At 40.5% G+C, this 43,970-nt stretch carries 42 protein-coding genes; 20 read left to right on the forward strand and 22 right to left on the reverse strand.

Going from position 1 to position 43,970, the window contains the following annotated elements; translation table 11 throughout:
- Nucleotides 1–871 precede the first annotated feature (871 nt).
- Together queD and H9X96_RS21260 are read left to right on the forward strand one after the other, a co-directional pair.
- A complete protein-coding gene (gene queD, locus H9X96_RS21255) occupies nucleotides 872–1,225 on the forward strand; it encodes a 6-carboxytetrahydropterin synthase QueD (protein WP_187668224.1) in 354 nt (117 codons plus the stop codon).
- Complete coding sequence (locus H9X96_RS21260; RefSeq protein ID WP_187668225.1) at nucleotides 1,215–2,249, forward strand: COX15/CtaA family protein; 1,035 nt, start codon at nucleotides 1,215–1,217, stop codon at nucleotides 2,247–2,249. Before queD ends, H9X96_RS21260 begins: the two co-directional genes overlap by 11 nt.
- 233 nt (nucleotides 2,250–2,482) lie before the next feature.
- On the opposite strand, the gene tsf is transcribed toward H9X96_RS21260, so the two are convergent.
- The 5 genes from tsf to H9X96_RS21285 all read right to left on the reverse strand — a co-directional run bounded on the left by tsf (nucleotide 2,483) and on the right by H9X96_RS21285 (nucleotide 5,871).
- On the reverse strand, nucleotides 2,483–3,322 hold the full coding sequence (gene tsf / locus H9X96_RS21265; RefSeq protein ID WP_062550775.1) for a translation elongation factor Ts: 840 nt from the start codon (nucleotides 3,320–3,322) through the stop codon (nucleotides 2,483–2,485).
- Nucleotides 3,323–3,423: 101 nt separating this feature from the next.
- On the reverse strand, nucleotides 3,424–4,251 hold the full coding sequence (gene rpsB / locus H9X96_RS21270; protein WP_062550776.1) for a 30S ribosomal protein S2: 828 nt from the start codon (nucleotides 4,249–4,251) through the stop codon (nucleotides 3,424–3,426).
- A gap of 19 nt (nucleotides 4,252–4,270) precedes the next feature.
- Nucleotides 4,271–4,657: a 30S ribosomal protein S9 gene (rpsI, locus tag H9X96_RS21275; RefSeq protein ID WP_062550777.1), complete on the reverse strand. Its 387-nt coding sequence runs from the start codon at nucleotides 4,655–4,657 to the stop codon at nucleotides 4,271–4,273.
- A gap of 16 nt (nucleotides 4,658–4,673) precedes the next feature.
- Nucleotides 4,674–5,117 carry a 50S ribosomal protein L13 gene (gene rplM, locus H9X96_RS21280; RefSeq protein ID WP_062550778.1) on the reverse strand — a complete coding sequence of 148 codons (444 nt, stop codon included), beginning with the start codon at nucleotides 5,115–5,117 and terminating at the stop codon, nucleotides 4,674–4,676.
- Between the two features lie 382 nt (nucleotides 5,118–5,499).
- The gene (locus H9X96_RS21285) at nucleotides 5,500–5,871 is read right to left on the reverse strand and encodes a hypothetical protein (RefSeq protein ID WP_187668226.1); all 372 of its coding nucleotides are present in this window, start codon (nucleotides 5,869–5,871) and stop codon (nucleotides 5,500–5,502) included.
- A gap of 189 nt (nucleotides 5,872–6,060) precedes the next feature.
- On the opposite strand from H9X96_RS21285, the gene H9X96_RS21290 reads away from it, so the two are divergent.
- From H9X96_RS21290 to H9X96_RS21300, 3 genes are read left to right on the forward strand one after another with little or no spacing between them, the layout of a single operon-like run.
- Nucleotides 6,061–6,267, forward strand: coding sequence for a YtxH domain-containing protein (locus H9X96_RS21290; protein WP_062550780.1), 207 nt, complete (start codon nucleotides 6,061–6,063; stop codon nucleotides 6,265–6,267).
- Nucleotides 6,268–6,275: 8 nt separating this feature from the next.
- Nucleotides 6,276–7,673, forward strand: a complete 1,398-nt coding sequence (locus H9X96_RS21295; protein ID WP_187668227.1) for an MBL fold metallo-hydrolase RNA specificity domain-containing protein — start codon at nucleotides 6,276–6,278, stop codon at nucleotides 7,671–7,673.
- 28 nt (nucleotides 7,674–7,701) lie between these two features.
- Entirely contained in the window at nucleotides 7,702–8,391 is a 690-nt protein-coding gene (locus H9X96_RS21300) for a bifunctional 2-polyprenyl-6-hydroxyphenol methylase/3-demethylubiquinol 3-O-methyltransferase UbiG (RefSeq protein WP_187668228.1), read from the forward strand.
- A 78-nt stretch (nucleotides 8,392–8,469) separates the two neighbouring features.
- Here H9X96_RS21300 and pepT read toward each other — a convergent pair whose 3' ends face one another.
- Complete coding sequence (gene pepT, locus H9X96_RS21305; RefSeq protein ID WP_187668229.1) at nucleotides 8,470–9,723, reverse strand: peptidase T; 1,254 nt, start codon at nucleotides 9,721–9,723, stop codon at nucleotides 8,470–8,472.
- Between the two features lie 28 nt (nucleotides 9,724–9,751).
- On the opposite strand from pepT, the gene H9X96_RS21310 reads away from it, so the two are divergent.
- Both H9X96_RS21310 and H9X96_RS21315 read left to right on the forward strand, forming a co-directional pair.
- Nucleotides 9,752–10,453: a hypothetical protein gene (locus H9X96_RS21310; protein ID WP_255431196.1), complete on the forward strand. Its 702-nt coding sequence runs from the start codon at nucleotides 9,752–9,754 to the stop codon at nucleotides 10,451–10,453.
- Between the two features lie 42 nt (nucleotides 10,454–10,495).
- Complete coding sequence (locus H9X96_RS21315) at nucleotides 10,496–11,104, forward strand: rhomboid family intramembrane serine protease (protein WP_187668230.1); 609 nt, start codon at nucleotides 10,496–10,498, stop codon at nucleotides 11,102–11,104.
- Here H9X96_RS21315 and H9X96_RS21320 read toward each other — a convergent pair.
- Nucleotides 11,094–12,062 carry a hypothetical protein gene (locus tag H9X96_RS21320; RefSeq protein WP_187668231.1) on the reverse strand — a complete coding sequence of 323 codons (969 nt, stop codon included), beginning with the start codon at nucleotides 12,060–12,062 and terminating at the stop codon, nucleotides 11,094–11,096. The two genes, H9X96_RS21315 and H9X96_RS21320, sit on opposite strands and share 11 nt — an antisense overlap.
- Before the next feature lie 83 nt (nucleotides 12,063–12,145).
- Between H9X96_RS21320 and H9X96_RS21325 the strand changes: the two genes are divergently transcribed.
- Nucleotides 12,146–13,192, forward strand: a complete 1,047-nt coding sequence (locus H9X96_RS21325) for a dipeptide epimerase (RefSeq protein WP_370576769.1) — start codon at nucleotides 12,146–12,148, stop codon at nucleotides 13,190–13,192.
- Here the strand turns inward: H9X96_RS21325 and H9X96_RS21330 are convergent.
- Complete coding sequence (locus H9X96_RS21330; protein ID WP_062550787.1) at nucleotides 13,161–13,367, reverse strand: DUF6358 family protein; 207 nt, start codon at nucleotides 13,365–13,367, stop codon at nucleotides 13,161–13,163. The two genes, H9X96_RS21325 and H9X96_RS21330, sit on opposite strands and share 32 nt — an antisense overlap.
- Nucleotides 13,368–13,369: 2 nt before the next feature.
- On the reverse strand, nucleotides 13,370–13,687 hold the full coding sequence (locus H9X96_RS21335) for a rhodanese-like domain-containing protein (protein ID WP_062551225.1): 318 nt from the start codon (nucleotides 13,685–13,687) through the stop codon (nucleotides 13,370–13,372).
- Nucleotides 13,688–13,857: 170 nt separating this feature from the next.
- Between H9X96_RS21335 and H9X96_RS21340 the strand changes: the two genes are divergently transcribed.
- From H9X96_RS21340 to H9X96_RS21350, 3 genes are all read left to right on the forward strand, one after another.
- Nucleotides 13,858–14,955, forward strand: coding sequence for a DUF4407 domain-containing protein (locus tag H9X96_RS21340; RefSeq protein ID WP_187668232.1), 1,098 nt, complete (start codon nucleotides 13,858–13,860; stop codon nucleotides 14,953–14,955).
- A 100-nt stretch (nucleotides 14,956–15,055) separates the two neighbouring features.
- A complete protein-coding gene (locus tag H9X96_RS21345; RefSeq protein WP_187668233.1) occupies nucleotides 15,056–16,357 on the forward strand; it encodes a M20/M25/M40 family metallo-hydrolase in 1,302 nt (433 codons plus the stop codon).
- Between the two features lie 16 nt (nucleotides 16,358–16,373).
- Nucleotides 16,374–19,700 carry a S41 family peptidase gene (locus tag H9X96_RS21350; RefSeq protein WP_187668234.1) on the forward strand — a complete coding sequence of 1,109 codons (3,327 nt, stop codon included), beginning with the start codon at nucleotides 16,374–16,376 and terminating at the stop codon, nucleotides 19,698–19,700.
- Nucleotides 19,701–19,721: 21 nt separating this feature from the next.
- Here H9X96_RS21350 and H9X96_RS21355 read toward each other — a convergent pair whose 3' ends face one another.
- From H9X96_RS21355 to H9X96_RS21395, 11 genes are all read right to left on the reverse strand, one after another.
- The gene (locus H9X96_RS21355) at nucleotides 19,722–20,216 is read right to left on the reverse strand and encodes a GNAT family N-acetyltransferase (protein ID WP_187668235.1); all 495 of its coding nucleotides are present in this window, start codon (nucleotides 20,214–20,216) and stop codon (nucleotides 19,722–19,724) included.
- Nucleotides 20,213–20,776 (reverse strand): thiamine pyrophosphokinase, encoded by a 564-nt coding sequence (locus tag H9X96_RS21360; RefSeq protein WP_187668236.1) that lies wholly within the window; start codon nucleotides 20,774–20,776, stop codon nucleotides 20,213–20,215. The genes H9X96_RS21355 and H9X96_RS21360 overlap by 4 nt, the downstream gene beginning before the upstream one ends.
- A gap of 84 nt (nucleotides 20,777–20,860) precedes the next feature.
- The gene (locus H9X96_RS21365) at nucleotides 20,861–22,366 is read right to left on the reverse strand and encodes a RagB/SusD family nutrient uptake outer membrane protein (RefSeq protein WP_222943956.1); all 1,506 of its coding nucleotides are present in this window, start codon (nucleotides 22,364–22,366) and stop codon (nucleotides 20,861–20,863) included.
- 20 nt (nucleotides 22,367–22,386) lie between these two features.
- Entirely contained in the window at nucleotides 22,387–25,476 is a 3,090-nt protein-coding gene (locus H9X96_RS21370) for a TonB-dependent receptor (protein WP_187668237.1), read from the reverse strand.
- A gap of 334 nt (nucleotides 25,477–25,810) precedes the next feature.
- Nucleotides 25,811–27,115, reverse strand: a complete 1,305-nt coding sequence (locus H9X96_RS21375; RefSeq protein ID WP_255431197.1) for a PAS domain-containing sensor histidine kinase — start codon at nucleotides 27,113–27,115, stop codon at nucleotides 25,811–25,813.
- Entirely contained in the window at nucleotides 27,081–27,353 is a 273-nt protein-coding gene (locus tag H9X96_RS23170; RefSeq protein ID WP_370576770.1) for a helix-turn-helix domain-containing protein, read from the reverse strand. The genes H9X96_RS21375 and H9X96_RS23170 overlap by 35 nt, the downstream gene beginning before the upstream one ends.
- Nucleotides 27,316–27,498, reverse strand: a complete 183-nt coding sequence (locus H9X96_RS21385) for a hypothetical protein (RefSeq protein WP_187668238.1) — start codon at nucleotides 27,496–27,498, stop codon at nucleotides 27,316–27,318. The genes H9X96_RS23170 and H9X96_RS21385 overlap by 38 nt, the downstream gene beginning before the upstream one ends.
- Nucleotides 27,499–27,503: 5 nt before the next feature.
- Nucleotides 27,504–27,896, reverse strand: a complete 393-nt coding sequence (locus H9X96_RS22725; RefSeq protein ID WP_222943958.1) for a hypothetical protein — start codon at nucleotides 27,894–27,896, stop codon at nucleotides 27,504–27,506.
- On the reverse strand, nucleotides 27,893–28,420 hold the full coding sequence (locus tag H9X96_RS22730) for an efflux RND transporter periplasmic adaptor subunit (RefSeq protein WP_222943959.1): 528 nt from the start codon (nucleotides 28,418–28,420) through the stop codon (nucleotides 27,893–27,895). Before H9X96_RS22730 ends, H9X96_RS22725 begins: the two co-directional genes overlap by 4 nt.
- Nucleotides 28,421–28,437: 17 nt before the next feature.
- Complete coding sequence (locus H9X96_RS22735) at nucleotides 28,438–28,749, reverse strand: hypothetical protein (protein WP_222943960.1); 312 nt, start codon at nucleotides 28,747–28,749, stop codon at nucleotides 28,438–28,440.
- 161 nt (nucleotides 28,750–28,910) lie between these two features.
- Nucleotides 28,911–30,383, reverse strand: a complete 1,473-nt coding sequence (locus H9X96_RS21395; protein WP_187668239.1) for a gluconokinase — start codon at nucleotides 30,381–30,383, stop codon at nucleotides 28,911–28,913.
- Nucleotides 30,384–30,500: 117 nt separating this feature from the next.
- Here H9X96_RS21395 and H9X96_RS21400 point away from each other — a divergent pair, with 117 nt between their 5' ends.
- The 8 genes from H9X96_RS21400 to H9X96_RS21435 all read left to right on the forward strand — a co-directional run bounded on the left by H9X96_RS21400 (nucleotide 30,501) and on the right by H9X96_RS21435 (nucleotide 40,726).
- Nucleotides 30,501–31,052: an RNA polymerase sigma-70 factor gene (locus H9X96_RS21400; RefSeq protein ID WP_255431198.1), complete on the forward strand. Its 552-nt coding sequence runs from the start codon at nucleotides 30,501–30,503 to the stop codon at nucleotides 31,050–31,052.
- Between the two features lie 50 nt (nucleotides 31,053–31,102).
- Nucleotides 31,103–31,750, forward strand: a complete 648-nt coding sequence (locus H9X96_RS21405) for a hypothetical protein (RefSeq protein WP_187668241.1) — start codon at nucleotides 31,103–31,105, stop codon at nucleotides 31,748–31,750.
- A 31-nt stretch (nucleotides 31,751–31,781) separates the two neighbouring features.
- Nucleotides 31,782–33,032 carry a hypothetical protein gene (locus tag H9X96_RS21410; protein WP_187668242.1) on the forward strand — a complete coding sequence of 417 codons (1,251 nt, stop codon included), beginning with the start codon at nucleotides 31,782–31,784 and terminating at the stop codon, nucleotides 33,030–33,032.
- A gap of 172 nt (nucleotides 33,033–33,204) precedes the next feature.
- Nucleotides 33,205–35,589: a TonB-dependent receptor gene (locus tag H9X96_RS21415; protein ID WP_187668243.1), complete on the forward strand. Its 2,385-nt coding sequence runs from the start codon at nucleotides 33,205–33,207 to the stop codon at nucleotides 35,587–35,589.
- 20 nt (nucleotides 35,590–35,609) lie between these two features.
- On the forward strand, nucleotides 35,610–36,833 hold the full coding sequence (locus tag H9X96_RS21420; protein WP_187668244.1) for a DUF4374 domain-containing protein: 1,224 nt from the start codon (nucleotides 35,610–35,612) through the stop codon (nucleotides 36,831–36,833).
- An 86-nt stretch (nucleotides 36,834–36,919) separates the two neighbouring features.
- The gene (locus H9X96_RS21425; RefSeq protein ID WP_187668245.1) at nucleotides 36,920–38,062 is read left to right on the forward strand and encodes a PepSY domain-containing protein; all 1,143 of its coding nucleotides are present in this window, start codon (nucleotides 36,920–36,922) and stop codon (nucleotides 38,060–38,062) included.
- A 1-nt stretch (nucleotide 38,063) separates the two neighbouring features.
- Nucleotides 38,064–40,493 (forward strand): outer membrane beta-barrel family protein, encoded by a 2,430-nt coding sequence (locus tag H9X96_RS21430; protein WP_187668246.1) that lies wholly within the window; start codon nucleotides 38,064–38,066, stop codon nucleotides 40,491–40,493.
- 5 nt (nucleotides 40,494–40,498) lie between these two features.
- Nucleotides 40,499–40,726: a transcriptional repressor gene (locus tag H9X96_RS21435; RefSeq protein ID WP_187668247.1), complete on the forward strand. Its 228-nt coding sequence runs from the start codon at nucleotides 40,499–40,501 to the stop codon at nucleotides 40,724–40,726.
- A 143-nt stretch (nucleotides 40,727–40,869) separates the two neighbouring features.
- Here H9X96_RS21435 and H9X96_RS21440 read toward each other — a convergent pair whose 3' ends face one another.
- Nucleotides 40,870–41,775, reverse strand: a complete 906-nt coding sequence (locus H9X96_RS21440) for a hypothetical protein (protein WP_187668248.1) — start codon at nucleotides 41,773–41,775, stop codon at nucleotides 40,870–40,872.
- 142 nt (nucleotides 41,776–41,917) lie between these two features.
- A complete protein-coding gene (locus H9X96_RS21445) occupies nucleotides 41,918–42,748 on the reverse strand; it encodes an AraC family transcriptional regulator (RefSeq protein ID WP_187668249.1) in 831 nt (276 codons plus the stop codon).
- A gap of 85 nt (nucleotides 42,749–42,833) precedes the next feature.
- On the opposite strand from H9X96_RS21445, the gene H9X96_RS21450 reads away from it, so the two are divergent.
- A complete protein-coding gene (locus H9X96_RS21450; protein ID WP_187668250.1) occupies nucleotides 42,834–43,781 on the forward strand; it encodes an NADP-dependent oxidoreductase in 948 nt (315 codons plus the stop codon).
- The last annotated feature ends 189 nt before the right edge of the window (nucleotides 43,782–43,970 follow it).

A 43,970-nucleotide genomic window follows, 5' to 3' on the forward strand; every position in this document is an offset into this window, starting at 1 on the left:
ATGTTGCAATCGATTTTCGATTGTTTCAGTCTTTTTGTTTTTGTTACTAAACTCCGTTTAGTAACCCCCGTTTTTGTTGGGACTGCAAAGGTAGAAATCTTTTTGTTATTGTCAAGCTTTATTTGAAAATAAATCTTCTTGTTTCTCTGGTCATAAAACCGGTAAAACCAACTTTAACAAACTCCTACTGCAATCTTTCAAATTCTTCTCACTATATCTTTCACTCAAACCCTTCCTCCGAAGCGGGATGCAAAAGTAGGAAAAATTAACGCCCCCACAAACAATATCACCCTTATAATTGTAGTCTATCTCTAACTAATTGAACCATAGCCCTAAAATCGACAAAAAAAACAGAAAGAAAGATATCCAGACAAGGTTTATTAATCTATTGTATGATGAATAACCCTGCAAATACTCCAATTTCAGAGCTGCAACTGATCAATTAGTCAGACTAGTGATTGCGCTATCTATTCCCAATTATTGTGTTCTCATCGAGAACTCAGATAAACTAGTAAAGATTTTTCATTAAATAGACCATTCATGATTACAGATACCTCCTATTATTTGGCTATTTTTCTGGAAAAGCATTTAGAAAAAGAAAATGAGCCCAACCAAGATTACAATTACTAACCAAAAAATCTGCGTTCAAAACCATCATTGTGAAGCAGTGCTTTTCAAACTCTCTTCTTTTGCCTACCGAAGCCGATTTCTCCCCTTAAATTCGAATGCCCTAATACCTTAACTTATTATCTGACCAATAGCCTAACTTAATCCGTAATGAACCAAGCAATCCCTAAATTTCTGTCAAATATGATCTCTATCATTTCTTAACCGAGTATCAAAGTAGAAATTTGAACATTATTCATTTGACATGATCATATACAAGACCTTCAGTTTTGATTCGGCGCATTACTTGCCAAATGTGCCGGCAGGCCATAAATGTGGTGGCATGCATGGCCACACCTATACACTTAAAGTATTTCTTGCAGGAGAGCCCGGTCCAGAAACTGGCTGGATTCTGGATTATACCGACTTAAAAAACCGTATTCGTCCGGTTATTAGGCTACTAGATCACAAACTCTTAAATGAAATCCCTGGATTAGAAAATCCCACCGCCGAAAAGCTCAGCACCTGGATTTGGAATAAAATCAAACCTATATTTCCAGAGTTGCGTAGAATAGAGCTGAATGAAACACCTGGAACGGGGGTGATCTATGAAGGCTAAGGACAACCAGGCCATTGCCATCTGGCTATATTTTGGCGCCTGCTGCATTATGGTTCAGATATTACTGGGCGGAATCACCAGACTAAGCGGCTCGGGTCTATCTATTACGGAATGGAAACCGCTAATGGGCTTTCTCCCTCCATTAAATGAGCTGGAGTGGCAGCACAGCTTTGAACAATACAAGAAGATTGCACAGTTTCAACTGGTCAATGCACACTTCTCACTAGAAGATTATAAATCTATATTTTTCTGGGAGTGGTTTCACCGAAATTGGGCTCGCTTTATTGGTATCGCCTTCCTTTTACCCTTCATCTATTTCATCGTTAAAGGGAAAATAGCGCGCAAACTGCTTTTACCTATTTTTATGCTCTTTCTATTGGGCCTACTGCAGGCGGTGATAGGCTGGCTCATGGTAAAAAGCGGATTGAATGATACAGACATTAGCGTCAGCCACATTAGATTGGCCATCCACTTTATTGCTGCGATCATTTTATTGGGTTATACTTTATGGCTGGCATTTAAATTAAGTCTGGATCATTTGAAAATGCGGCATCGCTTACAATTTTCAAAACTAAACAGCCTGATTCTAATCTTACTTTTCATTCAGCTAATTTATGGAGCACTAATGGCGGGAAGTCATGCAGCACTTGCCGCCCCTACCTGGCCTGACATGAATGGCTCCATTATTCCATCAAATATATTGGGACAAGTCTTCTCTATCCATCAGCTGACAGAAAACTTATTGACCATTCAGTTTTTGCATCGCTTTCTGGCTTATACGATCTGCTTGTTAATTGTTCTCCTTTATATACGCACATCATCCTGGAAAATCAACACGCATTTATCCTATATCAGAATCATTCCGGTGCTACTGGTCCTGATACAAATCATCTCAGGGGTTACCGCATTGCTTCAAAGTGTTAATGGTGATTATAAAACTTATGCACTATTTCATCAGTTTATGGGAATGCTTTTAACGATTTCGCTACTGCTGCTATTCTTCCTCAATCAGAAGAAAACATGAGCTACCAGAGACCAGGAGCCATAGAAAACAGATTGATCTTCAAAAGCATTTCTGCAAAAGAATAGTCAAGAAAGGGACGAAATATCAGGACAAAAGGTAGCACAAGCGCCGCGGCTTTGCGAGCAAAAAACCTGAATAGAAAGTTGTGTTTAAAAACGGGAAACATCTATAAAAACCGCATAAAAAAATAGGGTGCCTTTTGGACACCCTATTTTTTTATGATTAAAGAAGGATTAAGCTCCTAATTGTACACGTTTGAATGCGATAACGGTTAGACCGGCAGCAGTATCATTTAAGAATTTACGAACGTCTTTAGAAGAATCTTTAACGAATTCTTGGTTTAATAAAGTACTGTCTTTGTAGAATTTATTCAATTTACCAGCAGCAATTTTTTCTACCATTTCTTCAGGTTTACCTTCAGCACGGATTTGTTCTTTAGCGATTTCAGTTTCACGCTCAATAGTAGTCGCGTCAACATCAGCCTTATCTAAAGCAACTGGGTTCATTGCAGCGATTTGCATAGCTACATCTTTACCAGCTTCATCAGCTCCGTCAAATGCTTGGTTTAAAGCAACCAATACACCTAAACGGTAGTTACCGTGGATGTAAGGAATAACTTTTTCACCTGAAACCGTTTCGAATTTAGAGATACCGATTTTCTCACCGATTTTACCAGTGTTCTCGATAATGATCTCAGAAACTTTTTGACCATCAATTTCTAAAGATAAAAGTTCTTCTAAAGAAGCAGGGTTTTTCTCGATAGCAAGGTCAGTGAATTTGTTAGCTAAAGCTACGAAATCAGCATTTTTAGCAACGAAGTCAGTTTCGCAGTTTAATTCAACAACAACACCACGTTTACCGTCTGCTGTAGCTTTTGCGATAACAACACCTTCATTAGAATCACGGTCCTGACGAGAAGCTGCTACTTTAGCACCTTTTTTACGTAAGTAATCAACCGCTGCTTCGAAATCACCGTTAGTTTCGATCAATGCTTTTTTGCAATCCATCATACCAGAACCGGTTTGTTGGCGTAATTTATTTACGTCTGCTGCAGAAATTTGTACTGTAGACATCTTATTTCTTTTTAAGTTTTTATTTAAAAAATTATGGGTTGTACGATGTATGTTGTAAGGAAAAACCTGCAACGTACAACATACAACCCATATTATATTATTTAAGCTTCTTCGCTAGTACCTTCTTCTTCAGTATCAGCATTTACTTTTTTTCTTCTTGCGCCAGGAGCAGCAGCTTCTGGAGCATCAGCAGCTGCTTTAGCAGCTACAGCTTCTTTTTCAGTTTCTTCGTCTTTTTCGCGTTTACGCTCGTCTAAACCTTCTTCAATTGCTTTAATGATTACATCAGTAATTAAAGAGATAGATTTAGTAGCATCATCATTCGCTGGGATTGGGAAATCGATGTTAGAAGGATCAGAGTTAGTATCTACCATTGCGAAAGTTGGAATGTTTAATTTCAACGCTTCGCTAACTGCGATATGCTCTTTTTTAACGTCAATTAAGAAGATAGCAGCTGGTAAACGGTTTAGATCCGCGATACCACCTAATAAGCTTTCCAATTTAATACGCTCACGTTGGATCATTAAACGCTCTTTCTTAGAAAGGATCGAGTAAGTTCCGTCTTTAGTCATCTTGTCGATGTTAGACATCTTTTTGATCGACTTGCGAACAGTAGCAAAGTTAGTTAACATCCCACCTAACCAACGTTCAGTTACGAAAGGCATGTTTACTTTTTTTGCTTGATCAGCAACGATTTCTTTAGCCTGTTTCTTAGTAGCTACGAAAAGAATCTTACGACCGGATTTAACGATCTGTTTGATTGCTGAAGCAGCTTCTTCAGTTTTGGTTAAAGTTTTATTTAAATCTATAATGTGGATTCCATTGCGCTCCATGAAAATGTAAGGCGCCATTTTTGGGTTCCATTTACGGGTAAGGTGACCGAAGTGTACACCTGCATCCAATAAGTCTTGATATGTAGTTCTTGCCATTGTGTTTGTCTCCTTAAGATTAACGTTTACTGAATTGGAATTTCTTACGTGCTTTCTTACGTCCTGGTTTCTTACGTTCAACCATACGCATATCACGGGTCATTAACCCTTTAGCGCGTAATGCTGGTTTTTTCTCAGCATCCAATTCCACAATAGCTTTAGCGATAGCTAAACGAACTGCTTCTGCCTGACCTTTGATACCACCACCTGCTACATTCACTTTAACATCATATTGACCAGTCAATTCAGAAACTTCGAATGATTGGTTAACGATGTATTGTAAAGGTAATGTTGGGAAATATTCTTTATGGTCTTTACCGTTTACGGTAATTGTGCCGTTGCCTTCTTTTAAATAGATGCGCGCAACAGCAGTTTTTCTTCTTCCTGAAGTGTTAGTAACTGACATTTCTTTCTTCCTTTAATTAAAGTGTAATGGTTTTTGGTGATTGTGCTGCATGAGGATGTTCTGTACCTGCATAAACAAAAAGGTTGGTGTATAATTTAGCACCAAGTTTTGTTTTAGGTAACATACCACGTACCGCTTTCTCGATAACACGCTTAGGGTGTTTCGCCATTAACTCTTTTGGAGAAATGAAACGCTGACCGCCTGGGTAACCAGTGTAAGAAATATAGCGTTTGTCGCTGAATTTATTTCCTGTCAATTTAACCTTATCTGCATTAATAACGATAACGTTATCTCCGCAGTCTACGTGTGGGGTATACTCAGGCTTGTTTTTACCACGGATGATCATAGCGATCTTCGATGACAAGCGCCCCAAAATCTCGCCTTGTGCGTCAACAACAACCCACTGTTTGTTAACAGTTTTTGCATTGGCAGAGACAGTTTTGTAACTTAACGTATTCACTTGCTTGTATTTAATTTGTTAAACAATTATTTATTCACCCTAAGATTTAGGGACTGCAAAGATAGACAGAATTATTTAAATACCAAACAGTTGAAGAAAGATAGTTTGTTAATATTATTAAAGCAGGAAAAAAGCGGCCGCAGCAGCAGGAAAAAATAAGGCAAGATAACCTGAAAAAAAACGAAGAAGTAGTCGGGAAGCGTTCGGGAAGAGAAGCCCCTTATCATAGGGTTCGGCTAGGGTTGCTGTTAAAATGCAAATCTCTTCCTGACCAGTATGCAAAGCACTTGTTCCTTCTTTTTCTATTTAAAAATTCAGCCCTTTTTATTCCTCAGACAGCGCAATTGCTAAAAATTATATGACCAGGTAGATATCCGTTTTCTCAATTTTCAGAAGCCCGATAATTTTTAAAATACTTCAGACTGCACAATAGCTGCAGCAAAATGCTGAGCAGAAAAAAAGCAGTAGGCAGTAAGTAGCTCCAGATGTTGTCAAAATACTGATGTTCAATCGCAGATTGTACAATATATATACAGGCCATCGCCAAATATGCCCAAAAACAAAGACAGGAAATGGCTAAGATCCCATGAATTAAACCCAGGTTTCTTTCTTCTTGTATCTTTTTAATCACAAATGCATTAAAAGCTACCACGATACCAACCCCCGCAATGATCAGCAGATTATCGCCTGTTACGAACAGCAGCAGGTAAGCCATCGCCAGAAAGACATTGAGATAAGACAAACGTTTCAACATTCCTACTAATTTACAACAAACATCTTATAATTTATGGCTTTCTGCCTTGATTTAGAACCCTCAGCAAATTATTCGGCACCGTCTTTGTTAACTATTTGACGAAAATTAACAATTATTAACCCAGCTTCAGTTTTGCTTTGTTTAACTGCAGCAATACTGATAATGGATCACAAATTAAAAACTACATTTATGAAAAAGGAAACTAAAATAATTGCAGGAATACTAGCTGGAGCGGCGCTTGGTGCGGCTATTGCATTAATTATTTCATCAGACAAAGATGGAGAGATGAAAGACAAAGTATCAGATTGGTTTTGTGATCTATTAGATTCCTCAAAAGAAAAACTGGTAGATGCTGCAAGTCAGGTAAAAGATACTATTGCTAAAGTTAGAGCCTAGGTAGATTAATGAAAATTGCATTTCATGGAGCGGCACGTACCGTTACCGGTAGTAAACATCTGATTACTTTAAAAAATAACACTCAAATTTTATTAGACTGCGGACTATTTCAGGGCTTGGGTAATCTAACGGAGGGACTCAATGAGTCTTTCGGTTTTAACCCGGCCCAGGTCAGCTATCTAGTTTTGTCTCATGCACACATAGACCATTGTGGTTTATTGCCAAGATTGGTTGCGGAAGGATTTAGAGGAAATATTTACTGTACTCCTGCTACCAAAGACCTTTGTCGGATTTTGCTGTTGGATTCTGCAAAGATTCAGACACAGGATGCAGAATACGCAAATAAGAAATTGCGACAAGGGGAACCTGAGGAAATGCCATTATATACAGAAAAAGACGTAATGCAAACCCTAGAACAGTTTCAAGTAGTTCCCTACAACCAGGATTTTCAAATTGATGCTGACCTGACCTTAAACTTTACAGATGCTGGTCATATCGTGGGCAGTGCAGCGGTACATTTGAAAATTAAGGACGATGGACAAACGACCAACCTGACTTTCAGTGGTGATGTGGGCAGGTATGGAGATTTGCTTTTAAAAAGTCCCCAATCCTTCCCCCAAGCGGATTATGTAATTATAGAATCTACTTACGGCGACTCGCTTCATCAGGATCTTGATCCTATAGAAGATACCTTAAGAGAAATTATTGAGCAAACCTGTAGCGTTAAAAAAGGGAAAGTCATTATTCCGGCATTTAGCGTCGGCCGTACTCAGGAATTACTTTACGCTTTGAATGCGATGGAGCTGAAAGGTCAATTGCCGGATGTGCAGTATTACGTAGACAGCCCATTATCTTTGCAGGCTACAGAAGTGCTTAGAAAGCATCCGGAAGTATATAACAACGGTGTAAAAGAGGTGATGAAAGTTGACCATGACATCTTCGGATTTAAGGGTTTAAAATTTATTGAGAGTGTAGAAGAATCTAAAGCTTTGAATGGTGATCCACGCCCGTGTGTGATTATTTCTTCTTCAGGCATGGCCGAGGGAGGCAGAGTAAAACACCATATTCGCAACAATATTAGTGATCAGAAAAACACCATCCTCATGGTGGGTTATGCAGAACCAAGATCTTTGGCTGGCAAATTATTAGCGGGTCAGAAACAGGTTTGGCTTTTCGGTCAGGATTATGATGTAGTTGCCGACATACGTTCGATTAAATCGATGAGTGCGCATGGCGATTACGAAGATCTGCTGCAATTCTTATCCGGACAAAACCCTGCACTTGTAAAACAGGTCTTTTTGGTTCATGGAGAATATAAAGTTCAACAGGTATTTGCACAGCATTTACAGGATAAAGGCTTCCAACATGTACTCATTCCAGAACAACATGAGGAGTTTGAGGTGTAACCATTAAAGGTTTTTTTATCTTTGCCGGATGGACGTTTTTGGTGAAGCCTTAAAAGATCAATTTAGAAAACCACCTGCAGAAACCTTGTGGGTACACAATTCTTACGATGAACCGGAAGAGATGCCGGTCGACATTTATTTTAGGGATGAAGCAGAAATGCCTGAGCTTGAACTCAAAGCCATGAAACTTTGCAAAGGAAAAGTGCTGGATGTGGGTGCAGGTGTTGGCAGTCATGCTCTGGTACTTCAAAATCGTGGCTTTAATGTAACCGGTATGGACATCTCGGTTCCTGCAGTAGAGATCATGAAGGAACGTGGATTAAAACAAGCCATCGCAGGAAATATCCTCACTTATAAAGATCAAAAATACGACACCCTACTTTTTATGATGAACGGAATTGGCCTTACAGGATCTATCTCCGGATTAAAATCATTTTTGAAACAAGTTAAAAACTTATTGAATCCAGGCGGTCAGTTGATATTCGACAGCTCAGACCTCTCCTACCTTTACCAGGAAATTCCTTTCCCTAGTCATGGATACTTTGGAGAAGTTAGTTTCAGGTACGAATACAAAGGGCTTAAAGGAGATTGGTTCAAATGGGTATATGTAGACCAAAGCACATTGATTGAGATTGCAAAGGCTAACGGCTGGGAGCCAGAAATCATTTTTGAAGATGGACAGGATCAGTATCTGGCCAGACTAAGTATCAAAGCTTAGCTACCACCGATATTAAAAGCGCCGCATCATGATTAACATGATGCGGCGCTTTTATTTTTAGAGGCATGAAAATATCATCTAGGCTTTTTCTTCCCAGATTGCTGCGATGTTAATGATGGTTTCCACTGCTTTTTCCATATCCTGAACCGAAGCCCATTCTTGTTTACCATGGAAAGCGTGTTCGCCAGCAAAGATATTAGGGCAAGGTAAACCCATAAAAGAAAGACGTGAACCATCAGTTCCTCCTCTGATGCTTTGTCTTTTTGGCGTAACACCCGCTCTTTCTATCGCTTCGATGCCATAAGCAATCACCTGTGGGTACTCATCCAACACCTTTTTCATATTGCGGTATTGTTCTTTGATTTTCAGTTCATAGGTAGAGTTTGGAAAATCTTCAATGATGTTTCTTACTGTTGCGTCCAGCATTTCGCCATTAGCTTCCAGTTGTTCATCATCAAAAGCACGTAAGATAAAACGTGCTTCTGCTTGTTCTACGCTTCCGCTAATGGTAACCGGATGGATAAATCCTTCTTTTCCTTCGGTAGATTCCGGAGAAAGACAGTCTGAAGGTAAGGAGCTGATCACATCTGATAAGATTTTGATCGCACTTTCCATTTTATCTTTAGCAAATCCTGGGTGGGTACTTACACCTTTAATGGTGAGTACTGCGCCATCGGCAGAGAAAGTTTCATCTTCGATAGAGCCTAAAGTCTCTCCATCTACGGTGTAAGCAAAATCAGCACCTAATTTTTTCAGGTCCGCTTTATCCACTCCTCTACCGATTTCTTCATCCGGAGTAAATAAAATTTTTATTGTCCCGTGTTTGTAGGTTGGATTTTGCATTAAGAAAGTTGCTGCTTCCATAATTTCTGCCAAGCCAGCTTTATTATCTGCACCCAGCAACGTTGTTCCGCTGGCGGTAAAGATGTCATTACCGATCTGGTGTTTTAAATCCGGGTGTTCCGACATTTTCAACACGATGCTATTGTCGTCAGGAAGTACCAAGTCTTCTCCCTGGTAGTTGGCATGAATAATTGGTTTCACATTTGTGCCGCTGCAGTCTGGAGAAGTGTCCATGTGTGAGCAGAAACAAATTACAGGCACCTTTTTTTCTGTATTTGAGGGAATGGTTGCATATACATACCCGAAATCATCAAGATGAGCATCAGTGATTCCCAACTCTAATAATTCCTCCACAAGAACCTTCCCTAAGTTCTTTTGCTTCTCTGTAGAAGGCACGGTGGTTGACATTGGGTTTGACTGCGTATCAATCTGCACGTATTTAGCAAATCGGTTTTGAAGGGAATTGTTTTTATTTTGATAATTTAGCATAGTCTTAAAAAAAACAAAGCTAAATAATTTGAAAGCAATTATCACTGGATGCCTGATACTTCTATTTTTTATTCCTGCTAAAGCTCAGACTAATTTCTATAAAATCAGTGCCGGTGGCGGTTTTGGCGTTACTCAATCTTTTACGGACTTAAAAAAACATGCCTTTGGTCTGGCAGGGTATGGAGTAATAGATTATTATTTCAGTCCATTTATCAGTGCTGGCCTGGAAGGGCAAGTTGGGCAGATCAATGGTGGAGATGTTAAAACAGATGCCGCCGGCCGCCAGTTTATCAATTCCTACAAAGCTTTTAACCTCAATACCAAATTCGGATTGGGCACATTGATTGACTTCCGTCAGGGTGGTTTTACGAATACAATTAAGGGACTTTACCTGGGCGCCGGAATTGGGGCAGTGATGAACTCTGTTAACAATGTACGTAACAGCAGTGCCGAACAAGAAAACCCATACCCCGGAACAGACAAATCTACAGACCTGGTGGTTCCCATCAATCTGGGCATTAACTTTTATTTCCCTGACCGATCTGGCTACTGCCGTTATATTTTAAATTTCAATTACCAGAGCAGCCTGACGCTGGGAGAGGGTTTAGACGGATACGACAATTCTTCTGTTAATTTTAAAACAGGGAATGCCGATATTTATACCTACTTCTCTCTAGGGATGAGGTATCAGTTTGGCAGTATCGGCCTTGCCAATAAAACATTATTTTAATAATCTATAAAAATTCCGTTTCTTACGGAAAAACACCTAATCATGGACTACCTTACCCAGACCCCCGTTGCCTCGATTATCTTTCTTTTTACAATCGTTACCAGTATTTATGCCTTTAATGATCATGGGTTATTTGGTAAATTTATGTTACACCCTTATAGTGTATCCAGAAAACATAAGTTATTTACGTTAATTACCAGTGGCCTTATCCATGCGGATTGGATGCACCTGATCTTTAACATGATGACCTTTTACTTCTTTGCCTTCAGATTGGAAGCCATGATTGGTTCCTGGCAGTTTGGGTTATTATACGTTTTAGCCTTGATTTTGAGTGATATCCCATCGGTGATCAAACACAAAGACGACATGTGGTACAACAGCCTTGGAGCTTCGGGTGCGATTAGCGCGGTATTATTCAGCTTTATCTTATTTGATCCAATGTCTAAGATGATCATCTTTCCACTGCCGATCCCAATCTGGGCCTGGTTATTTGGATTGCTATATTTAGCGTATTGCTGGCAGATGGCAAAAAGGGCGCAGGATAATATCAATCATGACGCCCATTTCTTCGGTGCATTAACAGGATTGATCTTCACCGTAATTTTCGTTCCGGGGATCATTCCTCATTTTATTAGCCGCCTTATTGGGTAGCAGGCAAACAAGCCGGTTCAAAGTAACTGATCGGATTTGTTGGGTCTTTAATAATCTCAAACAACGTATGTCCCCAAGGTTTCCAGAAATCCTGTAATACCTGGGCATACGTTTTATGTTGCCAATGGTCGAAAAGAGCTTTATTCATCGTCCCTCTCAATGGCATGGCATCAATATAAACCATTCCTTCTACCGTCATTACGGTATATTCAGGCAACCTGTTAAATAGGTAGGCAGAGTAATAAAAACGCGCACAAAGTTCTTCAAACTGCTGTGCAGAAAGTGGCTTGGTGCCGATTTGCTCCAGAAGTTCTCTATGAAAAATCTTATTTGTTCCGTTATCCTGCAAACAGGCGATAATTCCAAAATCTTTCAGTTTCAAGGAAAAAGTCAGAGTATTGATCTCATCTCTAAAGCTGAAACTCGTGTCTTGCTCTTCTAGAGGCACAACAACAATAGACCATGGGGTAAAATCTTCATAAACCACATCTCTGTAAATGCTTTGAATCATGGTATTCAGGTTTCCGAATTTATGCATCAACCCTTGCGACATATTTACACCATCGGCAGAAATCTGCTGTAAGCGTACTGCAGCATTCATTTCAATATAAATCAGGCTGTACATAAATTTACCAATCCATTTGAACAGGCCTTCTTCCGATAATGCAGAAACCGCAGCGTAACCTTCAGAGAAAGCCGCAGCAATCTTATTTTCCAATGGCTGGATAAAATTCGCTGATACTTCCGTACTGCAAGGCACTTTTAAAGTATTGTAAGCACGAACACTCTCATCCAACAACTTAATTTGTTCTTCCCCGGAAAAGTTGGCGACTTTCAACAGCCAATCTGGTAATACGTTGATTTCCTCCACTGGAGCATCGAAAGTTTCTCCACTCAGGAAGCAGTTTTTATATTTAAAATCGAAGTTTTTAAACGGCTGATATATTGTGCTATTCATACTGGGTACAATATTAAGTATATTATTTTTACATTCGCTGCAGCGCTGATTTTTTAACTTTGATATTACTAAATACCCCATTTATGTCCATGCAAGTCGCCTATACATCATACAATCTGGAACTAAAACACCCTTTTACCATTGCTAAGTTTTCTAGGACCAGCACTCCGCTGATGCTACTGAAATTGGGCTATGAAAATGAAACAGGATATGGGGAGGCTTCTATGGTTCCTTACCTGGGGGAAAATCTGGAAACAGCTGCCATATTCTTAAAAAAGGTAGATTGGAATCAATTTACATTTCCTTTCAATTTTGAAGAGATCATCGCTTATCTGGATTTCCTAGATACCGGAAATACGGCTATAAAAGCAGCCATAGACATTGCCTTGAATGATTTAAATGGAAAGCTTCTGCAGAAAGCCTGTTATGAAATTTATGGGGCAGATCCTTCCAAAATGCCGCTTGCGTCTTATACCGTTGGTATCGACCAACCAGAGGTGATTAGAGAAAAAGTATTAGATGCTAAAAGTTTTAGTATCCTAAAAGTAAAGTTGGGCAGAGACAACGATAAAGAGCTGATTCAAACCATCCGCAGCATGACCGATGTGCCTTTGTATATCGATGCGAACCAAGGCTGGAACAATAAGACACAAGCTATTGACATGATTTACTGGCTGCATGATCAAGGTGCAGTACTGATTGAACAGCCGATGGACAAATCAGACCTGGATGGCAATGCCTGGTTAACTGGACGGAGTCCGATTCCAATTCTGGCGGATGAAGCCGTACAGCGACTGAGCGATATCGATGGATTAAAAGGGGCTTACCATGGCATCAATATCAAACTCATGAAAAGTGCAGGCATGTATGAAGCCTCGCTAATGATTAAAAAAGCACGTTCTTTTGGGATGAAGGTATTAATTGGCTGTATGAGCGAAACCTCTTGTGCTACTCAGGCCGGGATAGCGCTTGCCCCACTCTGTAACTGGGCTGATTTGGATGGTCCCTGGCTAACCAGGAACAATCCTTTTGATGCCCCGCAAATCATTGCGGGGAGATATCAGTTGAAAAACTTGCCTGGATTAGGCTTAGAAGGGATTAACCCTTCAATTCTGCTTCCTTTTTCTTAAGTGTGGCACGCATCTCTTTTACCAGCTGCAACTTTACATATAAGAAGAAGATACCAGTAGCCGCAAAAAGGGCCATAGCCAGGTATTGCTTATTGTTGAAACCCCATGTTCCACCAAAGATGGAAATGATCAGTCCTATGTTATAAAAAACGTTTAATGCGATTTTCTTTCCCATGATTAGTAAACAGGCATATTAGGATCGAAAGCCTCTTTCCAGGCAACGATACCACCTTTAAGGTTATATAAATTGGTTAATCCAAGCATTTGCTCTAACTGCATTACTGCCGCTGCGCTTCTTTTACCACTTCTGCATTGAATAATTACTGGTTTATCCTGAGCAATCTGATCTGCTTCAATTAGTATACCACCTAAAGGGATGTTCAAACCATCAAGATTCGAAGTTTCATATTCGAAAGTTTCCCTTACATCAATCAGCTGGAAGTCTTCTTTATTGTCGATCTTTTCTTTTAGTTCCTGAACGGTTATTTCCTTTATCATATTTTTAGCTTTTTTCAAAGATAAGCAATGCCGAAAATATTAAGGTTAAAAAAACCACAAAATCACATTCAGATGAAGATAATGGGATCATTTCGAGCAAATTACTGTAACAACTAGGTGAACTGCGCGTTTAATACTCAGTCTTTAGTAACTTTGAATTTTACATCATGAATTCTATATCTCGTTTCTTCTGGTTTTGTTCCGGAGCGCACATTTCCACACTTGAGAAACATCCTACCGAACATAATAAATACCTGGGAATAGGCGCTACCATTTTCTTCACAGGTCTATTTGCCGCACTATCTGGGGGCTATGCCATGTATTTCGTTTTTAAAGGAGATACCGCAGCCGTACTTTTTGCCCTGTTTTTTGGCTTAATCTGGGGATTGGCCATTTTTAATATGGACCGCTATATTGTGGCCAGTATCAACAAAAGTGCCAGCACAAATCAACAGATTTTACAGGCCACACCAAGGATCTTACTCGCCATTATGATTGGACTGGTGATCTCCCGTCCATTGGAATTGAAAATATTTGATAAAGAGATCAAGGAAAGACTAAAAGTCAGCTACCTGAACAACCAGCGCTCCAAGATTGACACCTTAAATGCCTCATTCGGGAATAAGTATAAAATTGAACTCGGAAAGTTGAATGAGGTGAAAGCAGAGCGTGATTCATTAGCGAGTGCAATCAAGGCGGAGAGGCAGAAATTAAACTTTGAAATCTTTGGTAACAAGACTTTGGAAACTTCCGGTGTGATGGGCTATGGCCCTTATGCGAAAAGGAAAGAAGCAGAGTTAAAACAGCGAGAGCAGAATTTGGATACATTAACAGCGGATGTCAGGGCACTGGAAAAATTTGTGGACGGAAGAAAACAATTTGATGGGTTAATGACGGAGAAACTTTATACCAGTAAACAATTAGACAGCTTGAGTAATATTGCGGGCTTTGCCGATAGAAACTGGGCATTAGGCCAGCTGAGTTTTAATACCGATGGTACAAGAGATGTGAATACCTCTCTTGCGGTTACTTTTATTGGCCTGCTGTTTATTTTCTTTGAGTGTTTACCGGTATTTGTGAAGTTGATGAGTGGACGTGGGCCTTATGACCATTCTGTACAGAACCTGGAAGAGACACAGATTTATGCTTCCGACAAAGGCAAGGAGTATGAGATTGCCGTGATTGATGGAGTTCAGGAGACGCGCATTGAAACCGAAATCGAACGGAGAAAAAGGCAATTGACACATCCTCCTACGGAAGAATAATTTTTCGTAACATTTTTCTTTATAAATCAACTAATCATAAGGTGCTGCCTTAAAGTATTAATGTTGAAGAATTGAACCATAAAAAAACAATTATATTCTGATGAAAAAAACCATTTACACCTTATTTATAGTGTTCCTGGCACAGCAATCCTTTGCGCAGGACATTGATAAGATCATTACCAGACCTTATGTAGAGCGATTGATCAAGACACTCAGCAGTGATGAAATGGAAGGCCGTGCAACCTTCTCTCCAGGAATTGAGAAAGCCGCAGATTTTATCTCTGCTGAATTTAAAAGTATTGGCTTGAAACCTTTGGAAGGAAATAGCTTCCGACAATCATTTACGAAGAAAAAATTAAAACCGGTCAGCACCAAAGTGAGTATCGATGGTAAAGAGATTCCCGCTACGGATGTTCTGGTTTACGGAAACACCTCTGAAAACCAATCTTTTGACCAATCGAATAGTGATGGCTGGGTTAAAATGGATCCTGAAAAACCATTCATGGCCCAATTGAGATCATTGACCAAGGAGAAGAAAAAACAAGTAGTATTGGTAGATGCCAAGTTTACAGAGGCTTTTAAAAGAATCCATGATTACTTAGCTCAGGGAGCAGATGTGGACGAGAAGCATGTCAATGACGCCGCTTATGTATTTGTATTGGGTGTAGATAACGTGGTTAAGGACTTTAAAGTTGATTTAAAGAATAAACTGGAAGTACTTCCTTTGTTCAATGTGGCAGGAATGATCCCAGGAAAATCAAAAGCAAAAGAACTGGTGGTTTTCTCTGGTCATTATGACCATTTAGGCATCATAAAATCGGAAGGTACAGACAGCATTGCCAATGGTGCAGATGATGATGCTTCTGGTACTACTGCTATGATCGCCCTTGCGAAATACTACAAAAAACTGAACAACAACGCGCGTACATTGATTTTTGTAGCCTTTACTGCTGAAGAAATCGGTGGATATGGTGCGAGACATTTCTCAGAAAAACTAAATCCTGACGAGGTGGTGGCGATGTTCAACATTGAAATGATTGGTAAAGACAGCAAGTTTGGTAAGAATACTGCGTTTATCACGGGGTTCGACAAATCAGACTTTGGAAAGATCTTACAGAAAAACCTGGAAGGGACAGAATTTACGTTCCATCCGGATCCATATCCACAGCAAAACCTGTTTTACAGAAGTGACAATGCTACTTTAGCCGCATTAGGCGTTCCTGCTCATACGATTAGTACAGACCAGATCGACAGCGATAAATTTTACCATACCGTAAAAGATGAGTTTGAAACACTAGACGTAGATAACATTCTATCGACGATAAAAGGTATTGCAAAAAGTGCCATCACGATCGTACAAGGTACAGACACCCCAACCAGAATCCCGAAATTAAGTAATTAACTATAGTACTGTTTTTATGACCTTTCTTAAACCTAACCAATTATCATTTTTAGCTGCTGCCGCCTTATCAGTCACTATGAGCCTAGGCTTTAATATGCCGGCGAATGCGCAAAAGCAAGAAACCCTTTTAATCCGCAGCCCTGCAGTGAGTGCCAATCATTTAGCATTTGTGTACGGTGGCGATATCTGGATCTCCGATAAAGACGGCAGCAATCCAAGACGACTGACGGTAAATCCGGCAGTAGAGCAGAACCCATTGTTTTCTCCTGATGGAAAACAAATTGCCTTTACTGGAAACTATGATGGTAATACCGATATATATGTGATTCCAATTGAAGGCGGTGCTCCTAAAAGAGTGACTTACCACCCTGCTGCAGATGTGATGCGGGGATGGTTAGACAATAATCAGTTGTATTTTACTTCTACAAGAGACTATCAATTTGCATTGAGTCCGAGGTTACACCAAATCAATATCGATGGGACTGCTGAAAAGGCTTTACCCATGCCGGAAGCTGTTCAGGGTACGCCTTCTGCGGACAAAAGATACTGGGCCTACATCAAAAATACCGATCCTACGGAACGTGCCAACGTTGCTTTTAAGCGATATCGCGGTGGTGGTATGCCACAGATATGGATCTTTGACACACAAACCAAAGACATAGAAATCATTCCTGGTGCAGGTTCCAACAATGTGAAGCCACAATGGGTAGGCAATAAAGTTTATTTCTTATCCGACAGGGATCTGACCATGAACTTATTCAGTTATGATGTGAAAAGCAAAAAAACAGAGAAGTTAACGGACTTCAAAGACTACGATATTAAAACCTTGACTGCTGGTGCTGGAGTAATTGCTTTTGAGCAAGCTGGTAAAGCACATTTACTAGAGACTGCTACTAATAAGGTCCGCGATATTTCAATCAACATTCAGGCAGACGCGCCTTATAAAAGGCCTCATTACATTGATATGGCCAGCAATATCCGAAACTCAGAAATCTCTCCTACTGGAGTAAGAGCCCTTTTTGAAAGTCGCGGGGAAATCTATTCTGTGCCTAAAGAAAAAGGAGACGCCAGAAACTTGTCGAACTCTCCTGGCAGTTATGATAAATTCCCAGCCTGGTCGCCGGATGGTAAGTACATTTCTTACTTGTCTGATAAAGACGGTAACTATCAATTGGTATTATTGAATCAAGCCACTAAAGACGCGCCAATCTATATCCCACTAGGGAAAACGGCTTTTTATTACCAGCCTGTATGGTCGCCGGATAGCAAGAAACTGTTCTATGGCGATGCCCATTTGAATTTGTTCTATCTTGATATTAATACCCGCAAGCCGATTTTGGTGAAAGCGGATAAGGATGGTTCTTCTCCTGGCAGATCATTTAGTGCGCTACAACCGGCCTGGTCGCCGGATTCTAAATGGATCTCTTATGTCGCTACCTTACCGAACTCGGTAAGTGCGGTCTATTTGTATAACCTCGACAAGGAAAATCATACTCAGGTTACTGATGGAATGAGCGAAGTATCTTCTCCGAATTTCAGTAGAGATGGTAAATATTTATTCTTCCTGGCGAGTACAGATGTGGGCTTAACCAATAGCGGATTACATATGTCTGCTTACCAGCGTCCTGTAAATTACAATGCTTATGCGTTGATACTTTCCAAGAAAACACCTTCACTATATAAAACTGAAAGTGATGAAGAGGTCATAAAATCCGAGGATAGCCCTGCAAACAAAAAAGAAGAACCTAAAAAGGAAGCTTCGAAAAAAGATAAGAAAGGAAAAGAAGCAGAAAAACCTGCTGCTCCTCCAGTTAAGATACCAATTGAAATAGACCTTGCTGATTTGAGCGGAAGAATTATCTCACTTCCTATTCCTGCCGGCGGAATTTATGCCTTGGATGGTAGTGTAGATGGTATGGTGCTTTACCATAGAAATGGAGAGCTAGGTGCATTAGATTTAAAGAAAATGGAAGCCAGCACGCTGATTCCTGGAATATCCAGTCTAAGTGTAAGTGCCGATGGGAAATCTATGCTTTATGGTTCCAGAGGAAACTATTACATCGTTGATGCGGGTAAAAAACCAGGCAGTTCAGAAGCTGGAAAGCTAAAACTAGAAGGTATCAAAGTATTGGTAGATCCTACTGCAGAGTGGAAACAAATGTTTGATGAGGTTTGGAGCATGGAAAAAGACTTTTTCTATGTAGAAAACATGCACGGTACCGATTGGCCAGCCATGAAGGTAAAGTATGAGAAATTCCTTCCTTATGTAAACCACCGCTCTGATCTTTCTTATGTTTTCAATGAGATGATGGGTGAGATGGTAGTTGGTCACAATTACATTTCTCCTGGTGATGAACCTGGTGCCCCTTCTGTTTCTGTAGGATTATTGGGCGCAGACTACGAAATAGACAATGGGTTTTATAAGATCAAAAAGATCTTTACCCGTCTGGATTGGAATCCAACTTTTAAAGCGCCATTGGCAGAACCAGGATTAAACATCAAAGAAGGTGATTATATCGTAGCGGTTGAAGGCGTACCATTGACGTCAAAAACTTCTATTTATAGCCTTTTTGATTTCAAAGCAGGCAAGCAGGTCGCGATCAAAGTGAACAGCAAGCCGAGTTTGGATGGTGCAAGAGAAGTGGTCGTTGTACCGGTAGCAGCAGCTCAAGAGTTCGAATTGAGAAAGATGGACTGGGTAGAGAACAACCGTAAAAGAGTAGATAAGATCAGTGATGGCAAAATCGCTTATGTCTATATGCCAAATACAGGCCCTGATGGTTACACTTATTTCAACAGGTATTATTTCTCCCAAATGGACAAAAAAGCTTTGCTGATGGATGAGCGTAACAACGGTGGTGGATGGGTTGCAGATTATGTGATTGATTTGCTGAGCCGTGAATTGATGAGCTACTGGGGAATCAGAGATGGAAAGAGTTTCACTACTCCAGGGAACGGTATCTTTGGTCCGAAAGCCATGCTGATCAATGAAAATGCAGGTTCCGGAGGCGATATGATGCCTTATATGTTTAAGAAGAAAGGTTTAGGTAAATTGGTTGGTCGTACTACGATGGGAATCCTCGTAGGAATCAGCGGTTACCCACTTTTACTAGATGGTGGTAGCATTACCTCTCCAAACTTCGGTGTATATGATACTGATGGGAAATGGATCATCGAGAATGAAGGTGTAGCACCGGATATTTTCGTAGAACAAACTCCTAAAGATTTACTGGAAGGTAGAGACCCGCAATTGGAACGCACCATTAAGGTGTTACAAGAGGAGATCAAAACTTACAAATATCCGAATGTAACTAAGCCTAAAGACCCGATCCGCGGTCATTAAGCAAAAAAAGACCATCCTTTATCAGATGGTCTTTGCTAATACATAATCATTCATGAAGAAACCGTTGCCAACATCAAGGTCAACGGTTTCTTTTATTATAAAGCCGGCCTTTTTATAAAACTCAGCAGATTTATTGGCACGGTGTACATTTAATTCCACGCTTTTCCCTCCTGCTGCTTTTACCTGCTGAAAAACTTCGTTGATCAGGAATTTACCGACGCCCATTCCATGAACTTCCGGCAGCACATACAGTTTATGCAGCTTATAGGCTTCCTGGCTATCGCCCAGTTTAGAATAGGAAGCAAATCCCACATCTTTCGACTCAATTTCTGCAATCAGAAAAGTGTAGCCTTCCAGCAGCTGATCGAGTAATACCCCTTTATTATACATCATTTCTAACATATAATCGATTTGCTCCTGACTGAGGATGCCCTTATAAGTAGGTGCCCAGGTGATTTTCGCCATCTCCTGAATGGAGGGCAGGTCTTTCTCTTTTCCTTTTCTGAGCAGGATCATAACTTCTCGCTGATGAATAAATAACTGTTATTGAAATCGAAAGTCACGAAGCCATCATTGATCACCACGAAATCTCCATTTTCATCTTGTTTCAGGTTGCTGGTTTCAAAATAGGAAAGGACTTCAATATGGAACACACTGCCTTTTGGTTTCCAAACGGAAAATCCAGACTTAATCGCATAAGCTTTTGCCGTCGCGGTGAATATTACAATATTGATTTCATCGATGTAACTTCCCAGTTCTCTCAGCTTAGCCTTGGTATCAATCACATTGACTGCCGAATACTTTTCTTTGATCAGGTAATCCAATACCGCATCCAGCGCTTCTCCTTTTGCAGGAATGACTTTCGTGTTTTCCTGAAAGAACTCCTGATCAGCAGCATTCACTACAATATCTACTTTTAAGCCGAGGCTAACTATTTTTTCATACAATGAAGCATTGACAATTAAGGTGGGGCTCCACTCCAATAGCTGGCCTAGATATTCCTCATTGAACTCACCCAGATCATGAATATATAATGCTGGCTCTTGTTTTTCTCTAACGATGTGATGTGATGACATAAAGCAAATATATTTTAAAAAACCTTTAAAACGAGGAAAGGCCGGTAAAAACCGGCCTTTCTATACACTTTATTATATTTTATATTATGGGTTTTGAATCAGCTTAGGGTTCACGGTCAACTCACTCCTAGGAATATAATAAATCACACGCGGCGAAGTATAAGGAATCTCCTGAGTAATCTGTCCCGAAGGTAAATGTGTTCCTGGATAATCTCTAACCATGGTACGTTTGTTTCTGAACACATCGAATTTACGCTGTGCTTCAAAAGAAAGTTCCAGTCTTCTTTCATCCAATACCACATCTAACATATCTGTATAACCCATCATATTTGATGCAGAAAATAACTCCTGACCTTTTAGGCCGGCACGTTCTCTGATTAGGTTTACATCTGCAAAAGCCTCGTCGGGTCTGCCTAATTTAATTGCTGCCTCAGCTCTGGTCAGGTACATTTCTGCTAGACGCAGAATCACCGGAGAACTTAAGGTTTCGATGTTATCCTGATAAGAATACTTCATCACATAATAAATGGGGTAACCATTACGCTTTGCAACAATTGGATTTCCATTGCCATCCAGCTTGATATTTCCGTCTTTATCTTTTTCATAATTTGGACGCACAAAAGCGTGACGCAAATCATTAGGGAACTTATCCAATAGTTTTCTATAGCTCTGAGAAGCATACATCTCGCCATAGCTATTGTCGCCACCAGCGGTAAAATACATGGAACCGATAGAATTGTCTCCACGATCGTCTTTTGCATCATGTTTAATTCCAAATATAGTTTCCTGCATTTTCTGATCTCCTCCAGGAGCTACGGTATAATAGCTGGCAAGGTTGGCTGAACCAACCAAAGCATATCTATTTGATTTGATCACTTTATCCGCATATTCATGAGCACCTTCATAATTGCCCATATACAGATAAACTCTGCTTAAAAGTGCCATTGCTACTTCTTTAGAGGCAAAGATATTAGACTTAGTGCTGCCCATCAGCTCAATAGATTTTAGTAAATCGGACACCACCAAAGCATAGATGTCTTTTACCTTGGCACGTGGATTCAATTCATTCACATCTGTATTTGTCTTCAGGACGATCCCTAAAGATTCGCCATTATCATCTGTGTATGGACGACCAAAAAAACGAACCAGGTCAAAATGAAGCATTGCCCTTAGGAAATAGTTCTCTCCAATTAACTGGTTCATTTCCAAGTTCTCTCCTGGAACCCCTTTTTCGATCACCACATTGGCACCATAAATTGCTTGGTAACCTTTACGCCAGATCTGCTCTGTATTGCCCATATTGTCTAAATGACGGTAATTGTAGGCATAGAATAAAGGACCTGTCGTGGTCCCGCTAAGGGATACGTTATCACTGGCATACTCAGAAAGCATGTGGTAATTACGCATATAGTAGGAGTCTTTGATATAAGTATAAGTTCCAATTGTTGCGGCCGTAAGCCCTTCAACTGTATTTACAACCTGATCACTGGTCAGCGCATTATAAGGCTTTAAATCCAGCGAATCTTTGCAGGAGGTAGCGGATAATATTAATAACAACGCTACAGCCAATTTATATTTCTTTATCATCATTGTTCTTTTTAAAATTCTCCTTAGAAACTAACATTCACACCAAATAATACCTTCTTACTAATTGGGTATTTTGTGCCAACCACACCAACAGAGTTATTACCCTCCGTGGTTAGTGGAACTTCCGGATCCATTCCAGAGAATCTGGTCAGGGTAATTAAGTTGTCACCACTCACAAAGAAGCGAACGTTAGACAGCTTTAATTTTTCTGTTACTTTATCAGACAGTGTATATCCTAAGGTTACGTTACGTAATCTGATATAAGAACCATCTTCCAGGTATCTTGAACTTGGTTTATTCGAATTGTTATTGCCATTCGCAACTGCTTGCGGATGTGTAGCCACATCACCTGGTTTCTCCCAACGGCTCCATCCTTTTTTCAATAGCATACTGTTATATTGAGGATAGGCACCATCTGCATCAAAAAGTTCACGATCAGAGTTGTAGACCATACTTCCAGAAACAAAGTTGATAAAGGCATTCAGGCTAAAGTTTTTGTAAGAGAACTCATTTCCTAAACCACCGATGAAATCAGGAGTTGAAGTACCCACATATCGTAAGTCAGCATCTTCCTGGATACTTGTTGTTGTGGTATATTTCGCACCATTTCCATCTGTTTTTGTCGTGTACCATAATGGTTTTCCATTATTCACGTCTACTCCAGCCCACTCTTGCATGTACCATGAGTTCAAATCACGTCCAACAGAAACTCTTTGGTATCCTCTATCAATGTCTTCATCTTTATGCAGAATCATGACTTTATTTCTGTTGATTCCGATGTTAAATGAGGTACTCCATTTGAATTCACCGGTTAAGTTTTTAGTATTCAGCTCTATATCAACACCTCTATTTCTTACCGATCCGATATTCTCTGTAGAATAATAGAATCCTGTTTCAGAAGCCAATGGGCGATCCAGAATCAGGTCTTTATTGGTACGCTGGTAAGCGTCAACGCTCAAATCAATACGGTTAAACAAACCAATATCCACACCTGCATTGATGGTGGTAGGTGTTTCCCAGGTTAAATTAGGGTTTGGTAAGCTACGAGGGAAAGCACCTGGAATTCCACCGTACTGCACATTAGCCATATAAAGGTCTAAATGCGCATAATCACCAGGAGGCGTATTTCCTGTTACTCCATAACTACCGCGTAATTTTAAAGTATTCACGATTTCTGATTTAAAGAAACTTTCATTGGCAATATTCCATCCAGCACCAAAAGAGTAGAATAAACCAGATCTCTTATTTGAGCCAAATTTTGAAGAAGCATCATTTCTAAGGGATACGGTGGCAAAATAGCGATTGTCATAGTTATAATCACCCATAAATAGCTGTGAAACAAACTTGCTCATTGATCTTGCTCCAGCTAGGCTCTTCATTACTGCAGTAGCATCCATCGCACCTAACTCAGGAAAAATTCCTGTTCCTGTACCGATCAGTCCATCTGAGTAGTTTTTCTGATATTCAAATCCGGCAATACCCGATAGGTTATGTTTACCAAAGCTATGTGCTGCATTGAACAAGTTGGAAGTAATAAAAGAGTTGGTATAACCGTAAGCATTGTATAACTCTCCTCCATTTGTCTTTCCTGCAGGCGTACGTGCATCAATAAGTCTTTCCGCACGTGAGTTGGTCACGGTATAGCGGTTAGAGGTAGCAAAATTCAACCAATCTGTGATTTTGTATTCCAACTTTACATCTGCAGCAAGATTTTGTCCGCGAGAATTATCTCTGTTATATTGACTTACAAACGGGAAGTTGTTTTTATCTCTGCCATACCAATTTGGCGTATTCGCATCTACATAACGTGGGCTGCCATCCGCATTTAATGGATTATTCCATGGTGAGTTGGTGTAAGATTGTCCTAAAGCACCACTAGGATCATTGTTTGTTTTGGTAAAACCAGCATTAAGTCTGGCAGTTACTTTAAAACGATCATTGATTTTATGCTCCAGATTGGTACGGAAGTTAAAGCTCTTGTAATCCGTATTCACTAGCGTACCTTGTTCATCGTAATAGTTGGTTCCGATATAAAACCTGGTCTTTTCGTCACCTCCAGAGATACTCAAAGCCTGGTTGTTGGTATAACCCTGTCTGAAAGCCAAATCTCTCCAGTCAGTATTTAACGGAGTTTCCGGCATAAAACCGTTCAGATAACCTGGAAGCGTTGTTGCCAGGTCCTTTGAGGTCAGGTAATCATTAATTTGTTGTTCTGTTGGATTAGGAATTGTTCCTTGCAGTTCTTTGATGTAGGCCGAACGTTTTCCGGTATAGTCATTCGTATACATATACGAACTATAGTCACGTAACTGCTGTCCGTTCATGACTTTAAAGTTTCCTTCTGAAGCATTATTTACCCCAAAAGATCCACTGTAATCAATTTTAGTTTTACCTGCTTTACCTTGTTTAGTGGTAATTACCAATACCCCATTTGCTGCCCTTGAGCCATAAAGGCCTGTTGCTGCGGCATCTTTTAATACGGTTACCGATTCAATATCACGAGGGTTTGCAGATCCACCAATCACTCCATCTACTACCATTAATGGTTCAGATCCTGAGCTCAATGTACCTGTACCACGAACACGAATGCTGGTTCCCGAGCCTGGTTGTCCAGATACAGAACTTACATTTACACCTGAAGCTTTACCTTGCAGCATCGCTGAGGTACTATTGCTGGTCACGTCCAGTAATTTATCAGCAGAAACCGTAGATACAGAACTCACGATTTGTGATTTGTTCTTGGTTACATAACCCACCACGACTACTTCGTCCATTAAGTTCTGGTTGGGTTTCAGGCTAACATTGAATGGTCCTTTTCCAGCAGCGCTGATTTCCTGCATATCGTAACCCAGGTATGAGAATGTCAGGATCGCTTTGTCATCAGCGTTCAGGCTAAATTTTCCATCACCATCGGTCATGGTACCACCCGCTGCATTTTTGATTTTCACAGACACGCCTGGTAAAGGCAGTCCGGTTTCGTCAATCACCTTACCGGTCTTGACGCTGGTAGTTTGACTCATCCCTGAAAACACAGCTAGTGCCACCAGGATTAGCGTCATTAAAGATTTCCTTAAATAAGGAATCCAATTAAATAGGTTGTAATTCTTGGTCATGAATTATTCTGATTAAATGAGTTTTTGTCTGATTTGCCAAACATTGGCGTTAGACATTTTTTGGAGCTCGAAAGTTATAGACTTAAAGGACCAAGCACTTGACAGAATGCACATTAAATTCACGCAAACGTTTGATATTTGTTTGCAGAAAACCAGAAAAAGGAAAGAAATTTTAGCGGATTTAAAACAAAAATTTGCCTTTTTATTAAAAAGGCATAATTAAGCACTTTATTCGCAAGAAAAAATAGCACACTACATCACACCACCTTCTTTTAAGCAGAAAATATCAAACGTTTGCGTAGTGTTTAAATGAAATCAAGATGGTTTTTTAAGATTATGAAACGTTTATGGGAAATTCCGCCCCTACTTTCTCATTATCATACAGATGAAAAGGGAAGTCATGTTTGAGCAATACATCTTTGATTAGCGTGAGTCCGATCCCTTGTCCATCCACTTTTGTGCTAAAAAACGGACTGAATAAATAGGGTACAGCTTCCGCTGAAATTCCTTTACCATTGTCGATGATGCGCAGTCTTTTTGGCTCATTCTCGGTAGTAAAGGTAATGACTCCCTGAGCGTTAGCCCCGATCGCTTCTATTGCATTTTTAACGATATTTATCAGTACCTGCTCGAGCTGCAGCTGGTCTGCGAAGATGATTAAGGGTACCTGATACAGGTTAAATTCAAAGCTGATGTTTTGCGCTTTAGCCCTTTCGGTCCATAAGGTGGCCACCGAATAAATCAATTCATGGAGATCCATGTATTTTTTATCTGGTTCTGGCAGGCGAACCAGGTCGGCAAGGTTCCGCATAAAGAGGTTTAAATTTTGGTTGCGATCTATCGCAACCTGCAGCGCATTGCCGAGACTGCTGCTGCCTATTCGCTCGGTCTCCATCTCCAATGCGGAATCAAGAATAGAGTTTACCGGTCCGATTGTATTGTTCACTTCATGTGCCATCATACGGATCACCTTTCCATAACCTTGCTTTTCGGCAATGAGCAGCTCATTAGTCAGCTCCTGGATGATCACAAAATGTCTGGGGAATCCCTGATCTATAAATTCAGAAACCTGAATTTTATAAGACTCTGCTCCTCCTTTCAGGGTGACCGATCTTTTTTTTTCTTTTAACAAGACGCGGACCTCGTCAATAATGGGATGGATGATGTCTTTTAAGAACCAGCCTTCGATTGGAATGGCATGGAGTATTTTTTTAGCCACCGGATTCACCATCTGGACTCTATCGTCATGATCCAGAATAATGATTCCCACCGGAGAGTGGTCAATGAGCTTATCTAAGAAGAAGTGCTGCTGCTGCTGTAATGTTCTTTCTTTTCTCAATTGATCGATCATCTGATTGTAGACTTCGATCAGCTGATCCATTTCAAGCGTCCCCGTTTTCACAAACTTAATGTTGAAATCCCGGTCACGAATCGCATCAGCTCCCTGAACCAATAGGTTTAAAGGGCGAATCATCTGGTTGTATAGCTGCCAGGAAATCAAGATCAGGACTTCTGAGCACAAGAAATATACCTTATTCTTTTCAAAAACAAAATAGCTTAGAAATAGGGCGATCGCATGTATCATACACACGAACAACAGGTATTTAGTCCGAAGTCTCATCGTTGGAATTGCGCTCATCGTAAGGAATATTAAATTTTTCCAGTCTGCGGTATAAGGCGCTTCTGGTGATTCCTAAAGCCAATGCCGCTTTAGAAATGCGGTTCTGGTGAAATTCCAAAGCGCGTTTGATCATTAAAATTTCTATTTCTTCCAAGGTCATTGCGCCCACATCCGGGAGCTTTGACACCTGTAATATCGGTTGTTTTTCCAGCTGACTGCTAAAATCTGCAATCTCTAAAATATTTGTTCTGCTCACCAATGGATTGCTCCTTTGCCATGGCCACCACTTCTTTTAATTCTAATCTCAATGTATCAGCAGTTTGTGCTGAGGCCGTTTTTGAAGAAAACAGGATGGCTATGTAAAGTATCAGAATAAAGAAAAAGTTAGGTTTAGTCTTCATTTTCCTTATTTCTTTATCGTGATTTGACTGCTATTTTTAAAAGAACTCATATCGGAAATGATCACCATATCACCTTCTTTCACCTGGTCTTTCAACTCCACGAAATCGAAATTACTCAGGCCAATCTGCGCCGTTTTTCTAGTTGCCATGCCGTCCTTCAATACATAAATATATTGCGAAGGTGTGCCGCGGAAAGCAGGGCCATTACTCACCCTTAACACTTGCTGGTGTTCATCAGTAACCAGGAAAACATCTGCTTTTAAATTCGGACGGAAGAGTTTATGGTGACTGCTATCCGGTTTGATGTCAAATGAGACTGTTGCATTTTGCACGGCAGGATAGATATTAACCACTTTCCCCCTTATTTGCTGATCTCCGATACGGATAATCGCAGTCATACCATTTTCAAAAGATCCAGGTGCTGATCAGAGATGGTGCCTTTCACGTTGAAGCTGGAAAGGTCTGCAATTCGGGCGAGCACCTCCCCCGGCTGTACCGCAGCACCAATATTTTTATTGACCAAGGTCACGACTCCATTTCTGCTGGTCGTAATATCCGCTTGCTGCAATTTCTTCTGCAATACCTCCAGGTCATTTTGCTGAATATTTGCCGCCAGCTCCACTTCGTTCATTTGCAGGCGCATACTTTGCTGCTTGCTATTGATTTCGTTCTCTAGCTGCTGTTTTTCCAGCTGGGCGACTTTTAAATTCAGTTCTGCTTGTTCTACATCTTCGCGTGTACCCCCTCCTGCTTTTAATAAACGTTTTGCATTGTCTACGGAAGCTTTCAGACTATTGATGCGCAGTTGTTTGATGTCGTTGTTCGACTTGATATCGTAGAAACTCTTGTCAAGATCCAGCTTAATTTTGCGGATGTCGTTCTTTCTGGACTCGAGCTGGAACTTCAGCTTTTCAAAGTCCATTTGTGCCGCGGATTTATCTAAGTCAGGATGGACTGCCCAGCTTTAATCTGACGCCCTCCGTCTAACAATACTTTCTGAATAGATGCGGCAAGCGGGCTGCTAATCACCTCTTCAAACTCGGGTAACACTTCTCCCGAAGCATTGATTGTGTTTTCAATATTTCCGCGATCCACTAAAGAGGTGGTAATCTCCGAGGCATAAACGGTGGTATTCGTGATCGAGCGGAGCACGAAAACACCCCCGATCACCAACACAATCCCTATCCATAAATACAGCAGGCGCTGCTTTCTTTTACCCGATAAAACCGCCTGTTCGATATTTTTGTCCATTTAACCTATTTTCAGTGGTCATTCCAAAGGACATGCCACAGCTAAATCACTATATTTCAACAGATTAAAGCTTTTCAGGAAATAAAAAACGTTCGGTATCGGACAAGATGCACGATATCAAACAAATAGAAGTATTTTTCATTGCTTATGCTTTGCATAGCTTATCTATTTTCTGGCAGATTGTTCAAACTTGCCAATTGATGCATACTGTGTTTTAATGCAGGGTACAATTGCTGATAAAGACCAAACAACTGCTGATAGACTTTGTGATTTTCTGGATTTGATTTAATGCGTTCTTTTTCCCCTTTAGACACTGGATAATCTACGGATAAACCGATCGATTTGACCGCCAGATAGGCTGCTCCAATTGCCGAAGCATCTTCTGTTTGAACCAGTACGATCTCTTTTCCGCTAATGTCGGCCAGGATTTCCATCCATATCCGCGCATTTACAAAACCTCCACTTACATGGAGCTCCAGGACCATTTCCGGGTTTGGCGCAATAGCCAGCAGCACTTCATTTAGGGCATAACAGATTCCTTCCAGCACAGCCCTTGATAAATGTCCCTGATCATGGGAAAGATTAAGGCCGAAAAATGTGCCGCAACTCTCGGAATCCCATATTGGAGCGCGCTCACCACTAAGGTAAGGTAGAAAAAGCAGTCCGTTACTTCCCGCAGCGATCGTTTTTATCTTTTCGAATAAAGCCTTGTAATCCGTAGCCAGCAATTCCGTTTTACCTAGTACATTTTTTAACAGCCATTGCAGCGCGATCCCTCCGTTATTTACAGGACCACCACAAATAAAGGTCTGTTCATCTAATATATAGCTAAAGGTCATCGCCTTTGTATTGAAAATCGGCTTCGGACTAGAGATCCGCACTGCGCCACTCGTTCCAATCGTTAAAGCCGCCAGGTCTTTTACATTGGCGTCACTTCCCAGGTTTGCTAAACAGCCATCACTGGCACCGATCACAAAAGTAATCCCCTCTTGGTTGTTCTTTTGATAACCCGTACTTACTGGTTCTGATAAATGTCTGGAAGTAATTCCGGCCAGCAGCAATGCTTCCTCATTCCAATCCAGCATTTTCCAGTCGAACAGCCCCGTACAAGAAGCAATGGAGTGGTCAATTTTGAATTCTTTAAATAACTGATACCAGATGTATTCTTTGATGGAGATGAATTTATAGCTGCGCTTGAATAGTTCCGAATCATTTTCCCGCCACCAGATGATTTTACAAAGTGGCGACATCGCATGAATCGGGGTGCCTGTTTGTTGATAAAGCACCATACCTGATTCTGATTCCAGAATGCGCTTGGCAATATCCGAGCTCCTGGCATCTGCCCAGGTCATCATTGGTGCCAATGGATTTCCGCTTTCGTCCACACTGATCATGCTGTGCATCGCACTGCTTAAACCAATTGCTTCTGGCTGCCCGCCCATAATTACTTTCATTTCTGAAATACATTGCTGGAAAGCTTCCCAAATCAATACAGGATCCTGCTCAGCATATCCGGTTGAAGTAGAGAATAAAGGGTAATGCCTTTGAACTGAATGGATAGGTTCGTAATTCAGATTTAATGCCACTGCTTTAGTACTTCCCGTTCCAATGTCGATCCCCAGAATATATTTCATATCACAAAATAGAAAGAAAAATCTACAAGCGGACTCTCTTTTCTGAAATCGCCATTACCGCAAACTATTTGGATCGGTTATAAATAACTCTATATTTGCAGGCATTCTCCTATTAATTTGTCAGAATCAACCACATATCATTCCACCGAAACGATTATAATTGATGAAAATTCTTTTTTTCAGTTGTATGAATGCTATTGGAAAAAGTTATATCAAATTGCCTTAAAATATCTTGGAGATCAGTTTGAAGCAGAAGAAGTGGTTCAGGAGTTATTCACGTCTTTATGGCAGCGCAAAGATACCTTAGTATTACAGCGGGAAACTGTAGAGAACTACCTGGTGAGATCGGTACGCTTTAAAATTGCGAGAATCTATAAAGATGAACTCAGAAAAACGGGTAAAATTAACGAGCTGAAAGCAGAACAGGTTTCTTTTCATAATGGGACAGAAAAACAGGTCTTATATCATTTTTTGAAACAGGATATTGAGAAGCTGGTGGTCTTGTTACCTGAACGCTGTAAAGACATTTATAATTTAAGCCGCGAAAAAGGATTGAACAATAAGGAAATCGCTTTAGGCCTTTCCATATCTGAAAAAACAGTAGAAAATCAATTGACAAAAGCATTATCATTTTTGCGTAATGGTCTTAAAAAATACCCTAGAACATAAGATGAATAGGGGAAAACCAGCGGAATTGATAATATATATAAAACTAAGCCATGAATCCTGACTTATTAAAAAAGTGTTTATCTGGCAAAGCATCCGATGCGGAGTGGGAATTATATCAGCACTGGATCAATGGTGATGCCGCAGAAACTGACCTGGAAGAACTGGATCAAGATATTGAGCCGGTAAGGGATCGGATCATGGCCAATGTATTGAAGAAAAACGAGCAGCACCGTCTTCATGTCGATAGAAAAAGAACATGGGCGGTTGGTATAGGTATTGCCGCCAGTTTATTTTGTGTCCTCTACCTTTCTTTTTTGTTTCACAGTGCCCCTAAATTACAGCAGGCACAGGTATACCGCTATGAGGATCAATCGGCGCATTCTGAAAACAACTTTAATGGTATCGTGGTGCAGCTGGCAAAAAATAGTCAGGCGAGTTTTAACCAGCAGAGCAGTGCCAATATCAACCTTCATTTTCTAGGATCAGTGATGCTCAGCAACCGTTCTTCTGAAGACCAGCACATCATCGTGCAAAATCATAAAGATGAAGTAAAAAAGATGTGCCTTCGCAAAGGACATTCCTATTTTTTAAGCTACTTAAACTTTAAATTTGAAGAGATTATCATGGTGGATCGACAAAGTATGAATGACATCCCTCCTGCTATGGCCATGAATATGCAACAACAATTCGATCTTTAATTTTCAATTGAACTTCCCATCACCAAAATGTATGAATTTCCCAGGCTCAAAATATCTAAGTTTCCCTGACTTCATACGACTATGTTTGCAAGGGTTAAAACCACGTCGTTTAGGTATTTTAATCGGCTTTGCTGCGCTCTTATTTTTGTCAGCGTGTCAGTATAGCACTAAAGATCTGGGTTATAACTATGGACTGCTGAGTTATGACAGTCTGGAAAACAAGGCTTACCTAACCAAGGTTGGGTCTTTGATGAATGCCCAGGAAACCGGACCAAGTACAGAAGTTAATTTCAACGGATTTATTCTGGCTCAAAAAGACTCCAGGTATTTTGTAATGGATCGCGAGCAAAAAGCATTTATTGCCTATCAAGTGGAAGAAAAAGGAATTAGAGCGGTGGCAAAGATTTCCATGAAAGACATTCCCTGGGAGCCCTACATGTCTTGGGTAAACTGGGTAAATCCGCACACCATCCTGATTGGCACCGTAAATCACCATAAATTCAACTATCTGGAGATCGATCTGGATGCCATGAAAATTAACCGACAAGGTCCGTTAAATATACCGGAGACTGCTGCAGAAAATAATTATGTTGGGGTATCCGGACAATTGGTGGATCATAAACTTTTTGTGAGTTATACTTTTCAAAAGGGTATGATGAGAGAACATATTGTGCCTTGTGACGATACAATGTATATGGCACAATTCAGTTACCCGGAATTGGAACTGCAAAACACCACAAAGGATGATCGAACTACCTGGCCAGGCTCTTACGCGATATTGGCCCCAAACTCCCTGGTTTACCAGGACCACATTTATGTTTTAGGACAACCTGGCGGCAGAACAGGAAACCGGAAAGGTAAACCCTCTTCCATTTTAAAGATAGATACTAAAAAAAATATATTTGATCCTTCCTATAATTTTCAAATCGCTGATGGCACAAATGAAGAAGCCTATACGCTGCAAAATCTGGGAGATGGTTTGGCACTCACGAGCGTAGTAGCCTTAGATAAGGTCCATAGTTTCGAAAATTACATGATCAATCGGGTAGCGAATTTCGTACTGTTAGACCTGAAAAATCAAAAGAAAACAAAACTCGATTTCCCTGATGTTCCGCTGGATTGGAGCTTCAATACCATATGGGATGATGACTTCGCTTATATCTCCGTTTACCAGCAGGATGGTAACAGTCAGATCTGGCAATACAACCGTAAAGATGCGACGCTTAAAAAAGGAGTGCTGATTAAAGGCGCCATTTTCCGCATCAACAGGTTAAAAAACTAAACAAAATACTCTTATTTAAAAATATTCTAAATAGCGTAGGGGAAAAGTGCGACTTGTGCTAATTAGTATATAGAGGGTCATACAGTTCGTACCTGTATGACCCAAACCCTAAGATAGGGTTACTCCTAAATCGAAACATCTAAAAGTAATGCAAATTAAGAAAATCTTGCTAATGGGCATATTATGCGCTAGCGTATTTTGTGTGCAAGGACAGAAATTAAACAAGAGCAGCATCAAAGGACAGGTGTCTGACGATCAAAAGGAAGGAATACCGACCGCCACAATACGGTTATTCCCCATCAACAGCATCCAGGCTACAGATCAAAAGGGTAAATTCAATCTTACTGATCTAGCCGCCGGAAACTACACCATACAGATCACCGCCATCGGTTTTAAAAAGATAGAGCAAAAGATCAGTGTCAAAGAAAATCAGGACCTGCTCTTGAATTTCTCCATGAAAGAGGCCCAGAACGATTTAAATGACGTTTCGATTGCTGGAAAAACAGAATCACGCAAAACTAAAGAAGCCGGTTTCGCCGTAAATTCTATCGACTTAAAACAATATGCGAATACTACTAACGATCTGAATCAGATCCTGAACCGCTCTGCCGGTGTAAAGGTGAGAGAACAGGGAGGTTTAGGTTCAGATTTTGAGTTTTCGATCAATGGCTTATCAGGGGGACACATTAAGTTTTTTATTGATGGGATTCCGATGGAATCTTATGGAAGCGGCATGACGCTGAACAACTTCCCTGTAAACCTTGCTGAACGCGTAGAGGTGTATAAAGGTGTAGTTCCAGCTTACCTGGGCTCAGATGCGTTGGGTGGTGCAGTGAATATTATCACCAAAAAGAACAAAGGAAAATCTCTTGACCTAAGTTACAGTGCAGGTTCCTTCAATACCCACCGTGCAGGTTTGACAGGAAGTTTTACCGATGATAAAACGGGGATTACCACCAATGTAAGCTCGTATTATAACTATTCCGACAATAATTATTACATGTATAACAATCCATCAGCCAATGCGCTGATAGAGTTACCCATTCCCGGAGGCTTTGAGCAGGTGGAGAAACTTCGTCGTTTCCATGATCAGTATGAGTCTTTTATGGGCCAGGTAGAAGCAGGAATTTCCAATAAGAAATGGGCAGATGTATTTGTAGCCGGTGTAACGTATACTTCAAACTATAAGCAAAGACAAACCGGTGCGACACAGGAAAAAGTGATTGGTAAGATGACAAATGATGGTCATAACATCATTCCTTCCATTCGTTACCGTAAGGAAAACCTATTGATCAAAGGTTTATCAGCAAGTGTATTTGCCAATTACTCTGCCAATAAAAACATCCTGACTGATACCAGCGGCAATGATTTCCTTTGGGATGGCAGCTCAATACCAAGAAGTAAAAATGGCAGTTTCGGTTCTGAACTTTCTGGCGAAAAAAAATCTATCTCCCATTTAACCGGCCATAATATGCTGGCACAGCTGAACCTGGGTTATACGATCTCCCAAAACCACATGGTTAATCTGAACAACAACTATAATAGTTCATATAGAGAAAGTTATAATGAGATCGACCCTTACAACCATCTTTACGACAGGTCCAACCGCTTAAATAAAAACATTACTGGTATCAGCTACCACCAGCAGGTATTTAATGGCAGAATGACCAACAATTTCTTCGGAAAAATGTACGGTCTAAGTGGAAAAACTTATGATAAAGATGGGATTGGCACCAGCAATAGCAAGCAATATTATGGATACGGAGTAGCTTCCAGCTACAAATTCAGCCCTGTAATCGGGATGAAAGCCTCTTTTGAACATGCTTACAGGTTACCTAGTCTGGTAGAATTATATGGTGACCGGGAAGTAGTGAGAGGGAATCCAAACTTAAAGCCGGAAAGCAGTAACAACTATAATGTTGGCGTATTTTTCGACAAAAGAATAGGAAAAGGAAAAATCTGGGCAGAAGCATCCGGATATTATCGCGATGCCAATGATTACATCACCCCCGGGAAATCTGCCGCAGCTAATGACGGTAGTGCCGCAGAGTATACCAATGAGAACGGAATTATCATCAGAGGATTTGAGACTGAAGTTCGCTATGATTACAACAACTTATTTTCTGTGCTGGTCAACATGACCTATCAAAGTGCGGTCAACAGGCAGCAATTTGCAAAAGGATCTGTACGTGAAAGTGCGACTTACCTCAGCAGAGTTCCAAATGAGCCTTGGCTATATGGAAATGCAGATTTCAGCATCGGAAAAGACAATCTTATTGGTAAAGACACCAGGGTTCAATTTAACTGGTTTACCCAATTCATCAATGATTACTCTATTAACTGGTCCAAATTGGGCAGTAAGAACACTAAAGACTATATCCCCCGTCAGTTTATACACAATGCCACATTGACTTATTCGATGCATAAAGGCAGATACAATGTATCGCTGGAAAGCAGAAACCTAACCAATGTGATCGCTTATGATAAGTTTAAGCTGCAGAAACCCGGCACTTCATTCTTCATCAAATTACGTTACGCCATTTCGCAATTCAATTAAAATAAATATAATCTATGAACATGTTTACTACAATTAAAACAAGACTATTGGTTCTGGCCATAGCATTGGTCTTTATCTCTGGCCTTTCTGCCTGCAAAAAAGACAACAAAGGCTCCGGTACGGATGAAAAAGAAAATGGCGAATATGCTGTAATCTATTCTGTTGGAGATGATAGTTACCTGTTAAACATCAACTCTTTAACAGAAGGAAAAATCAGCCCAAAGGGCAATGGTATTGATGTTTCAAACATTTTTACCTGGGGAGAAAACATCATTCAAAAGGGAAGACATTTCTACTTCTTAAACCCTACAGGAAGATTCAGCAAGCATTTATATCAGGATGGCAAGCTGACAAAAGAAGGTGAAATTCCTTTTACTGCCTTCCCAAGTCCTTATATAGGCTGGTCTCTATGGCTGGATAATAACCAAGTGATGTTTGGCCCAAGAGGAAGTAACCTTTATGCAATTATCAATGTGAGCAACATGACGATTGTAAAAAGCGGCGAATTCGACCTTCCAAGCGTTCCTGCAGGACATAGCAGAAGAGTTTATTCAGCATTTACCAGTGGAAATAAGGTGATGATTGGATATGGACTATACAATGAAGTGACCCAATTGACAAGCGATGAGTCTTATCTGGCTTCAATGGATCTTCCCTCATTAAACAACTTTAAAGTAACCAGCAAAGACGGTCGCTCTGCTCCTGCAGGCCCACTAAGAAACGGTTATTTTGGTCAGTTTGTTGACAATGGCAACGACTACCTATTGACGCACCCTATGCCAATGTTAGGTGGTAATAAACCGAATATGCCTACTGGTTTCTTCAGAATTAAAGCGGGTACTGATACTTTTGATCCTAATTACTTCTTCAATGTTTCTGCCCTGACAAATGGTGATAACCAATTGGGTGTATGTTATGTTGGAAACGGAAAAGCGATTCTTGCCAATGCAAAAGATGCTAAAAACCGCGTAAAAGTAAAAGACGACTGGTGGTATGCTGACATGTGGGAATACCTTGTTGTAGATGTAAACACACAGAAAGTGATTAAAAGATTAGACTTTCCGCCGCTATTGAACTCACGTTCAGCGATTGTTCTTGGTGGTAAGGCTTACATCGCAGTAAATGATCCTAAAGCAGACGCGATTTATGTATATGAATATGATCCAATTGCGGATACGCTTAAAAAAGGTTTAAGAATCGACGGTGGATCTGACAATACCCCAATCCTTTACAAATTAAATTAACAGCGTTTCTCCGCTAATGTTGATAGAAAACCCCGGGCTTCCGATGGAGTTCCGGGGTTTATCTCCTCCTATTACCTATAAACTTTATGTTCAACAAAATAAACGCATGGCTACACCTCTGGCTGGGACTGGCCTCAGGAATTGTAGTGGTTATCCTCAGCATCACCGGTTGTGTGCTGGTATTTGAACAGGAAATCAAAAGCCTCAGCCGCCCATGGCTGCATGCTCAACAACCTGCAAATGCAAAAGTATTGGCTCCTTCTATATTACACCGTGCCGTGGAGCAGGCATTACCTGGAAAACATATTGAATCGGTATGGTATCATGGTGCTGGTAGAACGGCACATTTTAACGTCCATGAATCGGATTCTCTGGTTTATGTGAACCCTTATACTGCAGAAGTAATTGCGATGGTGGATGATGAAGATTTCTTTCACTTTATGGATGAAGGACACCGACACCTTTGGATGCCACGTGCCATTGGCCGCCAGGTGGTAGGCTGGTCTACCTTTATTTTCTTCCTGCTGACACTCAGCGGCCTCATTTTATGGTGGCCAAAGAAATGGAATAAACGAGGTCGTGACCAGAGTTTCAAGATCAAATGGAAAGCTCGTTTTAAACGGGTAAACTACGATTTACACAATGTACTGGGATTTTATTCTTTATTGATCGCCTTGCTAATGGCCATTACCGGTTTAGTCATGAGCTTTTCCTGGTTTGGACAAGGGGTCTACTGGTTAACAGGCGGTGAAAACAAACCCAGACAAAAAAGACAAAAGATGGAGGTTTCAGGACCATCCGTAAATACTTCCCTGCAAAATGCAGACATCATCTGGCATAAAGTAGTGAATGACATTGCCAGATACAACAAAGATCAGATCATCATTCATTTCGCCGAAGAACCTGATGAGGCAATTTATGCCTGTACAGACATGACATTGGGTTTTTGGAGAGACCTGAATTTTGATCCTTTAACCTTGGAGTTACTGCCTAATTCGACCAAACGTCTGGAAGATATAAAGTTTCCAGATCAGGTACGCAAACTCAACTATGCCATCCATGTGGGGGCCATTGGAGGCTTGACGACAAAAATATTGTACTTCCTGGCCAGCTTAATTTGTGCCAGTTTACCCATCACCGGCTTTTATATCTGGTGGGGCAAAAAGAAAAAAACTAAAAAATCTCCAGCTGCAGTAAAACAGCCGAAGCAAGTTCTAAGCACTCCCTAACATGATGAAAACATATATTCTTGCCCTTCTTTGCACGCTTTCTATTGCCTTTTCTACGACCGTAAAGGCCCAAAAAAATATCTATGGTAAATTACTGGACGAAAAAGCACAGCACATTCCTTTTGCTTCTGTAACCGTATTGCGCTCTGCCGATTCTGTAAAGGCTTATTCCGTGATGACGGATACGGCGGGAAATTTTGTCCTTTCCGGGGTTAAAAACGGTAAATACCTGGTAAAAATCAGCTATATCGGCTATGAGGATTATTATTCTCCGGTCATTGAGCTCACTACTTTCAAAAGTTTACATCACCTGGGTTCGATTCGTTTGAATGCAGATAGCAGGTTACTAAATACAGTCAATATCAGCGGACAGAGGCCATTAATTGAGCAAACGCTCGATAAAACGATCATGAATGTGGAAAAAAGCATCTTCGCAGAAGGTAATACTGCCCTGGAATTACTGAACAAGGCTCCAGGTGTAACCGTCTCCGAAAATGGGGAGGTATCGCTGAAAGGAAGGTCAGGAACAATAGTGATGATCAACGGAAAACCAACTTATCTATCCGGTGATCAGCTGGCCAATTTGCTGAGAGGAACAAACTCATCCTCCATCTCCAGAATAGAAATCATGTCTAACCCTACCGCACAATTTGATGCTTCAGGCAGCGGCGGAATTGTGAATATCATCATTAAAAAAAATATGCTGATCGGTTTTAACGGCAATATCTCAGGAAACATTGGTGCCGGTAAAGACATCAGAAACGGGCAAGGCATTGCACTAAGTTACCATACGACCCTGCTGAATACCTATGGAAGCTATAATGCCAACAATCAGAATTTGGAAAGTAAGCGCAATGCCGAACGCCTGTTTTATAGTGACAGCAGGGCTTTACTGCAAAGCATCCAGCAAGAAACAATGGAAAAAGCAAAACTGCGATCTCATAATTTCAGGTTCGGAATAGACTTGAATCTGAATGAGAAGAATACACTGGGCTTTTTAGTGAATGGTGCCATTGGGAGATATCCAACAGAACAGCCAAGTACCAGCATTTTAAGGAATGCTAATGGCGAAGCTTCCTGGACTGCGCTTACGCAAACCAATAATAAAGAAAACTGGACAGATCTACTTTACAATGCAAATTATGTACATAAGTTTAATGCTGATGGTCATGAGCTAAAGGCCGATGTAGATTATGTTTACCATTTTTCCAAAATGCAGCAGCAACTGGATACGCGTTATGTATTGCCAACTGGAAATGCGGACAGATTACCTTCCGGCCGAAGGGGAAACATCCCATCCAACGACGATGTGTATGCTGCAAAAATAGATTATATCCTGCCTTTGAATAAAAAATCAAAGCTGGAAGCAGGATGGAAAGGCAGCTATGTCCGCACCGAAAACAACCTGCAATATGATACTTTGCAAAACCAGAGTTATCTGCCAGATGCAAGTACCAGCAACCATTTTATTTATAATGAAAACATCCAGGCCGCCTATATTAATTTGAATACGGCATGGTCAAAATATCAGCTGCAAGCAGGTTTACGTGCTGAATATACAAATACTAAAGGGGAGCAGATTACTTCAAATATAACCTTTAAAAAGGATTACCTGGGCCTCTTCCCAAGTTTATTCCTGACCAGAGATTTTAACGAAAATCACCAGTTAAAGACTGGATACAGCAGACGAATTAAGCGTCCGGGTTATTGGGACTTAAACCCTTTCCGCGTATATGATGATCCTTTTTCCTTTTATGAAGGCAACCCTTACTTAAAACCGGCAATAGTAAATGCAGTAGAGCTGGGTTATGGATTTAAATCGCGATACTTCGCAACGTTGAGTTATAACCATACCGGTAATGTGATTGCCGAACAGGTAGGCAGCCTGGAGGATGGAACAGTAACTTTCCAACGCCCTGAAAACATGGGTTCTTTTGACAATTTCGGATTGAGTGTGACCACGGCTACACAGATTTTCAAATGGTGGACAGGCAGTCAGTTTTTGAATGTTTACCACAACAGGTACAAGGTCAACAGCAGTGCCGGAAATACAATAAACAGCGGCAATACGGTCAGTCTCAATTCTCAAAACACTTTCAATTTGGGTAAAGGCTGGAAAACAGAACTGAGTGCGTTTTTCATCTCGGAAGAAGTATCAGGAATCACGACCACCAGACCATACAGCATCATTTCTTCGGGTATCCAGAAAGAGGTGCTTAAAGGAAAAGGAAGCTTGAAATTCATGGTGAACGATATTTTTGAAGGCTACCGGATCAAAAGAAAAATGGCTTATGAAAATGTATTGTTCTTAAGTCGTAATGCCTCCGACAGCAGGTATGGCCTCTTGTCTTTTAGCTACCGGTTTGGGGCAAAAGGGACACCATCAAATGAAAGAAGTACCAGTAGTGAAGATTTAAAAGGAAGGATGTAAACGAGATGGTGGCAAAACATGGGATTTCCAGGATTAGCAGAGTTATTCTTCAATATATGGAGGAAAACGGAGATGGTTTAGACGCAGAAACGCTATGGCTGGAATTGCGAAAACATGGACACCGCATGTGCGTTTGCTCGGTTTACATCAATCTTAAAAGGCTGGAAAAGATGAAAAGGCTACAGAAAACACAGGCCGCAGACCGGAAATATGTGTTTGCTATGAATAAATGATAGATCTGGCTGCCTATACCTCGGTGCTCGCAGCTAAATCCTCACTATACATGGACAAAACATCTTTTTGTCCATTCACTATTTTTTCGTGGATATAATTTTTGACATGCCTTCAGCGTTTAACCAGGAAAAATGACAAATTCTTAAGCTAATTTAATCATTGGAACACTTCCGCTCGTTGCGAAGAATTTTTTATTATTTCTGATTCCTCTATCATGGAATTTTTCTATCAGTGCTCCGCTAGAAATCAACAGGCTGGTAAACTTGATTTGCTCGCCATTTTTAAAGGTGATAATAAATACTTCACATTCGCTCCATAGACTTCTTTGGTAGCGCAGTCCATAAGCATTAATCCTAACGATATCCTGTTTACTATATGTTTTCTTATTGTCTATTGTCCCATAAACAAACTCCTCATGGCCTCTTGAAATTTGAATGTAATTATTCTCGTCTGCCAATAGATAATCGAAAAACAAGTAAATCAGTGGGCCCCATAACAGCAGAAAAACCCATAACATAGTTTCTGCAGCAGCAATTAGATTAAAACGCCCCGGATGCTCAAGGTATGATAATCCCAACATAAGTAAAATGGCTGCCATCATGTAAATTGGGAACCTGAAAAAAGTTATGATCGCTCTTGTGCCGATAGTATACTCAAAAGGATTGGTTCTAAAATGAGTGGACGGTTTAACTACAAAACCATATTTCTCAAATCCCTGAAGCTTTCCCTTTTGTTCAAAATAGGCTTGTACAAATGAAACAGCATCTTCAAGTGTAGGAATAACCTTAAGATAAACCTTATCGTTAGTATCCAGATAATAGAGAGAGAACTTACCAGAAAAATACGGGCCAATCTTTAGATAGGTCCCAATAGGATTCTCGATTGTTACGGAGGGACAAGAGAGTTTTATATCAGCCAAGCTTCGCTCCGTAGCCCATGGATAATTTAAAACTAAGAAAATGGTATCGGCAAGGCTGCGTTCTGCAACATCATGAAATTCCCCCTTTTCGCTCCTTTGGTATTGAACTTTTGAAATTAATAGTGTCACGGCTTAATATGATTAGTACCTATGAAGATAAACAATCGCTCCACCATAAGCCTAAATTTATTCTATCTTAGTATGCAATGCTCTATTTAACCTAATAAGTCTCTCACTCTCTTTAACAAAGATCACCCGATCAAAGGAGGGCTTATTTTCCGGCTATCTTGAATCCCTTTAGACTCATGCCATGATGTCTTTTAAAGAATTTATTGATATGGCTTTCATCAGCAAACCCAAATTCTTCTGCGATTTCGTGGACACGCCTGTCGCTAAATCGAAGACGGTGTTCAATCAATCGGATGCGATAGGCGGAAATGTAATGCTGAATACTTTCTGCACATTGATCACGAAAATAACTCCCAAGATAGGTTGGTGATATGGAGAATTTTTCAGCGATTGCTGCAATTTTCAATCTTCCAGGCTGTCGAATATTTTCTTGAATATAGTCCAGAATTTGTAGAATCCGCGCATCTGCATTAGGGGAAATATGCTCAGGCTTGACCACAGAAATACTTCTTGCAGCGATGACGATAATTGCGTTCACTAAATGGCGCTTCAGATCTTCATTGTAAAGGTTATGGATCTCAATGGCATGCTGTAAGTGTTTCATCAACGACGCTACAGTCTGCTGATCCCCCGGATGGGTTAAAATTGAACTTGATAAATGAGAAGCATAGTATAAAAGACATTCTATATGGTCTATGCTTTTCCATTGGTATTCTCTAATATAACTTTCACCGAAACGAACCACCATAAACTCGCAGACACCCTCTAAATCAAAGGCATGAGCATCATGGGGCGTGATCAAAAACAAGTCTCCCGCAGCAAAGGCAACCTGATTTCCATTTATATCATGGTTTCCAATACCAGAAATCACATAAACCAATTCAAAAAAATTGAATTGCCGATCACGTAAAGGACATTCCCTTACCTTTTCATAAAAGACTTCAAGTGCCTGGTGTATATTTTCCTTCGACATACTGCAAAGGTACCTAAATAGGCTAGAAATGTACCTGTTTTAAGGCTTAATATAGGTCTATTTTTGCTTATCAAATCATAAACAGATGAAAGCAATTGTACTAGAGGAATTCGGCAATGCCGAAAACCTTCGTTATAAAGAAATCCCAAAACCTGAAATAAAGGCATATGAAGTACTGATTAAGGTTAAGGAAATTGGTATTAATCCGGTAGATGTCAAGGTCCGCAGCCGACAAGCGCCATTAGCAGAAGCACTCATTAAATATGATCCATTGATCTTAGGATGGGATGTATCCGGAGAAGTTTCAGAAATCGGAACAAGCGTCACAAAATTCGAAGTTGGTGATGAAGTATTTGGGATGATAAATTTCGTTGGACATGGCAAAGCTTATGCAGAATATGCTGCTGCTCCGGAAGATCAGCTTGCCGGTAAACCACAAAGCATCAGTCATGTGGAAGCTGCAGCCAGCACCTTGGCCGCATTAACTGCCTGGCAGGCCTTTGATAGTTATGGAAAATTGAGGCCTATAGATAAAGTCCTGGTCCATGCTGCTTCAGGCGGAGTTGGCCATTTTGCTGTACAGATTGCAAAACATATCGGGGCGCACGTGATCGGAACTTCATCGGCTTCAAATCGGAATTTTGTGCTCAGTCTAGGTGCAGACGAACATATTGATTATCAAAATACGCCCTTCGAAGAAGTACTCAGCGACATTGACTTTGTGCTGGAAGCGATTGGTGGCTCGAATTTTCAAAAATCAATCCGCGTGTTAAAGCCATTCGGAACGATCGTCGGTTTACCCTCAGGGCATACTAAAGAAGACGAGTTAAAAGCTCAGGAAAAACAACTGCATGCCTGTTATTTTATGTCCGTCTATTCCAATGGTACTGATATGCAGCAGATTGCCTCGTTATTAGCAAAAGGCGTATTGAAACCCCATATCTCCCATGTGTTTGGATTTGAGGAAATAGTAAAAGCGCATCTGCAGATGGACAGTGGTCGTACGGTGGGGAAAGTAGTCGTAAAATTGTAAAGAATGATGATTAAAAAGATAGATACCGAACTTTTAGAAGCCCTAAAAAACAGCCCATTTAACGGGAGTGTAACGTGAACTGTGTCATTCAAAATTAACGCTTCTCAGAATCCTCTATTTTCCTGAAGAATTCTATCACCAAATTTAATATATAATTGTGAGAATGCCAGTCCCCAGTTATGGATTGGC

Origin of the sequence: Pedobacter sp. N36a, from assembly GCF_014472395.1 — a bacterium.
In the GTDB taxonomy this organism is placed as follows: domain Bacteria; phylum Bacteroidota; class Bacteroidia; order Sphingobacteriales; family Sphingobacteriaceae; genus Pedobacter.

Excerpts from the sequence above, each read along its gene's own strand:
- queD (WP_187668224.1), top strand. The coding sequence starts at position 872 with ATGATCATATACAAGACCTTCAGTTTTGATTCGGCGCATTACTTGCCA.
- H9X96_RS21260 (WP_187668225.1), top strand. The coding sequence starts at position 1,215 with ATGAAGGCTAAGGACAACCAGGCCATTGCCATCTGGCTATATTTTGGC.
- tsf (WP_062550775.1), bottom strand. The coding sequence starts at position 3,322 with ATGTCTACAGTACAAATTTCTGCAGCAGACGTAAATAAATTACGCCAA.
- rpsB (WP_062550776.1), bottom strand. The coding sequence starts at position 4,251 with ATGGCAAGAACTACATATCAAGACTTATTGGATGCAGGTGTACACTTC.
- rpsI (WP_062550777.1), bottom strand. The coding sequence starts at position 4,657 with ATGTCAGTTACTAACACTTCAGGAAGAAGAAAAACTGCTGTTGCGCGC.
- H9X96_RS21285 (WP_187668226.1), bottom strand. The coding sequence starts at position 5,871 with ATGTTGAAACGTTTGTCTTATCTCAATGTCTTTCTGGCGATGGCTTAC.
- H9X96_RS21290 (WP_062550780.1), top strand. The coding sequence starts at position 6,061 with ATGAAAAAGGAAACTAAAATAATTGCAGGAATACTAGCTGGAGCGGCG.
- H9X96_RS21295 (WP_187668227.1), top strand. The coding sequence starts at position 6,276 with ATGAAAATTGCATTTCATGGAGCGGCACGTACCGTTACCGGTAGTAAA.
- H9X96_RS21300 (WP_187668228.1), top strand. The coding sequence starts at position 7,702 with ATGGACGTTTTTGGTGAAGCCTTAAAAGATCAATTTAGAAAACCACCT.
- pepT (WP_187668229.1), bottom strand. The coding sequence starts at position 9,723 with ATGCTAAATTATCAAAATAAAAACAATTCCCTTCAAAACCGATTTGCT.
- H9X96_RS21315 (WP_187668230.1), top strand. The coding sequence starts at position 10,496 with ATGGACTACCTTACCCAGACCCCCGTTGCCTCGATTATCTTTCTTTTT.
- H9X96_RS21320 (WP_187668231.1), bottom strand. The coding sequence starts at position 12,062 with ATGAATAGCACAATATATCAGCCGTTTAAAAACTTCGATTTTAAATAT.
- H9X96_RS21325 (WP_370576769.1), top strand. The coding sequence starts at position 12,146 with ATGTCCATGCAAGTCGCCTATACATCATACAATCTGGAACTAAAACAC.
- H9X96_RS21330 (WP_062550787.1), bottom strand. The coding sequence starts at position 13,367 with ATGGGAAAGAAAATCGCATTAAACGTTTTTTATAACATAGGACTGATC.
- H9X96_RS21340 (WP_187668232.1), top strand. The coding sequence starts at position 13,858 with ATGAATTCTATATCTCGTTTCTTCTGGTTTTGTTCCGGAGCGCACATT.
- H9X96_RS21345 (WP_187668233.1), top strand. The coding sequence starts at position 15,056 with ATGAAAAAAACCATTTACACCTTATTTATAGTGTTCCTGGCACAGCAA.
- H9X96_RS21350 (WP_187668234.1), top strand. The coding sequence starts at position 16,374 with ATGACCTTTCTTAAACCTAACCAATTATCATTTTTAGCTGCTGCCGCC.
- H9X96_RS21355 (WP_187668235.1), bottom strand. The coding sequence starts at position 20,216 with ATGATCCTGCTCAGAAAAGGAAAAGAGAAAGACCTGCCCTCCATTCAG.
- H9X96_RS21360 (WP_187668236.1), bottom strand. The coding sequence starts at position 20,776 with ATGTCATCACATCACATCGTTAGAGAAAAACAAGAGCCAGCATTATAT.
- H9X96_RS21365 (WP_222943956.1), bottom strand. The coding sequence starts at position 22,366 with ATGATGATAAAGAAATATAAATTGGCTGTAGCGTTGTTATTAATATTA.
- H9X96_RS21370 (WP_187668237.1), bottom strand. The coding sequence starts at position 25,476 with ATGACCAAGAATTACAACCTATTTAATTGGATTCCTTATTTAAGGAAA.
- H9X96_RS21375 (WP_255431197.1), bottom strand. The coding sequence starts at position 27,115 with ATGAGCGCAATTCCAACGATGAGACTTCGGACTAAATACCTGTTGTTC.
- H9X96_RS21385 (WP_187668238.1), bottom strand. The coding sequence starts at position 27,498 with ATGAAGACTAAACCTAACTTTTTCTTTATTCTGATACTTTACATAGCC.
- H9X96_RS22725 (WP_222943958.1), bottom strand. The coding sequence starts at position 27,896 with ATGACTGCGATTATCCGTATCGGAGATCAGCAAATAAGGGGGAAAGTG.
- H9X96_RS22730 (WP_222943959.1), bottom strand. The coding sequence starts at position 28,420 with ATGGACTTTGAAAAGCTGAAGTTCCAGCTCGAGTCCAGAAAGAACGAC.
- H9X96_RS22735 (WP_222943960.1), bottom strand. The coding sequence starts at position 28,749 with ATGGACAAAAATATCGAACAGGCGGTTTTATCGGGTAAAAGAAAGCAG.
- H9X96_RS21395 (WP_187668239.1), bottom strand. The coding sequence starts at position 30,383 with ATGAAATATATTCTGGGGATCGACATTGGAACGGGAAGTACTAAAGCA.
- H9X96_RS21405 (WP_187668241.1), top strand. The coding sequence starts at position 31,103 with ATGAATCCTGACTTATTAAAAAAGTGTTTATCTGGCAAAGCATCCGAT.
- H9X96_RS21410 (WP_187668242.1), top strand. The coding sequence starts at position 31,782 with ATGAATTTCCCAGGCTCAAAATATCTAAGTTTCCCTGACTTCATACGA.
- H9X96_RS21415 (WP_187668243.1), top strand. The coding sequence starts at position 33,205 with ATGGGCATATTATGCGCTAGCGTATTTTGTGTGCAAGGACAGAAATTA.
- H9X96_RS21420 (WP_187668244.1), top strand. The coding sequence starts at position 35,610 with ATGTTTACTACAATTAAAACAAGACTATTGGTTCTGGCCATAGCATTG.
- H9X96_RS21425 (WP_187668245.1), top strand. The coding sequence starts at position 36,920 with ATGTTCAACAAAATAAACGCATGGCTACACCTCTGGCTGGGACTGGCC.
- H9X96_RS21430 (WP_187668246.1), top strand. The coding sequence starts at position 38,064 with ATGATGAAAACATATATTCTTGCCCTTCTTTGCACGCTTTCTATTGCC.
- H9X96_RS21435 (WP_187668247.1), top strand. The coding sequence starts at position 40,499 with ATGGTGGCAAAACATGGGATTTCCAGGATTAGCAGAGTTATTCTTCAA.
- H9X96_RS21445 (WP_187668249.1), bottom strand. The coding sequence starts at position 42,748 with ATGTCGAAGGAAAATATACACCAGGCACTTGAAGTCTTTTATGAAAAG.
- H9X96_RS21450 (WP_187668250.1), top strand. The coding sequence starts at position 42,834 with ATGAAAGCAATTGTACTAGAGGAATTCGGCAATGCCGAAAACCTTCGT.